Source organism: Brevundimonas vitisensis, assembly GCF_016656965.1.
GTDB lineage: Bacteria > Pseudomonadota > Alphaproteobacteria > Caulobacterales > Caulobacteraceae > Brevundimonas > Brevundimonas vitisensis.
The window spans coordinates 1,399,325-1,453,265 of the sequence record NZ_CP067977.1 but is presented as its reverse complement, the minus strand read 5'-3'; the positions used below and the strand labels follow the sequence as shown (position 1 = coordinate 1,453,265).

At 66.3% G+C, this 53,941-nt stretch carries 57 protein-coding genes and 1 tRNA gene (2 of these 58 cut by a window edge); 28 read left to right on the top strand and 30 right to left on the bottom strand.

Features of this window, described 5'->3' with window-relative positions:
* A protein-coding gene (locus JIP62_RS07365; protein WP_201104373.1) for an Hsp20 family protein crosses the window boundary here: on the top strand, positions 1–172 show its end. 296 nt of this gene lie to the left of the window's left edge; the window shows 172 of its 468 coding nt (coding positions 297–468); its start codon lies off the left edge, out of view; the stop codon is at positions 170–172.
* Positions 173–235: 63 nt separating this feature from the next.
* On the opposite strand, the gene JIP62_RS07360 is transcribed toward JIP62_RS07365, so the two are convergent.
* From JIP62_RS07360 to ppa, 6 genes are all read right to left on the bottom strand, one after another.
* The gene (locus JIP62_RS07360; protein ID WP_230974895.1) at positions 236–1,537 is read right to left on the bottom strand and encodes a cation:proton antiporter; all 1,302 of its coding nucleotides are present in this window, start codon (positions 1,535–1,537) and stop codon (positions 236–238) included.
* A gap of 128 nt (positions 1,538–1,665) precedes the next feature.
* Positions 1,666–2,904 carry a pentapeptide repeat-containing protein gene (locus tag JIP62_RS07355; RefSeq protein WP_201104371.1) on the bottom strand — a complete coding sequence of 413 codons (1,239 nt, stop codon included), beginning with the start codon at positions 2,902–2,904 and terminating at the stop codon, positions 1,666–1,668.
* Positions 2,901–4,172 carry a pentapeptide repeat-containing protein gene (locus JIP62_RS07350; protein WP_201104369.1) on the bottom strand — a complete coding sequence of 424 codons (1,272 nt, stop codon included), beginning with the start codon at positions 4,170–4,172 and terminating at the stop codon, positions 2,901–2,903. Before JIP62_RS07350 ends, JIP62_RS07355 begins: the two co-directional genes overlap by 4 nt.
* Positions 4,173–4,272: 100 nt before the next feature.
* Positions 4,273–5,124, bottom strand: coding sequence for a KPN_02809 family neutral zinc metallopeptidase (ypfJ, locus tag JIP62_RS07345; RefSeq protein WP_201104368.1), 852 nt, complete (start codon positions 5,122–5,124; stop codon positions 4,273–4,275).
* A 79-nt stretch (positions 5,125–5,203) separates the two neighbouring features.
* Positions 5,204–5,575, bottom strand: a complete 372-nt coding sequence (locus JIP62_RS07340) for a hypothetical protein (protein ID WP_201104366.1) — start codon at positions 5,573–5,575, stop codon at positions 5,204–5,206.
* 49 nt (positions 5,576–5,624) lie between these two features.
* The gene (ppa, locus tag JIP62_RS07335) at positions 5,625–6,182 is read right to left on the bottom strand and encodes an inorganic diphosphatase (RefSeq protein ID WP_201104364.1); all 558 of its coding nucleotides are present in this window, start codon (positions 6,180–6,182) and stop codon (positions 5,625–5,627) included.
* 125 nt (positions 6,183–6,307) lie between these two features.
* Between ppa and JIP62_RS07330 the strand changes: the two genes are divergently transcribed.
* Entirely contained in the window at positions 6,308–6,994 is a 687-nt protein-coding gene (locus tag JIP62_RS07330; RefSeq protein WP_201104362.1) for a DUF599 domain-containing protein, read from the top strand.
* 240 nt (positions 6,995–7,234) lie between these two features.
* Here the strand turns inward: JIP62_RS07330 and JIP62_RS07325 are convergent, their stop codons facing one another.
* On the bottom strand, positions 7,235–8,095 hold the full coding sequence (locus JIP62_RS07325) for an N-formylglutamate amidohydrolase (RefSeq protein WP_201104360.1): 861 nt from the start codon (positions 8,093–8,095) through the stop codon (positions 7,235–7,237).
* Between the two features lie 147 nt (positions 8,096–8,242).
* Between JIP62_RS07325 and cpdR the strand changes: the two genes are divergently transcribed.
* The 3 genes from cpdR to JIP62_RS07310 all read left to right on the top strand — a co-directional run bounded on the left by cpdR (position 8,243) and on the right by JIP62_RS07310 (position 10,145).
* Positions 8,243–8,599 carry a cell cycle two-component system response regulator CpdR gene (gene cpdR, locus JIP62_RS07320; protein WP_201104358.1) on the top strand — a complete coding sequence of 119 codons (357 nt, stop codon included), beginning with the start codon at positions 8,243–8,245 and terminating at the stop codon, positions 8,597–8,599.
* 79 nt (positions 8,600–8,678) lie between these two features.
* Positions 8,679–9,086 (top strand): hypothetical protein, encoded by a 408-nt coding sequence (locus tag JIP62_RS07315; RefSeq protein ID WP_201104356.1) that lies wholly within the window; start codon positions 8,679–8,681, stop codon positions 9,084–9,086.
* Positions 9,087–9,095: 9 nt separating this feature from the next.
* On the top strand, positions 9,096–10,145 hold the full coding sequence (locus JIP62_RS07310; protein WP_230974894.1) for an oxidoreductase: 1,050 nt from the start codon (positions 9,096–9,098) through the stop codon (positions 10,143–10,145).
* On the opposite strand, the gene JIP62_RS07305 is transcribed toward JIP62_RS07310, so the two are convergent.
* Entirely contained in the window at positions 10,133–10,630 is a 498-nt protein-coding gene (locus tag JIP62_RS07305; RefSeq protein WP_201104355.1) for a PaaI family thioesterase, read from the bottom strand. The two genes, JIP62_RS07310 and JIP62_RS07305, sit on opposite strands and share 13 nt — an antisense overlap.
* On the bottom strand, positions 10,630–11,430 hold the full coding sequence (locus tag JIP62_RS07300) for a FadR/GntR family transcriptional regulator (RefSeq protein ID WP_201104353.1): 801 nt from the start codon (positions 11,428–11,430) through the stop codon (positions 10,630–10,632). Before JIP62_RS07300 ends, JIP62_RS07305 begins: the two co-directional genes overlap by 1 nt.
* A 118-nt stretch (positions 11,431–11,548) precedes the next feature.
* On the opposite strand from JIP62_RS07300, the gene JIP62_RS07295 reads away from it, so the two are divergent.
* Positions 11,549–12,634 carry an amidohydrolase family protein gene (locus JIP62_RS07295; RefSeq protein ID WP_201104351.1) on the top strand — a complete coding sequence of 362 codons (1,086 nt, stop codon included), beginning with the start codon at positions 11,549–11,551 and terminating at the stop codon, positions 12,632–12,634.
* Between the two features lie 49 nt (positions 12,635–12,683).
* On the opposite strand, the gene JIP62_RS07290 is transcribed toward JIP62_RS07295, so the two are convergent.
* Positions 12,684–14,183, bottom strand: coding sequence for a phosphomannomutase/phosphoglucomutase (locus JIP62_RS07290; RefSeq protein WP_201104349.1), 1,500 nt, complete (start codon positions 14,181–14,183; stop codon positions 12,684–12,686).
* A gap of 253 nt (positions 14,184–14,436) precedes the next feature.
* Between JIP62_RS07290 and gpmA the strand changes: the two genes are divergently transcribed.
* Together gpmA and JIP62_RS07280 are read left to right on the top strand one after the other, a co-directional pair.
* Entirely contained in the window at positions 14,437–15,153 is a 717-nt protein-coding gene (gene gpmA, locus JIP62_RS07285) for a 2,3-diphosphoglycerate-dependent phosphoglycerate mutase (RefSeq protein WP_201104347.1), read from the top strand.
* Positions 15,150–15,773 (top strand): bifunctional diaminohydroxyphosphoribosylaminopyrimidine deaminase/5-amino-6-(5-phosphoribosylamino)uracil reductase RibD, encoded by a 624-nt coding sequence (locus tag JIP62_RS07280; protein ID WP_201104345.1) that lies wholly within the window; start codon positions 15,150–15,152, stop codon positions 15,771–15,773. The genes gpmA and JIP62_RS07280 overlap by 4 nt, the downstream gene beginning before the upstream one ends.
* Before the next feature lie 27 nt (positions 15,774–15,800).
* Here JIP62_RS07280 and JIP62_RS07275 read toward each other — a convergent pair whose 3' ends face one another.
* Both JIP62_RS07275 and JIP62_RS07270 read right to left on the bottom strand, forming a co-directional pair.
* Positions 15,801–16,649, bottom strand: a complete 849-nt coding sequence (locus tag JIP62_RS07275; protein WP_230974893.1) for a C40 family peptidase — start codon at positions 16,647–16,649, stop codon at positions 15,801–15,803.
* A 54-nt stretch (positions 16,650–16,703) separates the two neighbouring features.
* Entirely contained in the window at positions 16,704–18,095 is a 1,392-nt protein-coding gene (locus JIP62_RS07270; protein WP_201104343.1) for a leucyl aminopeptidase family protein, read from the bottom strand.
* A gap of 76 nt (positions 18,096–18,171) precedes the next feature.
* Here JIP62_RS07270 and JIP62_RS07265 point away from each other — a divergent pair, with 76 nt between their 5' ends.
* The 5 genes from JIP62_RS07265 (at position 18,172) to JIP62_RS07245 (ending at position 22,953) form a co-directional block, all read left to right on the top strand.
* Positions 18,172–18,951: a tetratricopeptide repeat protein gene (locus tag JIP62_RS07265; protein ID WP_201104342.1), complete on the top strand. Its 780-nt coding sequence runs from the start codon at positions 18,172–18,174 to the stop codon at positions 18,949–18,951.
* Between the two features lie 61 nt (positions 18,952–19,012).
* Entirely contained in the window at positions 19,013–19,453 is a 441-nt protein-coding gene (locus tag JIP62_RS07260) for an iron-sulfur cluster assembly scaffold protein (RefSeq protein WP_201104340.1), read from the top strand.
* Positions 19,450–19,701, top strand: coding sequence for a membrane protein insertion efficiency factor YidD (gene yidD / locus JIP62_RS07255; protein WP_201104338.1), 252 nt, complete (start codon positions 19,450–19,452; stop codon positions 19,699–19,701). The genes JIP62_RS07260 and yidD overlap by 4 nt, the downstream gene beginning before the upstream one ends.
* Before the next feature lie 4 nt (positions 19,702–19,705).
* The gene (gene thrS / locus JIP62_RS07250; RefSeq protein ID WP_201104336.1) at positions 19,706–21,628 is read left to right on the top strand and encodes a threonine--tRNA ligase; all 1,923 of its coding nucleotides are present in this window, start codon (positions 19,706–19,708) and stop codon (positions 21,626–21,628) included.
* 17 nt (positions 21,629–21,645) lie between these two features.
* Positions 21,646–22,953 (top strand): FAD/NAD(P)-binding protein, encoded by a 1,308-nt coding sequence (locus tag JIP62_RS07245; protein WP_230974892.1) that lies wholly within the window; start codon positions 21,646–21,648, stop codon positions 22,951–22,953.
* On the opposite strand, the gene JIP62_RS07240 is transcribed toward JIP62_RS07245, so the two are convergent.
* Positions 22,950–23,429, bottom strand: a complete 480-nt coding sequence (locus JIP62_RS07240; protein ID WP_201104334.1) for an SRPBCC domain-containing protein — start codon at positions 23,427–23,429, stop codon at positions 22,950–22,952. The two genes, JIP62_RS07245 and JIP62_RS07240, sit on opposite strands and share 4 nt — an antisense overlap.
* Before the next feature lie 50 nt (positions 23,430–23,479).
* Between JIP62_RS07240 and JIP62_RS07235 the strand changes: the two genes are divergently transcribed.
* The gene (locus tag JIP62_RS07235) at positions 23,480–23,815 is read left to right on the top strand and encodes an ArsR/SmtB family transcription factor (RefSeq protein ID WP_201104332.1); all 336 of its coding nucleotides are present in this window, start codon (positions 23,480–23,482) and stop codon (positions 23,813–23,815) included.
* A gap of 2 nt (positions 23,816–23,817) precedes the next feature.
* On the opposite strand, the gene JIP62_RS07230 is transcribed toward JIP62_RS07235, so the two are convergent.
* On the bottom strand, positions 23,818–24,099 hold the full coding sequence (locus JIP62_RS07230) for a hypothetical protein (protein WP_201104330.1): 282 nt from the start codon (positions 24,097–24,099) through the stop codon (positions 23,818–23,820).
* Entirely contained in the window at positions 24,099–25,448 is a 1,350-nt protein-coding gene (gene glmM, locus JIP62_RS07225; protein ID WP_201104328.1) for a phosphoglucosamine mutase, read from the bottom strand. Before glmM ends, JIP62_RS07230 begins: the two co-directional genes overlap by 1 nt.
* A gap of 152 nt (positions 25,449–25,600) precedes the next feature.
* Between glmM and glmS the strand changes: the two genes are divergently transcribed.
* Together glmS and JIP62_RS07215 are read left to right on the top strand one after the other, a co-directional pair.
* Entirely contained in the window at positions 25,601–27,418 is a 1,818-nt protein-coding gene (gene glmS, locus JIP62_RS07220) for a glutamine--fructose-6-phosphate transaminase (isomerizing) (RefSeq protein WP_201104326.1), read from the top strand.
* Between the two features lie 109 nt (positions 27,419–27,527).
* Positions 27,528–28,406, top strand: coding sequence for a UTP--glucose-1-phosphate uridylyltransferase (locus JIP62_RS07215; protein WP_201104324.1), 879 nt, complete (start codon positions 27,528–27,530; stop codon positions 28,404–28,406).
* On the opposite strand, the gene JIP62_RS07210 is transcribed toward JIP62_RS07215, so the two are convergent.
* A complete protein-coding gene (locus JIP62_RS07210; protein ID WP_201104323.1) occupies positions 28,403–28,768 on the bottom strand; it encodes a hypothetical protein in 366 nt (121 codons plus the stop codon). The genes JIP62_RS07215 and JIP62_RS07210 overlap by 4 nt on opposite strands.
* A gap of 331 nt (positions 28,769–29,099) precedes the next feature.
* Here JIP62_RS07210 and JIP62_RS07205 point away from each other — a divergent pair, with 331 nt between their 5' ends.
* Together JIP62_RS07205 and JIP62_RS07200 are read left to right on the top strand one after the other, a co-directional pair.
* A complete protein-coding gene (locus JIP62_RS07205) occupies positions 29,100–30,116 on the top strand; it encodes an NADP-dependent oxidoreductase (RefSeq protein ID WP_201104321.1) in 1,017 nt (338 codons plus the stop codon).
* A gap of 15 nt (positions 30,117–30,131) precedes the next feature.
* Entirely contained in the window at positions 30,132–30,539 is a 408-nt protein-coding gene (locus JIP62_RS07200; protein ID WP_201104319.1) for an acyl dehydratase, read from the top strand.
* A gap of 171 nt (positions 30,540–30,710) precedes the next feature.
* Here the strand turns inward: JIP62_RS07200 and JIP62_RS07195 are convergent, their stop codons facing one another.
* A complete protein-coding gene (locus JIP62_RS07195) occupies positions 30,711–31,508 on the bottom strand; it encodes a SapC family protein (RefSeq protein ID WP_201104317.1) in 798 nt (265 codons plus the stop codon).
* A 139-nt stretch (positions 31,509–31,647) separates the two neighbouring features.
* Here JIP62_RS07195 and JIP62_RS07190 point away from each other — a divergent pair, with 139 nt between their 5' ends.
* The 3 genes from JIP62_RS07190 to gyrB all read left to right on the top strand — a co-directional run bounded on the left by JIP62_RS07190 (position 31,648) and on the right by gyrB (position 35,668).
* Entirely contained in the window at positions 31,648–32,160 is a 513-nt protein-coding gene (locus JIP62_RS07190) for a Fur family transcriptional regulator (RefSeq protein WP_201104315.1), read from the top strand.
* A 9-nt stretch (positions 32,161–32,169) separates the two neighbouring features.
* Positions 32,170–33,057, top strand: a complete 888-nt coding sequence (locus tag JIP62_RS07185; RefSeq protein ID WP_201104313.1) for an alpha/beta fold hydrolase — start codon at positions 32,170–32,172, stop codon at positions 33,055–33,057.
* 172 nt (positions 33,058–33,229) lie between these two features.
* The gene (gyrB, locus tag JIP62_RS07180; protein WP_201104312.1) at positions 33,230–35,668 is read left to right on the top strand and encodes a DNA topoisomerase (ATP-hydrolyzing) subunit B; all 2,439 of its coding nucleotides are present in this window, start codon (positions 33,230–33,232) and stop codon (positions 35,666–35,668) included.
* 9 nt (positions 35,669–35,677) lie between these two features.
* Here the strand turns inward: gyrB and JIP62_RS07175 are convergent, their stop codons facing one another.
* Positions 35,678–37,093, bottom strand: coding sequence for a helix-turn-helix domain-containing protein (locus tag JIP62_RS07175; RefSeq protein WP_201104310.1), 1,416 nt, complete (start codon positions 37,091–37,093; stop codon positions 35,678–35,680).
* Positions 37,094–37,244: 151 nt separating this feature from the next.
* Here JIP62_RS07175 and JIP62_RS07170 point away from each other — a divergent pair, with 151 nt between their 5' ends.
* Positions 37,245–38,846 (top strand): isocitrate lyase, encoded by a 1,602-nt coding sequence (locus tag JIP62_RS07170; protein ID WP_201104308.1) that lies wholly within the window; start codon positions 37,245–37,247, stop codon positions 38,844–38,846.
* A gap of 89 nt (positions 38,847–38,935) precedes the next feature.
* Here JIP62_RS07170 and JIP62_RS07165 read toward each other — a convergent pair whose 3' ends face one another.
* From JIP62_RS07165 to JIP62_RS07145, 5 genes are all read right to left on the bottom strand, one after another.
* Positions 38,936–41,143, bottom strand: coding sequence for a TonB-dependent receptor domain-containing protein (locus tag JIP62_RS07165; RefSeq protein ID WP_201104306.1), 2,208 nt, complete (start codon positions 41,141–41,143; stop codon positions 38,936–38,938).
* A gap of 115 nt (positions 41,144–41,258) precedes the next feature.
* Positions 41,259–43,208: a M1 family metallopeptidase gene (locus tag JIP62_RS07160; RefSeq protein WP_201104304.1), complete on the bottom strand. Its 1,950-nt coding sequence runs from the start codon at positions 43,206–43,208 to the stop codon at positions 41,259–41,261.
* Between the two features lie 71 nt (positions 43,209–43,279).
* Positions 43,280–44,554 carry a multidrug effflux MFS transporter gene (locus tag JIP62_RS07155; protein ID WP_201104303.1) on the bottom strand — a complete coding sequence of 425 codons (1,275 nt, stop codon included), beginning with the start codon at positions 44,552–44,554 and terminating at the stop codon, positions 43,280–43,282.
* A 140-nt stretch (positions 44,555–44,694) separates the two neighbouring features.
* Positions 44,695–45,633, bottom strand: a complete 939-nt coding sequence (locus JIP62_RS07150) for a pirin family protein (protein WP_201104302.1) — start codon at positions 45,631–45,633, stop codon at positions 44,695–44,697.
* A gap of 84 nt (positions 45,634–45,717) precedes the next feature.
* Positions 45,718–46,947, bottom strand: coding sequence for a PQQ-dependent sugar dehydrogenase (locus JIP62_RS07145; protein ID WP_201104301.1), 1,230 nt, complete (start codon positions 46,945–46,947; stop codon positions 45,718–45,720).
* 187 nt (positions 46,948–47,134) lie between these two features.
* Between JIP62_RS07145 and JIP62_RS07140 the strand changes: the two genes are divergently transcribed.
* Together JIP62_RS07140 and JIP62_RS07135 are read left to right on the top strand one after the other, a co-directional pair.
* Positions 47,135–47,211: transfer RNA gene (locus tag JIP62_RS07140), tRNA-Met, on the top strand.
* A gap of 415 nt (positions 47,212–47,626) precedes the next feature.
* Positions 47,627–47,911 (top strand): hypothetical protein, encoded by a 285-nt coding sequence (locus JIP62_RS07135; protein WP_201104300.1) that lies wholly within the window; start codon positions 47,627–47,629, stop codon positions 47,909–47,911.
* A gap of 255 nt (positions 47,912–48,166) precedes the next feature.
* Here JIP62_RS07135 and JIP62_RS07130 read toward each other — a convergent pair whose 3' ends face one another.
* Positions 48,167–48,610 (bottom strand): hypothetical protein, encoded by a 444-nt coding sequence (locus tag JIP62_RS07130; protein ID WP_201104299.1) that lies wholly within the window; start codon positions 48,608–48,610, stop codon positions 48,167–48,169.
* Positions 48,611–48,732: 122 nt separating this feature from the next.
* On the opposite strand from JIP62_RS07130, the gene JIP62_RS07125 reads away from it, so the two are divergent.
* Both JIP62_RS07125 and JIP62_RS07120 read left to right on the top strand, forming a co-directional pair.
* Positions 48,733–49,443: an SOS response-associated peptidase gene (locus tag JIP62_RS07125; RefSeq protein WP_201104298.1), complete on the top strand. Its 711-nt coding sequence runs from the start codon at positions 48,733–48,735 to the stop codon at positions 49,441–49,443.
* A gap of 159 nt (positions 49,444–49,602) precedes the next feature.
* A complete protein-coding gene (locus tag JIP62_RS07120) occupies positions 49,603–49,839 on the top strand; it encodes a hypothetical protein (protein WP_201104297.1) in 237 nt (78 codons plus the stop codon).
* 90 nt (positions 49,840–49,929) lie between these two features.
* On the opposite strand, the gene JIP62_RS07115 is transcribed toward JIP62_RS07120, so the two are convergent.
* Positions 49,930–50,505, bottom strand: coding sequence for a hypothetical protein (locus tag JIP62_RS07115; protein ID WP_201104295.1), 576 nt, complete (start codon positions 50,503–50,505; stop codon positions 49,930–49,932).
* 1 nt (position 50,506) lies between these two features.
* Entirely contained in the window at positions 50,507–51,049 is a 543-nt protein-coding gene (locus tag JIP62_RS07110; RefSeq protein WP_201104293.1) for a TIGR02594 family protein, read from the bottom strand.
* A gap of 133 nt (positions 51,050–51,182) precedes the next feature.
* Here JIP62_RS07110 and JIP62_RS07105 point away from each other — a divergent pair, with 133 nt between their 5' ends.
* Both JIP62_RS07105 and JIP62_RS07100 read left to right on the top strand, forming a co-directional pair.
* Positions 51,183–51,485 (top strand): type II toxin-antitoxin system RelE/ParE family toxin, encoded by a 303-nt coding sequence (locus JIP62_RS07105; RefSeq protein WP_201104292.1) that lies wholly within the window; start codon positions 51,183–51,185, stop codon positions 51,483–51,485.
* 67 nt (positions 51,486–51,552) lie between these two features.
* Positions 51,553–51,846 carry a HigA family addiction module antitoxin gene (locus JIP62_RS07100; RefSeq protein WP_201104291.1) on the top strand — a complete coding sequence of 98 codons (294 nt, stop codon included), beginning with the start codon at positions 51,553–51,555 and terminating at the stop codon, positions 51,844–51,846.
* 63 nt (positions 51,847–51,909) lie between these two features.
* Here the strand turns inward: JIP62_RS07100 and JIP62_RS15250 are convergent, their stop codons facing one another.
* The 4 genes from JIP62_RS15250 to JIP62_RS07085 all read right to left on the bottom strand — a co-directional run.
* Positions 51,910–52,035 (bottom strand): hypothetical protein, encoded by a 126-nt coding sequence (locus JIP62_RS15250; RefSeq protein WP_269145474.1) that lies wholly within the window; start codon positions 52,033–52,035, stop codon positions 51,910–51,912.
* Positions 52,036–52,198: 163 nt separating this feature from the next.
* Positions 52,199–52,726, bottom strand: coding sequence for a hypothetical protein (locus JIP62_RS07095; protein ID WP_201104290.1), 528 nt, complete (start codon positions 52,724–52,726; stop codon positions 52,199–52,201).
* Entirely contained in the window at positions 52,723–53,043 is a 321-nt protein-coding gene (locus JIP62_RS07090; protein ID WP_230974891.1) for a hypothetical protein, read from the bottom strand. Before JIP62_RS07090 ends, JIP62_RS07095 begins: the two co-directional genes overlap by 4 nt.
* A gap of 85 nt (positions 53,044–53,128) precedes the next feature.
* A protein-coding gene (locus JIP62_RS07085) for a hypothetical protein (protein ID WP_201104289.1) crosses the window boundary here: on the bottom strand, positions 53,129–53,941 show its 3' portion. Its footprint extends 42 nt past the window's final position; the window shows 813 of its 855 coding nt (coding positions 43–855); the start codon falls outside the window, past its right edge — the gene reads right to left on this strand; the stop codon is at positions 53,129–53,131.

Sequence of the window (53,941 nt, the reverse complement as noted above, 5' to 3'; positions counted from 1 at the left end):
ACGCCGGTTCCAGCTGGCGGACTATGTGGTCGTGACCGAGGCCAATCTGGTCAACGGCCTGCTGTCGATCTCGCTGAAGCGCGAACTGCCCGAGGCGCTGAAGCCGCGCCGGATCGAGATCGGGACCACAGCCACCCCGCTGATCGAAGGCAAGGCCGACAAGGCCGCCTGATCGATCGCGCGATTGACTGACGAAGGAGGGGCGGCGCCCAGGCGTCGCCCCTTTTTCTTGCCTTCAGATTGCGGCCCTGGACGAGGCGGCCCTATCGTCCGGATCGTCATGCAGTGCGCCCAGATCGCCCCGCTCCCTGGCCTTCCGGCCGTAGACCAGTTCGAACAGGGGCGAGGCCATCAGGGTGGTGACGATGGCCATCAGCACCAGCATCGAGAATAGGGCCGGTCCGATGATGCCGCGTTGCAGGCCGATGTTGATGATGATCAGCTCCATCAGGCCGCGCGCATTCATCAGGGCGCCGATGCCCATGGCCGTAGCATTGTCCTGACCCGTCAGCCTTGCCGCGCCATAGCAGGCCAGGCCCTTGGCCGCGATCGAGGCGATCAACACCATCGCCGTCACCCCCAGCAGACCGAAACTGTTGACCAGGGTCAGCTGGGTATTCAGCCCCGAAAAGGTGAAGAACATCGGCAGCAGAACGACCACGGCGAAGGGCTCCAGCTGTTTCTTAACCTCGGTGCTCAGCACGCCGCGCGGCATGACGCAGCCCAGGATGAAGCCGCCGAACACCGCGTGGATGCCGAGCCAGTCCATGGCAAAGGCGCTGAGCATGAACAGGATCAGCACGATCCCCAAGGTCCCCATCGACACCTTGCCTTCGCGCTCGACCCGGCGGCCTAGCGGGGCCAGCAGCCGCGGCGCAACGGTCAACATGAAGACGACAAAGGCGATGCCGCCCAGGATCGCCTTGATCGCCACGGGCGCACCGTCGCCGAAAGTGGCCAGCACGACCGCCAGCACGCACCAGGCGGCGGCATCGTCGATCGCCCCCGCCGACAGCGACAGGGCTCCCAGCGGCGAGGCGCTCAGGCCCCGCTCATGGATGATCCGCGCCAGCATGGGAAAGGCGGTGATGGCGATACAGGCCCCGGTGAACAGGATGGCCTGGGTGGAGTTGATCCCCTGTCCGAACAGGCCCTGGCTCAGCAGCCACGGACCCAGCGCCACCGCCACCAGGAAGGGGGCCGCCATGCCGGCCAGAGACACGGCAAAGGCGCTCTTGGCGTTCTGCTTGAAGTGGTCGCTGCGGAAACCCAGGCCGACCAGGAACATATAGAGGCCGACACCCAGCTGGGCCCCGACGAACAGCACGGCCTTGGATTCCGGCGGAAAGATGAAGCCCTGGATCTGCGGGGCCAGCAGGCCGAACAGCGACGGGCCCAGGATGACGCCCGCGATCATCTCGCCGACAACCTGGGGCTGACCCAGCCAGCGGTGTGCCGCCCAGCCGACCAGGCGGCAGGTGGCGATGATCACCGCCATCTGCAGAAAGAAGGCGATGCTCAGTTCGGCCGGCGTCATGGCTGGTTTCCACCCGGAGGTGTCCGCTGTTCGGACATTGTGTCGCACTTAGGTGTGCCCGTACGTCTCGGGCAAGGGCAGAAGCCTCCCGCCGGGATCACATGACGTTAACGCTACCGGCGATGGGTTTAGGCGGCTTTCGCCGCCATCGGGGCCAGCCCCACTGCCGCTCTCTGCCCATCGTCCAGGCGGGCCAGGTTGATCGAGGCGCCGGTCAGGTCGGCCTGATCCAGCCGCGCTTCGCTCAAGTCGGCGTCGTCCAGCCGGGCATAGCGCAGGATCGCGCCGGTCAGGACGACCGCCATGGATCGTCCTGCGCTCAGCGGCAGCGGACTCATCATCGCCCCGCGCAGATCGGCCATGTTCAGCAAGGCCCCGCCCATCCGCGCGCCGCGCAAATCCGCGCCGCGCAGGTCGGCCCCGCGAAGGTCCGCCCCCTCGAAATTGGCACCCTGCAAGGCCAGACCCCGAAGGTCCAACCCCACAAGACAGGCCCCCTTGGCGCTCATGGCCGAGAGTTTGAGGCCCGTCAGCTTTCCGGCCAGGGGGCGCAGGTCCTCGCCGTCGAACACGGCAGGCTGGCCGAGGACCCCGCCGCTCTCGGCCCAGGCATTGGCGTCCAGCGCCAGTTCGAACAGGGCCTTGGCCTTCTGGATCGCGTCCGGGGCGGGGTTGCGCAGGCTGCCGGTCATATCGGTGCGCTCGACCCGGGCGGTCTCCAGGGCGACGTCGGTCAGAACGGCTCCGACCATCTTCGCGCCAGACAGATTGGCCCCGTCCACGGCCGCGCCCTGCATCATGGCCCCCGACAGGTCGGCATCCTTCAGATTGGCTCCGGTCAGGCGCGCGCCGCGCATTGAACAGTCGGTGAAGTCCGCCTTCTGCGCGCTGAAGCCGTCGAACGACACCTCATCCAGCCGCGCCCCGGCAAAGCGGGCCCCGTCGGCGACGCCCTGGCGAGTTTCGTGCTTGACCGATTGCAGACCCTTTTGGGCATGGGGGATGGCGATGACGCCCTCGCGGAAGTCGGCGCCGGTCAGGTCCGCGTCCTGCAGGTCGGCCCCGCGCAGGCAGGCCCCGCGAAGGTCGGCGCGCCGCAGGTCGGCCCCGGTGAAATCGGCCGCCTTCAGGTCGCAGCAGAACAGCACGGCTCGCGCCAGCCTGGCTCTGGAAAGACGGGCGCCTTCCAGCGAGCAGCCGCTGAAATCGGCCTCTTCCAGATTGCGCCCGGACAGGTCCAGACCGCGCAGGTCCACAAATTTCAACGACAGCCGCCGCCCGCCCGGCCGCCCCTCGGCGAACCGCTCATGCGCGGTAATAAACAGATTGAGGTCACCCTGGCTGAGGGGGCGGCGCTGGAAACTCATCGGCTTGCCTCTGAGGAGTTCAGACCCTGTGCGCCGGTCACGATCGCGCCGGTCAGGTCGGTGTGTCGCAGGGATGCGCCGTGCAAAATGGCCTTGCTGAGTTCCGCGCGGCTCAGGTTGGCCTGTCGCAGATCCGCCCCCGACAGATCGGCACCGCGCAGGCAGGCTCCGCTCATGTCGGCGGGCAGCAGCCGCTCGGCCGACAGCATCAGAGGACCGAGCTGCGCCTGACGTAGGTCGGCGCCGTTCAGTCGCGCCCCGGCCAGGCGCGCCCCGCGCAGATCGGCTCGGCGCAGGTTGCAGGCCCGCAGGTCCGCTCCTTCCAGATGCGCGCCCTGAAGCTGCACCCCCTCCATATCCAGGCCGTAGAAGACGCCGCCACGTGCTGAAAGCGCCGTCAGATTGAACCCTCGGATGGATTTCAGTGCCCTCAGGTCCACCCCATCGAACACGGAGGGCTGCCCTTCCGCCCCACCCGTTTCGCACCAGGTGGCATGGTCCCTCAGCATGTCGGCCGCCGGCAGGCGACCCAAGGGGGATCCTCCCGAGCGATCGTCCGTCAGGGCCCCATCCATATTGGCCCCATCGGCCCGCCACAGGGTGCAGTTGGCACCGACCAGCACGGCATCGCGCATGTCGGCTCCGGACAGATCGGCTCCAGACAGATCGGCGCCAGCAAGGTCGGCCCCCTTGAATGTCGCCTGCTTCAGATTGGCCCGGACGAGCTTGCAATCCTTCATCACCGCATCGGTGAAATCGGCGGCGACCGCGACGACGCCCGTCATCTTGGATCTCTGGAGATTGGCTCCGGCCAGACAGGCCCCCTGGGCCTGGGTCGCGTTGCGGGCCCGTGCCTCGACCACGCGAAAGCCCAGACGGGGATCGGCGGCGGCAATGGTGCCTTCGCGCAGATCGGCCTCGAAAAGGTCGGCCCCGGACAGGTCCGCGCCGCGCAGACAGGCTCCTCTCAGATCGGCCCGGCGCAACTGGGCATCCACCAGGACGGCGTCCTGCATGTCGGCTCCGAAAAAGGTGGCGTTGTCCAGGCGCGCGCCCGTCAGATCGGTTCCGATCATGCAGGCAGCGGCGAAATCGGCATCGGCCAGATTGCGACCGCGAAGGTCCAGGCCGGACAGATCCATCCAGGCAAAGACCGCTCTGGCACCGCCGGGCCGTGCAGACCACAGGCGGTCGTGGCGGGCGCAGATCGCGTCCAGCTCCTGCTGATTAAGTCGTCTTCTGACGACGGGTTCTGCCATTCCCGACATGGCCGCACTCTGACATGGGCCGCTTAAGGAAGGGTTTGAGGTCTTGAAGTCACGCCGCAGGGGAAACCCGGGCGCTCAGGCCCGGGCCCAGCGCTGCCCTCTAAAGGCCGGCAAAGGTGTCGCAGGTCGCCGGGTCGCCGGACTGAAACCCGCGTCTCAGCCATTCCACCCGCTGTTCGGAGGACCCGTGGGTGAAGCTGTCGGGCGAGACCCGGCCGCCGCCGCGGCTCTGGATCGCGTCGTCGCCGATGGCCGAAGCGGTCCGCAGGCCTTCCTCCAGATCACCCGGTTCCAATGCCACCTGACCGTTCGAGACGCCGGCAGCGTTGCGGGCCCACACTCCCGCGTAGCAGTCGGCCTGAAGCTCCAGCGCCACCGAATAGCGGTTGCCCTCCGCCTGGCTGGACGCCCGCTGCTGAGCCGAGCGGACCTGGGCGGACGTGCCTGTGAGGGTCTGGACGTGATGGCCGAACTCATGGGCGATCACATAGGCCTTGGCGAAGTCGGCCCCTGAGGCCCCCAGCTGGGTCTGCATCTGCTGCCAGAAGCCCAGGTCCAGATAGACGGTCCTGTCGGACGGGCAATAGAAGGGCCCCATGGCCGCCTGACCATAGCCGCAGCCGGTGTTGGTGCCGCTTTCGTAAAGCACGACCGTAGGCGGCTCATAGCCCATCAGCTGCGCCGTCCAGACGTCGTTGATGTTGCCGCCGATCACATCGACGAACTGACCGGCCTGATCTTGGGGGGTGCCCTCGACCCCCGCCTCGCTGCTGCCGACGCCGCCGAACTGGCTGGCCAGCTGTGTCGTGGTCGACGGATCGATGCCGAAAAACAGATAGCCGAGGATCGCCAGCACACCGACGCCGAGGCCGCCGCCTGCCAGTGCACCCCCGCCCATACCGCGCCGATCGGAGATTCCGCCGCCACCGCGACGCCCACCCTGCCACTTCATCTCGTTGTCTCCCCGTCCCTGACTTCAGGCTAGGCCGAAACGCAGCGGTTGGGGAAGGGATGCAGGACCCTGAACAGGATCAGCGGCGACGGTCCAGCCAGTCGTCGATCTGGGTGGTCTCGCGGGCGACGGTGCGGCGTCGCTGGGTCGCGGCCTCGCGTTCGCGCCGCTCCTGTTCGGGTGACGCCAGGGGAGCCTCGTCATAGCCGGGCGACAGAGGCGGTTGCCGGGACGCCTGGATTTCCAGAACCGTCAGCCGGGCCTCCGACTGATGCGCCCGCGCCTCCGCCGCACGCTGGTCGGACAGGGCCCGCTGGCGATCCATTTCATAGCGATGGCTGTCGCCGACGGTCGCGTCCGGCCACGGGTGACCATAGGGACGCGACTGCGCCGCGGCCGCCCCAGCAGCGGCCGATACGATCAGAGCGGTAAGAAGAACCAGCGCTCGCATCTGTTCAGAATGGTCCCGGCGGGGCCCATCAGCAAGCGGAGCGGTTCGCTCAGGCTTCGGCCTTCACCTTGGCCGCCAGCTGTGCCTGGTGCGCGCGCATGCCCTCGGCGATCAGCTCGGCGGCTTCGCCCGCATCGCCCCAGCGCTTCACCCTGACCGACTTGTTCTTCTCCAGGTCCTTGTACCGGGTGAAGAAGTGCTCGATCTGCTCGACCAGGATCGCCGGCAGCTGACGATAGCTGGCGATGTCGGTGTAATAGGGGTTCAGCTTGTCGACCGGCACGGCCAGGATCTTGTCGTCGCCGCCGGCCTCGTCTTCCATCATCAGCACACCGATTGGGCGCGAGCGGATGACGCAGCCCGGAACGACCGGCGACGGGTTCAGCACGATCACGTCGCAGGGGTCGCCGTCATCGGCCAGGGTGTGGGGCACAAAGCCATAGTTGCCCGGATAGTACATCGCGGTGTGCAGGAAGCGGTCGACGAACAGGGCACCGGAGTCCTTGTCCATCTCGTACTTCACCGGCAGGCCGCCCTGCGGGATCTCGATCACGACGTTCAGGTCCCAGGGCGGGTTCGGGCCGACGGGAATGGCGTCGAGGTTCATGGCGGGCTCTTGTGCACTGCGAGATCAGGTGACGGGCGTGATAGGCGCAGCGCTCGCCGGGAGCAAGACCTACGCAGGCCGACAGCCTCTTGCCTTTGCAGGTCCCGTCACGGCATTTCCTGCCTATGACCGCTTTCGACTGGACCGCCCTGGTCCTCTTCTTTGTCTGCTGGCTGGGTTACGACCCCCTCATGCGGCTGCTGGCGCGCAAGAGCGGGTCATTGAACGACGACATGACCGTGGTGCGCCGGGTGTGGATGACGGCCATGACCCATCGCGAGATCAAGCTGGTCGACAGCCAGCTGATGGGTCACAGCATCAACTCCGCCTCCTTCTTCGCCTCGACCAATCTGCTGCTGGTGGCGGCGGTGGCCAGCGTGCTGTTCGGGGGCGAGGGGGTTTTGATGGGCTTTGCAGCGGTCGGGGCCGAGAACACGCCGCTGAAGCTGTTGGAGATCAAGCTGGCCCTGGTGATGCTCTGCCTGATCCGCGGCCTGCTCGACTTCATCTGGGCGCTTCGTCAGATGAACTACACCCTGGCGCTGATCGGAGCCGCGCCAGAGATCGAGTCCGAGACGGATCGCATCGCCTTTGGGCAAGCGGCGTCGGATCTGCTGAACCCGGCGCTCGCGGCCTTCAGCCAGGGCGTGCGGGCCTATTATTTCGCCCTGGCTGCAGCGGCCTGGCTCTTCGGGCCACTATGGCTGGCGGTCGGGGTGCTTTCGGCCTTTTCCCTGCTGGTCTATCGCCAGGCTGCCTCGCCAGCCGCGCGCGCCATTCGTCAGGCCCGGCGGCTGCTCGGTCCCGAGTGATTTTGCACTGCAACATTTCGCAGACGCGATAAGAGCACGATCTGGGCAGTGAAACCGGTTACGCGCCCGCAATCTGCGACGAAAGTCGTAACTCTGCGTGATCGTCAGACCGAATTTGCCGCTTGACGGATTGTGCGCTGCAACCTAACTTGACCTTCGACGCTTTGGCGTCTTGCCCTTCCTGGGCGTTTCCTCCCTATAGACTTCAAACCGCGGTTTCGGCCGCGGTTTTTTTTGTCTTCAGCGCACCAGGCCGTCGATGTCGGTCGTCAGGGCGGTGATGACCCTCTCCAGGCCCTTGCTACAGCGCGACCAGCCCAGGCCGGGCTCCAGGGTCGCCTCGTCCAGATAGAGGGCGCGGTTCAGTTCGACCTGAATCGCCCAGAAGCCTTCTGGCGGCCGGCCCCAGGTCTGCGTGGCATAGCCTCCGGCATAGGGCCGGTTCAGGGCTACGCGCCAGCCGAGGCCTTCGAACAGGGCGCGCAGCCGTCGGGTCAGACGCGCCGGACACGAGGTTCCGTGACGATCGCCCAGTACAATGTCCGCACCGCCGTCCCCGCCGGTCGCGCGTGAGGGCATGGAATGCCAATCGATCAGTACCGCCACACCATGCCGCGCCTGTGCTCCCTGCATCAGCTCGGCCAGGGCGCGATGATAGGGCCTGTGCACGCGCGCCACGCGATCAAGGGCTTCAGCCTGAGGCAATCGCCGATCGTAAAGCCTATGCCCGTCTCCGGTCAGGCGGGGCACCACGCCATAGCCGGCCTGGGCCCGCGTCGAGACGGGACCCGGCGGGCAGTCCTCGATCAGCAGAGGATCCCATTCGTCCGCTCGTCGGTTCAGATCGAGATAGGTGCGCGCGATCCGGCCAGCCAGGAGGGTTGCTCCGTGCTGAGGTCCCGACGCCACCAGCCGATCGACCAGCGCGTCCTCCGCACTTCGCAGCGCGGTGACCGGCAAGGCCGCAGGGCGCAGGTCCGGCGGATAGACCGAACCGGAATGCGGCGAGGCGAACACCAGCGGTGTCTCCCGAGCCGCCGTGATGATCTCGAAGGCGGCCTGTCCCCCACATTCGAGATCGGTTGTCGCGTCTTCGTTCATCCTGCCGCCATAGCGCGTTTCGCGGTCCGCGCGAGGGGGGTTGCGTCTGCGTAACGGGGGATGAATGGTCCGCGTCAGTCCGGCTTTTCACGCGCGGTTTACCGTTCGGCGTCTAGCGTCCGGCATCGACGACGGGGTTTTCAAGGCATGGCGCGTATCCTTCTGGCGGAAGACGATGGGTCGCTGCGCGGCTTCCTGACCCGCGCGCTCGAACGTGCCGGACACCAGGTCGTGGATTGCGAGAACGGCGACGATGCGATCGATGCGCTGGAAGACGGCCCCTATGATCTGCTGCTGACGGACATCGTCATGCCGGGGGCCGACGGGATCGAGGTGGCGCGGGTCGCCGCCGCCCGCCAGCCTGGCCTGCGGATCATGTTCATCACCGGATTTGCCGCCGTCGCCCTGACGGCGGCCCAGGCCAGCCCCCAGGCCAAGGTGCTGTCCAAGCCGGTCCATCTGCGGGACCTGGTCGGCGAGGTCGAGCGGATGATCGCCGCCTGATCCTGCGGCCCGTCCCGCCACGCTTGGCGTGCCTCCACCCCAGGGCTAGGCTGCGTCCACCGTTCGACGGATGGAGCCGATGATAAGTCTGATTCTGACCCTGCTGATCGCTCCGCCCCAGGATGCGCCTGCGGACGTGGGCCGCGCCACCTTCACCGCCGGGGTCTGCGGCAGTCTGGGTTGGATCGTGGACCCGGCTGAAAGCGCACGGATGGGTGAGGCGTCGGCCTTGGCCGCTATGGACGACCAGTCCGCCGGTGACCCCGTGGCCGAAGCGCGCGCTGCCGCACGGGCAGTAGAGGCGGAGTTCACGGCCGAGTTCGAGACGGTCACCGACCAGGCCGCCTTCCGGACCTGGGCGGTAATGATCGAGGCCCGGTGCGACGCGACGGCGGAGGCTTATCCGAATCTGCTGCGCCGGGGGCCCGATACCGCTGCAGAGTGGGCCGTCCTGCAGGAACGAGCCCTTTCGCGCCTTCAGCCGTGAGACGAGCCTGTGCGATCTGATGGGACTGCGATCGGGGTCGCTCTGGTCGGCTACGGCTATGCGGGGCAGACCTTTCACGCCCCGCTGATCCAGGCCTCGTCTGGCCTGCATCTCAGGACCGTGGTGTCCGCCCAGGAGGGGCTGAATCTGGGCCCCGAGGTGAAGATCGTCCGCGGGCTGGACGAAGCTTTGTCGGATCCCTCAATACAGTTGGTCGTGCTGGCCACGCCCAATGCTGCTCACGCACCCCAGGCGCTGAAAGCGCTGGAGGCAGGGCGCCATGTCGTCGTGGACAAGCCGTTTGCCCTGTCGCTGAGCGAGGCGCAGGCCGTCGTCGATTGCGCGGCAGAGCGCGGCCGGATGGTGTCGGTCTTTCACAATCGGCGCTGGGATTCCGACTTTCTGGCCCTGACCCACCTGATCCATTCCGGCAGTCTGGGCGCGGTCACGAGGCTGGAGTCCAGCTTCAATCGCTATCGGCCCCAGGTCCGGGACCGCTGGCGAGAGCGGGACGAGCCGGGGGCGGGGATATGGTTCGACCTGGGGCCCCATCTGATCGATCAGGCGCTGATGCTGTTCGGCCGACCCTTAGGCATTACCGCTGACATCGCCATTCAGAGATCGGGGGGGCTGGCCCCGGACTATGCCCATGCGGTTCTCCGCTATGACCGGCTGCGGGTCGTGCTGCATGCCGACATGATGAGCGCAGCTCCCGCGCCCCGATTTGTGGCTCAGGGTCAGCTGGCAGGCTTCGTCTCCTGGGGTCTGGACGTGCAGGAGGATCAGCTGAAAGCCGGACAGACGCCCGGATCGGCCGGTTGGGGCCTGGCTGCCGAGCCCGGCACCCTGACCGATGGCCAGACCGGCGTCCGCACGGCAGTGACTGGCCCGGCGGGCGACTACCGTCAGTTCTATGAGGGGGTGGCCCAGGCCCTGCTGCACGGCGGGGAACCGCCGGTGACCGCCCGGCAGGCCCTGGCGGTCATGGAGGTGCTGGAGGCAGGCCACCTCAGCCATATGCGCCGCGCCGAGGTGCTGTTGCCGCCTCAGGACGGTTGATCAGAAACGCGTTCCAGCTCGGCCTTCAGCCAGGCTTCGTGGCGATCGAAATGATCCGGATTGCGCTGTGAGAAGACCCCGGTCGCCCGGCCCAGCACCACCCCCGTAGCTGCCAGGACGATCTCGCCGACATTGTGCCAGCGGTGCCCCTGTTTGTGGTCATTCCAGGCGCGCCCCTTCAGCGTCTGGCCGATCGGCACGGGCTTCAGGAATTCGACGGTCAGGGATTTTGTCACCGTCAGGGTCTGATGCAGCATCGCGACGGTGCCGAGCATCTCGTCCAGAGTCGCCGCCGTCCAGCCTCCATGGGCGACCCCGCGACCGCCCTCGAATTGAGGGCCGCAGAGGATGTCGAAGTCCACCGCGCCCTGGTCGTCCAGACCCAGACATTTGAGGCCCAGCTTGCAGGCTCCTACCGACTGGCAGGCGGCACAAAGTCTGTGGCCCACACTGTCAGGCGTAATCGTGCCGGTCGCCTGGCTCATCACAGGGCCTCGATCGGATCGTCGCCGACACCCAACTCTGTCGTCAGCCTCTGCTGGGCCTCCAGCATGCGGGTCCACAGCGCTTCGGCCTCCGCAGCTTCTCCCTTGGCCAGATGATCGACCACCCGCCGCTTCACCTCCACATGGCGCACCATGCCGTCACGGGATTGCGGCAGGGCCTGCACCCAGGCCTCGCCTACCAGTTCAGTCTGGGCCTGGATCAGGTCGCGCAGCGTCAGCAATTCCAGGGCGATAAGCCGGTTGGGGCACAGGGCCGACAGCAGTGCATAGAAGTCTTCGTGACTGCGGCTATAGGCAGCGACGTCATCCAGGGCGTCCGCCTGCCGCTCCACCTCGGCCCGCAGGCGAGCGATCGCCTCGGCGGAAAGGCGTCCCGCCAGAAAGCCAATCAGGCGCGGCTCGATGGCGATGCGCGCCTCGTTCAGCTCCGCCTGGGTCGTGCCATGGGCCTGCAGATAGATGCCGGTCGATTCCGACACCATGCGCGCCTCGGGCAGGGTGAACCGTGCCCCGCCGGACGCCCCTCGCGCGACACGCACAAGGTGCTGGGTCTCCAGGATGCGAACGGCTTCTCGGATCGTCGGGCGCGATACGCCGAACCTTTCCCGCAGCTCGATTTCTGACGGCAGGGCATCCCCCGGCCTTGGCCGGGATCGCAGCAGCTCCCGCCGGAGCCAGCGGGCGATGATCTCTGACGTCTTGGGCACATGAAGCGCTGACCCGTCGACGCGGGCGTCGGGGGACCACCGGCCGGGGCCTTTGGTTTCGATACGGCTCACAAACTACGTCCTTGCATAGTGCCAAGGTGAGCGGCGATGACCGAAACGTCAATAATATATATCATTGACACAATGCGGCTCGCGGGGTGATTGTCATAACAGGTAGGAGACCAAGCCAATGACGACAGCCGAAAAGATCTGGGTGAACTCGGGCGACAGCCACGTCTGGGAGCCGAAGGACCTGTGGACCGCCAATCTGCCCGCCTCGCTGAAGCACCGGGGCCCGCACATGGTGCGCGACGGCAAGCACGACATTTATGTCGTCGACGATGAGAAGGTGTTCTTCGCAGCGGCTTCGATGATCGACGCCATCACGCCGCCGGGCTCGGCGGACCTCAACCTTCGTCTGGCCGATCTGGACGAGCAGGGCATCTGGGCCGAAGTCGTGTTTCCGTCCGTCGGCATCTGGCTGTCGGTCATGAAGGACCGCGAACTGATGCATCAGTCAGTCAAGGTCTATAACGACTGGGCAAAGGCCGACATGATCGACCGATCGGAGCGGCTTCTGGCCACGGCCCTGATCTCGGTGCTGGATTTCGACGATGCCGCAGAGGAGACGAAGCGTGTCGCCGAACTCGGCTTCAAGTCGATCTGCCTGCCGGCCACCCTGCCTGACCACCTTGAGTACAATATGCCGGAGTTCGACCGGATCTGGGCCATCTGTGAAGAGGCCGGGATGGTGGTCTGCTTCCACGTCGGCACGGGATCATCCAAGCTGATCGTGACGCGCGGACCGGGCGGTGCGCTGATCAACTACTGGGAGACGACCATCCCGGTTCAGCGCTGTGTCACCCACATGATCTCGGGCGGTGCCCTGGACCGGTTCCCCAAATTGAAGATCATGACGGCCGAAGCCGGTGTGGCCTGGGTGCCCGCCTTGGGCGACCGGCTGGACGAGGCCTATCGTCAGCACAACCGCTATGCCCATCCCAAGCTGAACCGCCTGCCGACCCAGATCATCAAGGATCAGGTCTATTCCAGCTTCCAGCATGACGAGACGGCCCTGCCGGCGGTGATCGCCCACAACTATCAGAACGCCCTTTGGGGTTCAGACTATCCGCATCTGGAGGGCACTTATCCGCACACCCAGGAGGTGCTGCACGGCCTGTTCGACCATGTGTCGCCGGATGTCCGCCGTCGCGTCACCCTGGGCGCATTCGAAGAGCTGTTTGGCATCGGCATGCCGGTGGCCAAGGCCGCCTGACGATCGGGCCAGACCTCCCCCTTGGATGTCGAGGGGGAGGTCTGCGGCTTCAGACCGTCTGGTTGTAGTCGCCGATTTCCGGATAGGCGGTCAGGCGCGGCTTGACCTCTTGGTGGAACAGATCGCGCATATCGTCTTCGGAGCGCATGCTCTCGACCACAACGACCAGTTCGGGCTTGTTCGAAGAGGCCCGGACCAGCACCCATGAGCCGTCGTCCAGGTGGACGCGCACCCCGTTGACGGTGATGGTCTCCACGATCTTGCGGCCCAGGATCGATCCGCCCGAGGCGGCGAGCGCCTCATACTCGGCCACGATACGCGACAGGACTTCGTACTTCAGCTCGTCGTCGCAATGCGGCGACATGGTCATCGAGGTCCAGGCGTCCGGCAGGGCGGCCTTCAACTCGCTGAGCTTCTTGCCGGGATTGCGATCCAGCATGGCCAGGACGGCCCCTGCCGCGACGATCCCGTCGTCGTAGCCGTGACCGATCGGGTCGTTGAAGAAGAAGTGGCCCGATTTCTCGAACCCGGCCAGGGCCCCCAGTTCGGCGGTCTTGCGCTTGATGTAGCTGTGACCGGTCTTCCAATAGACGGTGTCCGCGCCATTGGCCTTCAGGACTTCGTCGGTCTTGTACAGGCCGGTCGACTTCACATCGACGACGAAGGTGGCGTCGGGATGCAGGGCGGAGAGGTCGCGGGCCAGCATCAGCCCGATCTTGTCGGCAAAGATCTCCTCGCCCGTGTCGTCGACCACGCCGCAGCGATCGCCGTCCCCGTCGAAGCCCAGCGCCAGGTCGGCTCCGGTCTCGCGGACGCGGGCCGCCATCTGCATCAGCATATGGTGGTCTTCCGGGTTCGGATTATATTTCGGGAAGGTGTAGTCGAGGTCAGTGTCCATTTCGATCACCTCGACACCCATTCGGCGCAGGGCCTCCGGTGCAAAGGCTCCGGCCGTACCGTTGCCGCAGGCGGCCACGACCTTGATCGGGCGGCTGACCTTCACCTTGGCGGTGACCTCTTCCAGATATTTTTCACGGAAGCCCTCGACCCGCTCCAGACGGCCGCCCGCGCGGGCGACGCCCTCGCCGTTCAGGACGATGTCCTTCAGGCGACCGATCTCGTCGGGGCCGAAGGTGAGCGGAGCCTTCGCGCCCATCTTGACGCCGGTCCAGCCGTTCTCGTTGTGGCTGGCGGTCACCATGGCCACGCAAGGGGCTCCAAGCGCGAACTGGGCAAAATAGGCCGTCGGCGACAGAGCCAGTCCGATATCCAGCACCTCCATACCGCCTTCCAGCAGGCCCAGCGTCAGGGCCTGCTTCACGCTGAGCGAATAGGACCGGAAGTCGTGGCCGACCACTATACGGGGCTGAACCCCGATTTCGTGCACATAGGTCGCAAGACCCAGGCCCAGGGCCTGAATGCCCAGGAGGTTGATTTCCTTTTCCAGAACCCAACGGGCGTCGTACTCGCGAAAGCCGGTCGGCTTGACCAGGGGTGTGGTCTCGTAGTCGGCCGTGTTGGGCCGGAGGTCCTGGCGCGGCTTGATCATGGAATTGTCCTTGGACGGAAGAGTGTGCGGTCGTCGCGAGACGGAGCCTCGTGGCCCGCCGCCCCCGACCCCCGCCATGCAACAAGCGTTGGTATAGCGAACGGTCCAAGGGCCGACAACAAGAGCGCCGCGTGCGGAAAGTTCCATTTTCGGGACGGTTTTACCCTCCGCTCCGTCCGGTGCCGGGGTGATACTGTGCTTGACCCCTTCGCGGGTGCGGCATAGGCCGGAGCGTCGATTTTCGGAGTCTCCCATGCCTCGTCTGATCTTGCTGCGCCACGGCCAGAGCCAGTGGAACCTGGAAAACCGCTTCACCGGCTGGGTCGATGTCGATCTGACGGCCGAGGGCGAGGCCCAGGCCCGGCGTGGCGGCGAACTGATCGCGCAGGCAGGTTTTCGTCCGGCCGTGATGTTTACCTCTGTCCTGACGCGGGCGAAGCGCACCGGGGCGCTGGCCCTGCAAAGCGCGGGTCTGACGGACGTGCCGGTCATCGAGGACTGGCGGCTGAACGAGCGCCACTATGGCGGCCTGACCGGGCTCGACAAGGCGGAGACGGCCAAGAAGCACGGCGAGGATCAGGTCAAGGTCTGGCGCCGCAGCTATGACATTCCGCCGCCGCCGCTGGAGGCGGGCAGCGAATGGGATTTCACCGCCGACCCCCGCTATGCGGGCCAGGCCATTCCCGACACCGAGAGCCTGAAGACCACCCTGGACCGCGTCCTGCCTTACTGGAACGAGGCCATCGCCCCCCGCCTGACGGCGGGCGAAGACGTGCTGATCGCCGCGCATGGCAACTCGCTGAGGGCCATCGTCAAACACCTGTTCGCAGTGCCGGACGATCAGATCGTCGGCGTCGAGATTCCGACCGGCAATCCGCTGGAGATCGATCTGGATGATGCGCTGACGCCGGTGACCGCCCGTTATCTGGATCAGGATCGCGCGACGCCCCTGCCGCAGGTGGCAGGATGAGCGATACCGACGAAGGCTTCATGCGCCAGGCTATCGACCTGGCGCTGGCGCAGATGGGTCAGACCTGGCCCAACCCGGCGGTGGGCTGTGTCATCGTCAAGGACGGGGTCGTGGTTTCTCAGGCGGCGACCGCGCCCGGCGGCCGTCCTCATGCCGAGGAACAGGCGGCCCCGGCCGCCGGCGAGGCTGCGCGCGGGGCCACTGCCTATGTGACCATGGAGCCGTGCGGGGCCCGGTCGTCTGGCCGGGTTTCCTGCTCGCAGTATCTGGTCGAGGCGGGTGTGTCGCGTGTGGTTGTGGCCGCCGTCGATCCTTCGCCCTTCGCCTCGGGCCGGGGCGTGGAACGGTTGCGCCAGGCGGGGCTGGAGGTACGGACCGGCGTCCTCAGTGCCGATGCCTCAGTCCTGTATGAAGGCTATCTGCACCGGCTGGAAACCGGACGGCCCATGGTCCGTATCAGCGAGGACGGGGTCGGATATGACGCCCGGTTCGCCGCCTCGGCCCGCGCCGATCTGGTCACCGAGCTGAACCGTCTGGGTGAGGCGGGTTATACGCGGCTGTGGACCACGCCCGGTGATCTGGCCGACGCCTTGGCCGCCAAAGGGTTGCTGACGACCTGAGGCCTGCGCGCAGTCCCGGCGCGAACCCTAGAGGCGGCGGAAGGTCGGGGGTGGGGCGCCGGCGGCGCGCTGGCGGGCGTCAGCGTCGGCCAGGGGCTCGATCGCTACGGCCATGTGATGGGCATTGGCGTGCAGCAGGTGCGCCGCATCGACCATGACCCCAACATGACCCGTCCAGAAGGCCAGGTCGCCGCGTTTGAGATCGGTCGCCTCGACCTCCCGGCCCAGGTCCGCCTGCTGGTCGGCATCGCGCGGGCAGCCGCGTCCACAGGCATAGAGGGCCTGTTGCACCAGGCCCGAGCAGTCCAGCCCCAGGCTTTCGCGACCGCCCCATTGATAGGGGGCACCGACGAACCGTTCGGCGACCGCAGCAGGGTCGTCGTCAAAGGTGTCGAAGGCGGCAAGGTGGTCCAGGGTGATCCAGCCCGCGCGATCCACGCGCACGAAACGACCCTGCCGCTCGCCGGCCGTCACCAGAGCATTGAGGCTGAGCAGCATGACCGGCCCGCTCCGGAAGTCGGGCTCGGAATAGGCATAGGTGCGGATGGCCCCAACGCGGTGGGTCGGCATCACGACCGGGGCGGACAGGGCCTCGATATCGACATGGCCGACATAGCCGTCTCGGCGCGACCGGCCCCAGGCCAAGCCATCGGCCTCTTCCAGCACGTCGAAGACTTCGCCGAAGATCAGCTGGTCTTCCTGACGGCCGCCGGGGTGGGGGCGCAGGGGTGCGACGGCGGCGGTGCACTGCATCGGCGTGACGTCGCCATAAGCAGAGGCACGCACCAGCCCTTCCAGCGCCCGCTCGGCCAGGTCGGGCCGGGCCAGGGTGGTGCGCGCATCGAAGGCGTCGGACAGGGCGGCGTTGACGGTCAAACCAGGGCTCGAACGATTGAGCGGCGGTTGTGTCACACGAAGGCGAAGGCCGCGTTAACGGGCCGGCGGGAAACGATCGCTGAGGTAGCGATAGCAGGCCCGAAGGCTCTGGGCCTCGCCGCCCTCCGGCCAGCCGGGGCGGCCCCGGCTGTTCCAGGCGAAGATGTCCATGTGGGCCCAGGCCCCCGTCGTGGGCGCAAAGCGTTGCAGGAACAGGGCGGCGGTGATCGATCCTCCCTGGGCCCAGGCAGCGGAATCGTTGCGCACATCGGCGATCTCGCTGTCCAGGGCGGCGCGATAGCCCGGCCACAGCGGCATCCGCCACAAAGGATCGCGCACCGCCGCCGCCGCGGCCAGAAGCCCCGCGGCCAGAGCCTCGTCGTCCGTATAGAGGGGCGGCAGTTCGGGCCCCAGGGCGATGCGGGCGGCCCCGGTCAGGGTGGCGAAGTCCAAGGTCACATCCGGCTCATGCTCGCCCGCACGGGTCAGGACGTCGGCCAGGATCAGCCGTCCCTCCGCATCGGTATTGCCGATTTCGATCGTCAGGCCCCGGCGGCTGTTCAGGATGTCACCCGGTCGGAAGGCGTCGGCTGAGATAGCATTCTCGACCGCCGCGACCAGGACGACCAGGCGTACGGGCAGTTGGGCCTGCATGACCAGTCGGCCGAGGGCCAGGGCATGGGCCGCCCCGCCCATGTCCTTTTTCATGTTCCGCATGCCGGCGGCGCCCTTGATGTCCAGGCCCCCGGTGTCGAACACCACGCCCTTGCCGACCAGGGCGACCAGCGGCAGGTCGGCGCGGTCCAGGTTCCAGCCGATCTCGATGACGCGGGGTGCCCGCTCGATCGTCGCGGCCCGGCCCACGGCATGGACGGCGGGATAGTTTGCCTCCAGCAGGGCCTCGCCCGTGGTCACCGACAGTGTGGCCCCGGACGCCTCAGCGATTTCGCGGGCGATGGTCTCGATCTGCAGCGGGCCCATGTCGGCGGCGGGGGTGTCGACCATTTCGCGCGCCAGGGCGCAGGCCGCCACGATCCGCAGGATCTCGGTCAGATCCAGGCCGTCCGGCACCGCGAGCCGGGCCTGTTCGCGTGCCGGTCGCGACTTGTAACGGTCGAAGACATAGGTCCCCAGGGCAAAGGCCAGGGCGGCGGTGGCCGCCTGATCGTCCGCCACGCCTTCCAGCCGCCACAAGCCGCCGGGCAGGCGGGGAGAAAGGCCACGCAGGGCCATAGGGTCCAGGCGCTCGCCCACCCCGAACAGGGCCCCCTCCACCGTCCCGTCGGTGCCGGGCAGCATCAGCAGTTGACCGGCCTTGCCCGTGAAATCGTTGGCGGCAGCCCAGGTCGCCTCGCCGCCAGCCAGGGTCTGCCCAGCCGTCACGATCCGCAGCGGGCGGGCACCGGTGGCCTGGGTGGTCAGGATATCGGGGTAAAGGGCGGACATGGGCAGCCTGTTAACCAAAGGTTGACGGCCTGGGGCGACTCTTGGCGATCGCAACATAACCGTCTGGACGCCTCTCATGTCGCGCACCCCCCTTCGCTTCGCAACCGGTCTGGCCGCCGCAATGCTGCTGACCGGAGCCGGCCAGGTGCTGGCCCAGACGCCGCAGGCTCCCACCAACGCCGAGGCGCGGGCCGCCATCGCCCGCACGGATCCCCTGTCTCGCTCGGTCTTCTGGGCCGGCGAAGCCCAGGCCAACCCGGCCGATCCGGTGGCGGGCGTGAACCTAGCCCAGGCTCTGCGCGAGATGGGTCGCTATGAGCAGGCCGCCGCCGCCGCCCAGGAAGTACTTCTGAGCCAGCCGGACAATGTCGAGGCCATGCTGGAGGTGGGCCGTGCCCATATTGCGCGGGGACAGGCCTTCTACGGCATCGCCGCGCTGGAACGAGCCCGTGACCTTGCCCCCCAGGATTGGCGGCCACTGTCCTTGCTGGGCGTGGCCTATCAGCAGGTCGACCGCAAGGACGACGCCCGCGCGGCCTGGAACGCGGCCCTGATCCTGTCGCCCGACAATCCGGCGGTGCTGGCCAATGTGGCCATGACCTATCTGACCGCAGGGGATACCGCTTCGGCCGAGGTGCTGCTGCGCCGCGCGGCTGCCCAGCCGGGGGCCACGCTGCAGGTGCGCCAGAACCTGGCGATGGTGCTGGGCCTGCAAGGCAAGACGGCGGAGGCGGAACAGATCCTGCGCCGCGACCTGCCGCCCGAGGTCGCCCGCAAGAACCTGGACTGGATTCGCGAACAGAACGGCGGCGACCGGGCCTCGGTCGGCGGCCGGACCTGGGATTCGCTGCAATAGCGCCGTCCTCTCCCGCTTCGCTGCGCTTCACGGGGGCGGATCGAAGGCCTATCTGTCCGGCATGATCGACGATCTCTACAGCGCCAGGATCCTGCGACTGGCGGCGGAACTGCCGCATGCCGGGCGGCTGGCCGCGCCGGAGGGGACGGGCGAGCGCGTGGCCCGGCTGTGCGGGTCGCGCGCCACGGTCGATGTCACCCTGGACGAGGTCGGGCGGGTCCGGGACTTTGCCCAGGACGTGAAGGCCTGCGCCCTGGGCCAGGCCGCCGCCGGAGTGGTGGGGCAGGTGGCGATCGGTGCCAGCCTGGCCGAGATCACGGAGGCGCAGGCGGCCACTGTCGCCATGTTGAAATCCGGAGGGGAGGGGCCCGTCGGACGATTCGAAGGCCTGCGGGCCCTGCGGCAGGTGGCCGACTATCCGGCCCGTCACGCCTCCACCTTGGTGGCGCTGGATGCCCTGCTGGAGGCGGTGGAGGCGGCGCAGAGCGCTGGCACGCGATGAGCGAGAGTTCGCCCCAGAGCCTTTATGAACGCGGGGTCCGCATCGCCCATCGCGGGTACAAGCTGACGCTCAGCCCGTTGATCGGGCAGTCCTGCCGGTTCCTGCCGACCTGTTCCGACTATGGCCGCGATGCCCTGATCCAGCATGGGCCTGTGCGGGGGGGATGGCTGACACTGCGTCGTCTCTGTAAATGCCACCCATTCGGCAGTTCGGGCTATGATCCGGTGCCTCCCGTTTCTAAAGACTGACGCCATGATCGATCTGAAATTTCCCGACGGTGCTGTTCGACAGGTGGAGCCCACCGCGACCGGCCGCGACGTGGCGGCCTCCATTTCGCCGTCGCTGGCCAAGCGCGCGGCCCTGGTGTCGATCAACGGTGTTCTGCGCGACCTGGACCGTCCGCTGGAGACCGGCGGCGATTTCAGGCTGATCATGCGCGACGACGCCGATGCGCTGGAGACCATCCGCCACGACGCGGCTCACGTCCTGGCCCAGGCGGTGCAGGAGCTGTTTCCCGGCACCCAGGTGACAATCGGTCCGGCCGTCGAGGACGGCTTCTATTACGACTTCCACCGGGATGAGCCGTTCTCGACCGACGACTTTGCCGCCATCGAAAAGCGAATGGCCGAGATCGTCGATCGCGACGAGAAGCTGGTCCGCGAAGTGTGGGAGCGCGACGCCGCCATCGCCCATTTCGAGTCCATCGGCGAGACCTTCAAGGCCGAACTGATCCGCGACCTGCCGGACACCGAAGAGATCACCGTCTATCGCTCGGGCGGCTGGCTGGACCTGTGCCGGGGGCCACATTTCCCCTCCACGAAATTTGTCGGCAAGGCCTTCAAGCTGACCAAGCTGGCCGGGGCCTATTGGCGCGGGGATCACCGGAATCCGCAGTTGCAGCGCATCTATGCGACGGCCTGGGCCAATCAGGCTGACCTGGACGCCTATCTGCTGCGCGTCGAGGAAGCCGAAAAGCGCGACCACCGACGTATTGGTCGGGCCATGGAACTGTTCCACATGCAGGAAGAGGGCCGCGGCATGGTCTTCTGGCACCCCAAGGGCTGGGTGCTGTGGCAGGTGATCGAGGCCTATATGCGCCGCCGCCTGGACAAGGCTGGCTATGTCGAGGTCAAGACGCCCCAGGTGCTGGATCGCAAATTCTGGGAGGCCTCGGGCCACTGGGACAAGTATCGCCCTAATATGTTCGTCTGCGAGACGGTCGAGGGCGAGACCCTCAGCCTGAAGCCGATGAACTGCCCCGGCCACGTCCAGATCTTCGGCATCGGCCAGCGGTCCTATCGCGAACTGCCGCTGCGGATGGCCGAGTTCGGAGCCTGTCACCGATATGAGCCGTCAGGGGCCCTTCACGGCCTGATGCGGGTGCGCGGCTTCACCCAGGACGACGCCCACATCTTCTGCCGCGAGGACCAGATCGTCGAGGAGACCGCCGCCTTCATCGAACTGGCCCGCAGCGTCCACGCCGACCTGGGCATGGAGACCGCCTATATCAGCCTTGGCACGCGTCCAGAGGTCCGCGCGGGCACGGACGAGTTCTGGGACAAGGCAGAGAACCTGATGGCCGAGGCCGCCCGCGCCGCCGGGACCGAGCCGGTCGTGACCGAGGGCGACGGCGCCTTCTATGCGCCCAAGCTGGATTTCATCGTCAAGGACGCCATCGGTCGCGAATGGACCTGCGGCACCATCCAACTGGACTATGTGCTGCCCGAGCGGCTGGATGCCGAATACGTCGGCGAGGACGGCCAAAAGCACCGGCCGGTCATGCTGCACCGGGCGATCTTGGGATCGTTCGAACGATTTATCGGCATTCTGATCGAGAACTATGCCGGGGCTTTCCCGCTGTGGCTGGCACCGGTCCAGGCGGTGGTGGCGACCATTACCTCTGACGCCGACGACTATGCTCGAGAGGTCACCGCCCGGTTCAAGGCGGCGGGCCTGCGGGTCGAGACCGACCTGAGAAACGAAAAGGTCGGCTACAAGGTGCGCGAACATTCGGTCGGCAAGGTGCCGGTCATCGCCGTGGTCGGTCGCAACGAGGCGGCCGAGGGTCAGGTCGCGATCCGGCGACTGGGCAGCCAGGCCCAGACGGTCGTCTCGATCGAAGAGGCAATCCGCATCCTGACCGAAGAGGCAACGCCTCCGGACCTGCGCGCCTGACGCTCGGCCCGCACAGCGTGGACGACCGGCCCGTCGCCATCGTCGGCGGCGGCTATTCCGGAACCATGCTGGCGGCGCGGCTGGCCGAGCGGGGACAGGCGTCGATCCTGATCAACCGGACGCCGCATTTCGGCCTGGGCGTAGCCTATTCGACACCCTTCGATGGGCATCGGCTGAATGTGCGCTCGGCCCGGATGAGCGCCGTTGCCGACGAGCCCGGCGACTTCGTGCGCTGGCTGGAGGCGTATCATCCCGAATGGGCCGAACCGGACGGGTTTGCGCCGCGTCGTCTGTTCGGCCTGTACGTCCAGGACCGGCTGAAGCGGGTGGAGACGATCTTTCCCGGCTGCATCGAGCGGCGCGTGGCCGATGTCGTTTCCATAGAGGCTGACGGCGTCACCCTTGGCGACGGAAGGCGGCTGGCGGCGCGGGCGATCGTTCTGGCCACCGGCAATCCCGCTCCGAAAACCACCCGCAGGAACGCGGCAGGCGGTCTGTCACGGATCGTGCCCGATCCCTGGGCTCCGGGCGCGTTGGAGAGCATCGGCCGGGACGACGACATCCTGATCCTGGGCACCGGCCTGACCATGGTCGACATGGTGCTGGTGCTGGAGGGGCGCGGATGGCGGGGACGGGCGACGGCGGTCTCGCGGCGAGGCCTGATGCCGCGCGCTCATCACCTGACCGCCGATGCGGTCGCACCGCCCGACGCGACCATGACGTCCGGGCCGCTGTCGCGCCGCGTGGCCGCTGCCCGCAGGCGAGCGAGCGCCGTCGGCTGGCGGACGATGATGGAGGGGCTGCGGCCGGTGACCTCGGCCCTGTGGCGCGAAGCGGACGTGGCGACCCGTGGCCGGATCGTGCGTCACCTGCGCCCCTGGTGGGATGTCCACCGCCACCGCATCGCACCCGAAGTCGCGGCCGTCATGTACCGGCTGCTGTCCGATCAGCGCCTGACCCTGGCGGCGGGCCGGATCGGGGAGATCGAGAGCATTGATGGGGGCGTGGTCCTGCACTGGACGCCGCGGCACGGTCCGCCTCAGCCGCCAAAGGTCGCGTCCTGGGCCATCGACTGCACCGGGCCCGGCCATGATGCGGCGGGCGATGCCCTGACCGGCCCCCTGATCGCCACGGGGCGGGCGCGGCTGGATGCGCTGGGGCTGGGACTGGACCTGGACGATCAGGGACGGGCACTGAACGCACAGGGCCGTGCCGATCCCGCGCTGTTCGTCCTGGGGCCACCGTCGCGGGCCGCCTTCTGGGAATCCATCGCCGTGCCGGACATTCGCCAGCGGATCGAGACGATCGTCGAGGTTCTAGCCTAGCGAAAGGCCCCGTCGCGCAGGTTGATGCCATGCTCGCCATAGGCCTTCAGCGCGGCCAGCATCTGGGTCCAGCCCATGCAGTTGCCATAGGACGCCTTCAGACCCGTCGGTGTCTCATGCCAGCCTTCCTCTGCGATGCGGACCAGGGTTCGGGTGTCGTCGTCCAGGGACGAGAAGCTCATCGTCACCGTCGTCATGTAGCTGGCCCCCACGACAGGGTGGTTCTCGTCCGGCACGCCTTCGTTAGCCTCCCAGCGCAGGACGATCCTTTCATCCTGGATCACCTCGACGACCTCGACGGGAAAGGCACCGGGAAAGTCGGCGAAATCCCACTGGACCGTGGTCCCGGTCGCCAGACGCCCGACCGCGCCGCCGGTGGTGAAATACCGCGACAGATGGGTGGGATCGGCCACCATCTCGAACACCTGATGAACGGGTTTGGCCACCCGCATCGATACCTCGAATTTCAACGCCATGGTCTTGCTCCGTGGTTGCTGATCGACGGTATATGTTATATATATATAACATGTCAAACGGCGACGATCTCGATGCGGTTTTCAAGGCCTTGGCCAACCCGGCGCGGCGACGTCTGCTGGATGCGATGAAGGATGGCCCGCGAACGACCGGCCAGCTTTGCGAGGCGGAACCGTCGCTGGATCGCTGCACGGTGATGCTGCATCTGAAAACGCTGGAAACGGCCGACCTGATCATCGTCCGGCGGGATGGCCGGGAGCGCTGGAATCACCTGAACGCCGAGCCAATCAAGGCCGTCCATGACCGCTGGCTGGCCCCCTATACCCGAGGTGCGGTGGCGATGCTGGCGGACCTCAAGGCGCGGGTGGACCTCGCCGGGCAGGACTGAGCTCAGTCCTGCAGGGTCTCGCCGATCACGTCCCGGGACAGGCGATCGCGGGCGGCGGCCAGGATGTCGAGGTAGTCGGCGCGGAACGGCTCGGACAGGTCCGCCTTCAGTCGCTCCATGACCTCCCGCAGCACATGGATTTCCGACGGGCTTTCGAAACACTCGGCCGAGGGCGTGGCTCGCGGGGCGTCGTCGATCCAGCGCGCCAGGAGTTCGAACAGGACCAGCGCCTCGTCCCGCTCCAGCTTCAAGGCGACCTTTGGCGGTCCGCCCAGGCCGAACATCAGCCCGCCGCCTGGACCGCGGCGGCAACGTCGGCGACCACGGCCTTGACCAGGCTCTCGTCGTCGCCCTCGGCCATGACGCGGATCAGCTTTTCGGTGCCGGAGGGGCGGACCAGCAGGCGGCCGGTGCCGTTCAGGCGGGCCTCTCCATCAGCGATCGCCGCCTGGACGGTGGCGGCTTCCAGCGGCTTTCCGGCCGTGTAGCGGACGTTCTTCAGCAGTTGCGGCACCGGCTCGAACTGACGGGCCAGCTCACTCATGGGCCGTCCACTCTCGACCATAACGGCCAGGACCTGAAGCGCCGCCATCAGGCCGTCGCCGGTCGTGGCATAGTCGTGCAGGATCAGGTGGCCCGACTGTTCGCCGCCCAGGTTGAAGCCGCCGCCGCGCATCCGCTCCATGACATAGCGATCGCCGACCGAGGTCCGCTCCAGCGTCAGGCCCTCGGCCTTCAACAGCCGCTCCAGCCCAAGGTTGGACATGACGGTGGCAACGACGCCACCGCCGCTCAGCCGACCGCGCCGGGCCCAGTCCAGACCGATCATGGCCATGATCTGATCCCCGTCCACGATCTGGCCCTTCTCGTCGCAGACGATCAGCCGATCGGCATCACCGTCCAGGGCGATGCCGATGTCGGCGCGGTATTCCTTGACCGCCGCCGCCAGGGTGTGGGGATGGGTGGAGCCACAGTCGGCATTGATGTTGGTGCCGTTCGGCGAGACGCCGACGGCGCAGACCTCTGCCCCCAGTTCGAACAGGGTGGTCGGGGCCACGCGATAGGCCGCTCCGTTCGCACAATCGACCGCGATGCGAAGGCCCTGCAGGCTGAGGCTCTTGGGGAAGGCGGCCTTGGCGATCTCGATATAGCGGGCGGGAGCTTCGTCGATCCGCTTGACCCGTCCCAGACGCGCCGAGGGGGCCAGGCCCTGGTCCAGCGGCTGATCCATCATGGCCTCGATGGTCAGCTCGGTCTCGTCCGACAGCTTGTAGCCGTCCGGCCCGAACAGCTTGATGCCGTTGTCGGCATAGTCGTTGTGCGAGGCCGAGATCATCACCCCCAGGTCGGCGCGCATCGACCGGGTCATCATGGCCACCCCCGGCGTGGGAATGGGGCCGAAGGTGCGAACATCCATGCCGACCGAGGCAAAACCGGCGACCAGGGCCGGTTCGATCATGTATCCCGACAGCCGGGTGTCCTTGCCGATCACCACCAGGTGGCGACGATCGTCCTTGGACATGAACAGCCGCCCGGCAGCCAATCCAACCCGCAGCGCCACCTCTGCCGTCATGGGCAGGGTGTTGGCCCGACCGCGAATGCCGTCAGTGCCGAAATATTTCCTGTCGCCCATGATGTCTCCTCGCTCGCGCCCGTTGGCGTCTCTCTAAGGCCCGAAACCTTCCGAAACCGCTTATTAGGTGCCGGAACGCTATCCACCTCCTAGACCACGGCACCGGAGCCGTCATCATTGCGGCCACGGCGTCGAGGCGGAGATCTGAAACCATGTGCGGCATCATCGGCATTGTCGGAAACCAGCCCGTGGCGGATCGGCTGATCGAAAGTCTGAAGCGGCTGGAGTACCGGGGCTATGACTCGGCCGGTATCGCGGCCCAAGTCGATGGCGTGCTGGAGCGCCGCCGCGCCCCCGGCAAGCTGAAGGAGTTGGAAAAGGTCCTCGCCGCCCAGCCCCTGGTTGCCACGACCGGCATCGGTCATACCCGCTGGGCCACCCATGGCGCGCCGACCGAGCGCAATGCCCATCCCCATATCGCGGGGCGGGTGGCGGTGGTCCACAACGGCATCATCGAGAATTTCGCGGAACTGAAGGCCGAGCTGATCGCGGCGGGCCGGACCTTCTCATCCGATACCGACACCGAGGTGGTCGCCCATCTGCTGGACAGCGAACTGGCCACAGGGCTGTCCCCGCTGGAAGCGTTCAAGGCCACGCTGGACCGGCTGACCGGGGCCTTTGCCCTGTGCGTGCTGATTTCGGGCGAGGACGAGGTCATCCTGGCGGCGCGCAACGGCCCGCCCCTGGCGGTCGGGCATGGCGACGGTGAAATGTTCATCGGATCGGACGGCCTGGCGCTGGGCCCCTTCACGAACAAGATCACCTATCTGGAAGACGGCGACTATGTCCTGGCCACCCATGCCGGGGCGCGCATCTTCGATGCCAGCGGCAGCGAGGTGGCGCGGGCAGTCAAGACGGTGCCCGCCTCTGCCGTGCTGATGGAAAAGGGCAACTATCGCCACTTCATGGAGAAGGAGATCCATGATCAGCCCGAGGGCTGCCAGCACACCATCGCCGCCTATGTCGACACCCTGACCGATCGCACGCGCGTCGAGGGCATCGATTTCGCGGGCCTGGAGCGGATCCAGATCGTCGCCTGCGGCACCTCCTACATCGCCGGAATGATCGGTCGGTATCTGATCGAATCGCTGGCCGACCTGCCGGTGGACGTCGAGATCGCGTCCGAGTTCCGCTATCGCAATCCGTCCCTGCGGGCCAATGCCCTGGCCATCGCCATGTCCCAGTCGGGCGAGACCGCCGACACCCTGGCCGCCTTCCGCCACTGTGCCCAGGCCGGGATGAAGACCGCCGCCATCGTCAATGCCACCGAGAGCACCATCGCCCGCGAGGCTGATGTGGTGTGGCCCATCCATTGCGGACCCGAGATCGGCGTCGCCTCGACCAAGGCCTTTACCGCCCAGGTCAGTGTGATGATCGCCATCGCCATCGCCGCCGCCAAGGCGCGGGGCCGCATCGATGGTGCGGAGGAGCAGCGGCTGGTTCGCGTGCTGCTGGGCGCGCCGCGCCTGATTGCCGAGGCCATTGGTCTGGAAGGCGCGATCAAGGACATCGCCGCCGAGATCGCCAAGGCGCGCGACGTCCTCTACCTGGGGCGCGGCCCCATGTCGGCGCTGGCGCTGGAAGGCGCGCTGAAGCTGAAGGAGATCAGCTATATCCACGCCGAGGGCTATGCCGCCGGCGAGCTGAAGCACGGCCCGATCGCCCTGGTGGACGAAGCGACGCCGATCATCATCTTGGCCCCCTATGATTCCTGGTTCGAGAAGTCGGCCTCGAACATGAGCGAGGTCATGGCGCGCGGCGGGCAGGTGGTCTTCATCACCGATCCGGAAGGCGCACGCCACGCGCCCGCCGGGGCCAAGGTGGTGGTGACGGCCCCGGGGTGCGATCCCCTGATCTCGGCCCTGGTCATGTCGGCGCCGATCCAACTGCTGGCCTATCACGTGGCCGTGGTGAAGGGGGCGGACGTCGATCAGCCGCGGAACCTGGCCAAGTCCGTCACGGTTGAATGAGGTCCGACAGGCCGGTCCGGTCTGACGAACGCTGATTTCACATCGCGGTGGTTTCGCGACCGGTCGAGATCGGTCTATCACGGTCGCCGAATTGCATCAGGACCGATCCATGACCCGACCCTCCGCCCGCGTTCGCAAGGCCGTCCTGCCCGTCGCCGGACTGGGCACCCGCGTGCTGCCTGCAGCCAAGGTGACGCCCAAGAACATGCTGAACGTGTTCGACCGGCCCATCCTGTCACACATCGTGGCCGAGGCGCGCGACGCCGGCATCGAGCACATCATCTTCGTGGTGGGCCGGGGCCAGACCTCGATCGAGGACTATTTCGACCACGGTTACGAACTGGAGGCGATCCTCAAGGCCAAGGGCAAGGATGACATCCTGGCCTCGGTCGTTGCCGACCTGCCCCGCCCGGGCGAAATGAGCTTTGTGCGCCAGATGGCTCCGTTGGGCCTGGGCCACGCCGTCTTCTGCGCGCGCGACCTGATCGGCGACGAGCCTTTTGCCGTCATGCTGCCGGACATGCTGATGATGGCCGACACGCCGGCCCTGGGTCAGGCGATCGCCGCCCATGAACAGACCGGCGGCAACATCATCGTCGTCGAGCCGGCTCCGGAAGGCGAAACACACAAATACGGCATCGTGGCGCTGGAAGGTCAGGACGGCCGGCTGAACCGAATGACCGGCATGGTCGAAAAGCCGCCGCTGGGCACCGAGCCGTCCAACCTGTTCATTTCAGGCCGCTATGTGCTGACGCCTGACATCTTCCCGCTGCTGGCTGACCAGCAGACGGGGGCTGGCGGCGAAATCCAGCTGACGGACGCCATGGCCCGCCTGATGAAGGTGCAGGACTTCCACGCCCTTGAATACGAGGGCGCGACCTACGACTGCGGCGATCCTGTCGGTCTTCTGCGGGCTAATGTCGCCTATGCCCTGACGCACGCCAAGCTGGGCAAGGCCGCGCGCCAGGCCATCACCGACCTGCTTTAAGGTGCAGGATCGGCCGTCACGGTCGGGGCATTGACGTTCGGCGCATCCCCGGTCGGCGGCGAAGTGGGTTCACCGGTCGCGGTGGTCGGGGCATCGGCGCGGGGGGCCGGTGTCACCCCGTCCGTATCATCGAACGGACGTGCGTCGGCCGCTACGCCGCCGTCTTCGGTGTTCTGGGCCTGGAAGCCGCCGTTCGAAATCAGCCAAATCCCCAGCAGCAGGACAGCCGCAGCGCCCGCCGACACGACCAGCAACAGCAGGATGCGGCGGCCCGATCGGCCCTGACGCACATATTGAGCCTCCGCAGGCCGACCTTCATGGACGGCATCGGCCACTTTGGAATGGGGGTCTTGGTGGCTCATCGGTTGGCTCCGTAGTGCAAGAAATCTCAGGCGGGGTGAACGCCGTGGCCAGCCTTGCCGTTCCGGTGAGCGCCTGCGGCAAAAAAGTTTCGATGACGGGAACGGGTCGGACCTGAGCGGATTATCACCGTGCGGAGGCGACGACGCCCCCCGACTCAGGACTGGCGCAAGCCGGTCTGTCGCTTCCGCGCCTCATTCTCGATGATGCCACTTCGGCGGACCTTCACCGGTCCGCCTTTTTCTTTTCGGCCTCGACACGGGGCCCGACATCGCCATGATGCGCGTCTTCAAAGAAAACGCCCGGCAACGGGTCAACGACCGGAGACGTCTCATGGCCACCGTCAATCGTCAGTGGGTACTGCGCCAGCGGCCGAAGGGCCTGATCCAGCCTGGTGATCTGGAATTGATTGAAAGCCCGATCCCGTCGCTGAATGAATCGGAGGTTCTGGTCCGAACCGTCTATCTCTCTCTGGACCCGACCAACCGCACCTGGATGAACGATGCCGAGGGCTATCTGCCGCCCGTGGGTCTGGGCGAGGTGATGCGCGGGCTGACGCTGGGCGTCGTCGAACAGTCGCGCTCGGATCGGTTCAAGGTCGGCGACATTGTCACCCCCATGTCTGGGGGCTGGGCCGACTATGCCGCCGTGCACGAGACGGGCCTGCGCCCGGTCCACAGGGCGTCCGGCCTGCCGCTGACCGCCAATCTCAGCGTCCTGGGCATGACCGGAATGACGGCCTATTTCGGCGTCACCGACGTGCTGAAACCTCAGCCGGGGGAAACCCTGGTGATCTCGGCCGCCGCTGGAGCGGTCGGTTCGATCGCCGGTCAGGTCGCCAAGCAGCGCGGTGCCCGCGTCATCGGCATCGCAGGCGGCGCGGCCAAATGCGCCTGGCTGACCGATGAACTGGGGTTCGATGCTGCCATTGACTATAAGAACGAGGACGTAGGCGCGGCCTTGGACCGTCTGGCCCCCGACGGCGTCGAAATGAATTTCGAGAACGTCGGCGGCGATATCATGATCGCTGTCTATAACCGGCTGAAGGCCCATGGCCGCATGGCGGTCTGCGGCCTGATCTCGGCCTATAACGCGACCAAGATGCCGCCCTCGCCGAACTTTGCGCGGATCATCACGCACCGGCTGAACGTCCAGGGCTTCCTGGTGCTGGACTACGCCCCTCGCGCGCGAGAGATGGTGGCCGAACTCGGTCCGTGGGTGCTGGACGGAAAGGTTCACTGGAAGGTTCACGTCGACCAGGGCCTGGAAGGCGCGGTTGATTCCCTGAATCGCTTGTTCACCGGCGACCATGACGGCAAGCTGCTGGTTCGCGTTTCCGAAGAACCCTGACCCAAGGCCTGGCCCATGAGTGATCCTCTGCTCGTCCACTATGAGGATCTGGACGTGGGCCAGGTGATTTCTCTGGGCGCAGTGGCCGTCGATCAGGCGGCCATGGACCTGTTCATTGAGCGGTTCGCGCCGGGCTGGGACGCCGCCTATGGCGCGCCCGATGCCATGGTCTACGCCTTGTGGAGCCGTCTGGCCGCCGAGAAGGCCGCCGGTTGGGCTCAGACCAAGGTACTGGCCGTCGATGGCCTGCGGTTCATGCGCAACCCGCCGGCGGGCGAGCTGGTGCGCGGTCGCCTGACGGTGATGGGCAAGGATCCGGTGGGAGACGAAAAGGGCATCATGATCGCCCAGCACGACCTGCTGGACGAAGGCGGGCGACTGATTTTCTCATGCCTGACCCGCGCCGTGTTCGCGCGACGGTAAAGACGGGTCACGGAAACATCCCTCCCCCACCGGGGGAGGGTCGTCGGCGCGCAGCGACGACGGGCGGGGCGGCTCGGTGACACGGGCACCGAGGCGGTTTGCGTGGCCACCCCATCCGACCGGCACGCGACCGCCCTCCCCCGGAGGGGAGGGCAAGCATGCCGTACTGTATCAGGCGTTGGCGGCGACCGGCGGCTGGGCGGCGCGCGCGAAGGCCATCGCAATCAGGCGGTCCCAGCCCAGCAGCGAAACCAGATGGGCGTAGATCTGGCCCAGGGCACCGTTGTCGCGCAGTTCCGCCAGCTTTTCGGCCGGCAGTTCGCGCAGCTTGTCCTCGGACACGGCGAAGTATTCAGCGATCTTCTGCGGCTGGCCCGGCTGGCCATCGGCGTTGCGCGGGGTGAAGATCGCCTCGCGCACCGTCAGCAGGTCCAGGTCCTTGAGCAGCTGAACGAAGGCGTCCGTGCGGGCACGCTCCTGTTCGAAGTTATTGCAGAACTCCATCGCCTGCTTGGTGTAGTCGCTGGGCTCGTTGCCGTTGAACAGCGGAGCCTGACCGCCTTCGACCAGGAAGGGCGCGTCGCGGTCGATGCACAGGATCATCCGCTTCTGCACATCGTCATTGGCGAAGACGAAGGGATAACGGCGCACATAGGCCGGGATATAGGCTTCGGCGTTGAAGTCGCCGTTGGCTTGAACAAACAGGTTCTCGGCCGGGCGCAGACCCATGACGGCCACCGGCTGGCGGTTCTCGCCGGCGAAGATCACCGGATAGGACAGGGCGGCGGGAGAGAACTCGGTGACGGTCAGCGGCACCAGATGAGTGGACGCCACAAAAGCGTAGGGCTTGTCGACCGGATTGACGCCCAGCTTGCCGTGCGCCTCCATCGAAAGCGGCTCGGGCTTGCCATAGAAGAGAACGGTGCCGGCCAGCGGGCCATTCGTCTGTTCAGTCTGGGTATCGGTCATGAAGGCCAAAGGCTCTTGAAATGAAGGAAGGCGGGCCTTCTAGCCCATGGCCGTCCGGGCGGCAATCTTGGGCCTTATCGAGCCGGAGCCCGCGCCCGCGCCGGTTGCGGCCGTCGCGCGCAACGATTAGCTGTCGGATATGGGCACCGCCTGCGATCACGAACATCACGACGCTCGCCCCAGTGCGGGGGCCGTGGCCAGGGCCCTGTCCGAGGCCGAAACCCGCTGCGCTGCCGATGGCGAACGGCTGACCGCCCCGCGACGGCGGGTGCTGCAACTGCTCCTGGAGGCGGCCGAGCCTGTAAAGGCCTATGACCTGATTGCCCGCTTCGGTACAGAAGGCCAGACGGCCAAGCCGCCAACCGTTTACCGGGCGCTGGACTTTCTGGAGAAGCGAGGCCTGGCGCATCGCATCGCCTCCATCACCGCCTATGTCGCCTGTACCGGACAGGGGGTCGGCCATGCAGCGGCCTTCCTGATCTGCGACTGCTGCGGCGCGACGCAGGAGGTGGCGGGCGAGGCTGCACTGGCATTGACGCAGGCCGCCGCTCAGGCGGGATACGATATCGAGCGCGTCACGCTGGAAGCGCATGGCCGGTGCCGCAACTGCCGCGGCGTCGCGGCAGTGGTGCCCGAGGCGGCCAGCGCCTAGATTGCGGTCATGGACGCCGCTCGCATCACGCCCCCTCGCAGACTGACCGTGCCGGTGTCTGGCCGCTTTGGCGCGGGAGACATGGCGGTCCTGGATTTCGGCGATCCCAAGCGTCCGGTCGACCTGATCTTCGTCCATGCCAATGGCTTCAACGCCATGACCTACCGCAGTCTGCTGGCCCCGCTATCGGGCACCCTGCGGATATGGGCGCCGGACCTGCGCGGGCACGGGCTGACGCGCCTGCCGACCGATCGCGGGCGGCGGATCGGATGGGCGGATCATCGAGACGACCTGGCGGCACTTCTGGAGGTGCTGCAAGGGCCGCCCGTGGTCCTGGCCGGTCATTCGATGGGCGGCACCAGCAGCCTGCTGGCGGCTGCGGAGCGACCGGATCGGGTGTCTCGTCTGGTGCTGATGGATCCAGTGATCTGGAATCGGGCAGCCCATCTGGCCTTTCACCTGCCGTTCTTCGATCAGTTGCCCCGGCGCATCCCCCTGTACCGCAACGCCCTGAAGCGCAGGGCTCGGTTCGACAGCCGCGAGGCGGCCATGGCGGCCTATCGCGGGCGTGGTGCCTTCAAGGGATGGCCCGACATGATGCTGGCCGATTATCTGAGCGACGGGCTGGTCGAGGCCGGAGAAGGCCTTACCCTGGCCTGTGCGCCGGACTGGGAGGCTTCCAACTATGCGGCTCAGGGGCACGACCCCTGGCGAGCCCTGGCGCGGGTTGGCCGGCCCGTGCGCATCCTGAAGGCGGAAACCGGGTCGACCTGCCGGGTCAGTCCCGATGCGCGTCGCCCACACGTCGAGGTCGACCTGGTGCCAGAGGGCACGCATTTCTTTCCAATGCTGCGGCCGGATCTGGCGCGTGACGCCCTGTTTGAAGCGGCCGTGTAAGCAAGGCGCAGACGTGCTTTGCCCGCCCCGATCGGCGCTCGCTTTCGCCGTCGTGATTCCTATATAAAGGGGCTGCCGAATCCGTTGCGAGAGCAGGGGGTTCGGCGCGTTTCCCCTTGCGGGCCGGGTCTGGTTTATCGGGCCCCTGTCGCCCGCGTCTCCGGACGATTGAATGACCGACCCCAAAGACACCGCCCGCAACGAAGACACGGCGGAAGAAGCCGCATACGGCGCGGAATCCATCAAGGTTCTCAAAGGACTGGACGCTGTTCGCAAGCGGCCCGGCATGTATATCGGCGACACCGACGACGGGTCCGGCCTGCACCACATGGTCTATGAGGTCGTCGACAATGCGATCGACGAGGCGCTGGCGGGTCACGCGGATCTGGTCGAGGTCATACTGAACGCCGACGGCTCGGTGACGGTCACCGACAACGGTCGCGGGATCCCCGTCGATATCCACGAGGGCGAAGGCGTTTCGGCGGCCGAGGTCATCATGACCCAGCTGCACGCCGGGGGAAAATTCGACCAGAATTCCTACAAGGTCTCAGGCGGCCTGCACGGCGTGGGCGTGTCGGTCGTGAATGCCCTGTCGGACTGGCTGAAGCTGGTCATCTTCCGCAATGGCAAGCGGCACGAAATGCGCTTTGAGCGCGGCGATACCGTGGAAAGCCTGAAGGTGACTGGCGACGCCCCCGTGCGCGAGAACGGAAAGGTCCTGTCGGGTACCCAGGTGACCTTCTACCCCTCGGTCACGACCTTCAGCCATATCGACTTCGATCTGAAGACGCTGGAGCACCGCCTGCGCGAACTGGCGTTCCTCAACTCCGGGGTGGTGATCAAGCTGGCCGACCATCGCGGGGCCGAACCGTTCGAGGAAATCCTGCACTACGAGGGCGGCGTCGAAGCCTTTGTCCGCCACCTGGACAAGTCCAAGTCGCCGATCCTGAAGGACGTCATCGTCATTCGGGGCAAGCGCGAGAACATCGAGATCGATCTCGCCCTGTGGTGGAACGACAGCTACCACGAGACGATGCTGTGCTTCACCAACAACATCCCGCAGCGGGATGGGGGCACGCACCTGTCGGCCTTCCGGGCCTCCCTCACTCGTGTGATGGGGGCCTATATCGAAAGCTCCGGAGCCGGGAAGAAGGAGAAGGTCTCCGTCACGGGCGAAGACGCGCGCGAGGGGCTCACCTGCGTGCTTTCGGTCAAGGTGCCGGACCCGAAGTTCAGTTCCCAGACCAAGGACAAGCTGGTGTCGTCCGAGGTGCGTCCTGCCGTGGAGGGCCTGTGCACCGAGGGTCTGTCGCAGTGGTTCGAGGAACACCCGATCGAGGCCAAGCAGGTGGTCGCCAAGATCATCGAGGCCGCCTCGGCGCGCGAAGCTGCCCGCAAGGCCCGCGACCTGACACGGCGCAAGTCGGCTCTGGATATCTCGTCCCTGCCGGGCAAGCTGGCGGACTGTCAGGAGCGCGATCCGGCCAAGTCCGAACTGTTCATCGTCGAGGGTGATTCCGCCGGCGGCTCTGCCAAACAGGCCCGCAATCGCGAGAACCAGGCCGTCCTGCCCCTGCGCGGCAAGATCCTGAATGTCGAGCGGGCGCGGTTCGACCGGATGCTGTCGTCCGAACTGATCGGGACCCTGATCCTGGCGCTGGGCACCGGCATCGGCCGCGACGATTTCAACGCCGACAAGCTGCGCTACCACAAGATCATCCTGATGGCGGACGCCGACGTCGACGGGGCGCACATCCGGACGCTGCTGCTGACCTTCTTCTATCGTCAGATGCCCGAGCTGATCACGCGCGGGCACGTCTATATCGCCCAGCCGCCCCTGTATCAGGTGACCAAGGGCAAGCAGTCCCGGTATCTGAAGGATCAGGCCGAGATGGATGCCTATCTGATCGAAGAAGGGTCTGCGGAGGCGACGCTGGACCTGCCCAATGGCGAACGCCGTACGGGTCTGGACCTTCAGGCCTTGGTCCGCGAGGCGCGGGGCTTCAAGGGTCTGGTCGACCGGCTCAGCCAGCGGGCTCCGGCCTTTGCGGTCGAGCAGTCGGCCCTGGGCGGGCTGTTCGACGAAGCGGGCGGGGATGCCGATGCCGCCGCGGCCCGTCTGAACCTCTATGCCGAGGAGGGCGACGGTCCCTGGTCGGGAGAGCCCGGTGCCGCCGGGGCTGTGGTGTTCCGCCGGACCCGCCGCGCTGTGTCAGAGACCATCGTCCTGGAAGAAGCTCTGATCCGGTCGCTGGACGCCCGCCGCCTGGCTGAGCGCAAGGCCGCCTTCGAAGGTCTGTTCGATTCGCCCGCCGTCTTCCGGCGCAAGGATGTATCCACCCCTATCCGCGGGCCGATCGACCTGCTGAACGCGGTGCTAGACGCCGGCAAGAAGAACCTGAAGATCCAGCGCTACAAGGGTCTGGGGGAAATGAACCCCGAGCAGCTGTGGGAGACGACGCTGGACGTCAACGCTCGCACCCTGCTGAAGGTGCAGGTCAACCATGCCGACGACGCCGACGACCTGTTCGCCAAGCTGATGGGCGATGTGGTCGAGCCGCGCCGCGAGTTCATCCAGGAGAACGCCCTGGATGCAGAGGTGGACGTCTAGGCTGGTCGCTCAGGCATTGGCGAAGCCGAAGGGGGCCGAGGTCTTGCGGATATCGTCGGGCAGGATCTGACGCCCGATTGGGGGCGCCGAGCGGGAGGCGCATTCGGTGCGGTGGCAAAGCCGGCAGGTCACCCCGATCGGGGTGGCCGCCTCCGGGCCGGAACCCGCGCCCTGGCGCGCCCGCACATAGATCAGCCGCTCGGCGTGCTCGGCTGCGCAGCCCAGGGCGATGGCCCGCTCGACCCGCGCTGCGCCGAAGCCGCCACCACCCGCCGTGACCGTTCGGGCGATGGAGAAGAACCGCTGACCGTCCGGCAGCTCCAGCCATTGGGTCACGATCTCTCGCGGTGTGCGAAAGGCGTGATGGACGGACCACAGGGGGCAGCCACCGCCATGGCGGGCGAAGGGGAATCCCGCTCCGTCCAGCCGCTTTGACACATTGCCCGCCGGATCGACGCGGATGAAGAAGAAGGGGATTCGTTCCTGCCCCGGCTTCTGCAGGGTCGTCAGCCGGTGGGCGGTCTGTTCGAAGCTGGTGCCGAACTGGCGGGCCAGGGCCTCGATGTCATAGTGGCGCGCCTCCACCGCGCGGGCAAAGGCTGCATAGGGCATGACGATGGCCGCAGCCGCATAACTGGCCAGGGCGCGTCGGGACAGCCGTTCTCCGCTTTCGGTGACAAAGCCGGCCCCCGACAGGGCAGCGTCCAGCTCGGCCTGCATTTCCAGATGGGCGATCTGCTGGGCCATCTGAAACCGACGGCTGGCCGCATCCATGGCGTCGTCGAGCAGAAGCTGGCGACGATGCAGGTCGAGCCGCCGGACCGACCCGACCATGACATCGCTGGGCAGGTAGCGCACGGTCAGGCCGTGACGCGCCAGAAGGTGTCGGTCTAGTCCACCCTCTGCCGCCACCGTCTGGGCCAGGCGCTCGGCGGCATCGTCCAAGACCGGAAAGCTGTTGCGGCGCGCGGCCAGGAAGCGCCGCGACTCGGCGACCGGATCGGGAGCCGTCTCGTCGCCGTCCAGTGCCTCTGCCCCGCGATCGGCCAGGGCCAGATGCTCTTCCTGATAGGCGGTGTAGAGCCGCAGCAGGGCCTGGGTTACGCCCGGAAAATTGGCGGCCAGATCTGCATTCTCCAGCGGCGGCAGGTCGATGTCGGCGAACATCGGATCCTTCAACACACCATGCAGGCGAGCCGTGATCTCCGAGCCGTCGGAGCGGGCAAGCGCCGCCATGTCGATCTTGTAGGTCTGGGCCAGTCGCAGGAGGACATCGGCGGTCAGAGGGCGGTGGTTCCGCTCCAGAAGGGCGATGTAGGAGGCCGAGACCTCCAGGTCCGCCGCCATGTCGGCCTGCGTCAGGCCCAGATCTCGACGGATGCGGCGCAGCGAGGGGCCAACGAAGAGACGGCGGGGCGATTGCATCTTGGACCTGGATGGAGCGCTGCTATGTTTACAGCCTTACAAGCAAATCCTGTAAAGTTTGACAACTCGACCCCGTGGCGGCTTCGCGAACGGCTCCGACGCGCCTATCCGGCGTTCAGCACACCTCTGTTGCCATGCGGGAAGACGTCCGATGTCCTATCAAGATCATATTCGCCAGGTCGGGGCCCTGATCGAGTCCAAGGGGGGACCGTGGAGCGGGATCAGCGCCGAGGCCGTGGCCAGAATGCGGTTGCAGAACCGCTTCCAGACGGGGCTGGACATCGCCCGCTATACCGCCGCCATCATGCGCCGCGACATGGCCGCCTATGACGCCGATCCGTCGCAGTACACCCAGTCGCTGGGTTGCTGGCACGGCTTCATCGGCCAGCAGAAGATGATCGCGGTCAAGAAACATTTCGGCACGACCAAGGGTCGCTATCTGTATCTGTCGGGATGGATGATCGCGGCCCTGCGCTCGGAGTTCGGACCGCTGCCTGACCAGTCGATGCACGAAAAGACCTCGGTCCCGGCCCTGATCGAAGAGCTATACACCTTCCTGCGTCAGGCGGATGCGCGCGAGCTGGGCGGCCTGTACCGTCAGATCGATGCCGCTCGCGAAGCCGGCGACGAAGTCACCGAACAGAAGCTGCTGGATCAGGTCGACACCTATCAGACGCACGTCGTGCCGATCATCGCCGACATCGACGCCGGGTTCGGCAATGCCGAGGCCACCTATCTGCTGGCCAAGAAGATGATCGAGGCTGGAGCCTGTGCTCTGCAGATCGAGAACCAGGTCTCCGACGAGAAGCAGTGCGGTCACCAGGACGGCAAGGTCACGGTCCCGCACGAGGACTTCCTGGCCAAGGTCCGGGCCTGCCGCTACGCCTTTCTGGAGCTGGGCGTCGAGGATGGCATCATCGTCACCCGCACCGACAGCCTGGGGGCCGGCCTGACCAAGCAGATCGCCGTGTCGAACGAACCGGGCGATCTGGGCGACCAGTACAACAGCTTCCTGGACTGCGAGGAAATCTCGGCCGACCAGCTGGCCAATGGCGACGTCGTCATCAATCGCGGTGGCAAATTGCTGCGGCCCAAGCGCCTGCCGTCAAACCTCTTCCAGTTCCGCGCCGGGACCGGCGAAGACCGCTGTGTCCTCGACAGCATCACCTCGCTGCAGAACGGGGCCGACCTGCTGTGGATCGAAACCGAGAAGCCGCACGTCGAGCAGATTGCCGGCATGATGGACCGCATCCGCGCGGTCGTGCCGAACGCCAAGCTGGTCTACAACAACTCGCCTTCGTTCAACTGGACGCTGAACTTCCGCCAGCAGGTGTTCGATGCCTGGTCGGCCGAGGGGCGCGACATGTCCAACTATGACCGTGCCCGCCTGATGAGCGTGGATTATGACGGCACCGACCTGGCCGACGAGGCGGACGAGCGGATCCGCACCTTCCAGGCGGACGGCGCGCGCCGGGCAGGCATCTTCCACCACCTGATCACCCTGCCGACCTATCACACGGCGGCCTTGTCGACCGACAACCTGGCTCGCGAGTACTTCGGCCGTCAGGGCATGCTGGGCTATGTGCTGAACGTGCAGCGCCAGGAGATCCGCCAGGGCATCGCCTGCGTGAAGCACCAGAACATGTCCGGATCGGACATCGGCGACGACCACAAGGAGTATTTCGCCGGTGAAGCCGCCCTGAAGGCGGGTGGGATCCACAACACAATGAACCAGTTCGGCGAGGCTGCCTGATCGGTCACTGTACTGGCGCTATCGGCCTCTGGCCTGAATGAGCGCTCAGATGGAAGGGCGGACCTGATGGTCCGCCCTTCTTTTTTGGGTCAGCCCGGGCCCTGGGGTTGGCCGAAGTCGAAGGCGGGTTCGGGACGGCGGCCCTGACTGCCCCCGAACAGATAGGTGAAGCCGATGAAATAGGTCGGCTCGCTGAACCGCACATAGGTTTCATCGCGGAAGGTCGGGGTGTCGATCGCGATCCGCTGTTCGGCGGTGTCCAGGATGTTGGTCCCGGTCAGGACCAGGCTGAAATCCTCGGTGATCTTGCGACGATAGCCGAGGTTCAGAAGGCCGAAGGGTTCGCGCGCGCCCTGGGCCTGGACCTGTTCGCCGATATAGAAGCCGTTCAGCTGAAAGAAATCGTTCGGCGTCGGCTGCCAGTTGATGGAGGCCCGCGCCATGCCGGTGGTGTCGCTTCGCTCGCCGATGCCGGGCGTGACGATCTCGTTGCGATAGACAGAGCCGGAGGCGTTGTAGGTGATCTGGCTGCCGACCTTGCCGTTGGCGATGAATTCCACGCCGATGCGTTCGCTCTGGCCCAGGTTTTCCCGCGTCGTCAGCACGACGCCATTGCCCAGGTCCTGAGCCACGTCGGTCACTCCGCCCTCACTGTCCCGATAGAAGCCGGTCAGAGAGTAATAGCTCTGGCCCGCGCGCATCTGCCACGACAGCTCGAAGGAGTCGGTAATCTCGGGTTCCAGGTCGGGATTGCCGCGCCGCAGGTTCTGGGGGTCCTGATAGATCGTATAGGGATTCAGGTCCTGAGGTGACGGCCGGGCGATCCGGCGGCTGTAGCTGCCGCGCAGGCGCTGGGTATCCGTCAGCTGATAGCCCATGTGGATCGTCGGGTAGGCCCGCAGATAGTCCCGCTCCACCACGACGGCATCGGTGATCTGGTTCAGGGTGAAGTCGACCTGCTCGACGCGCAGGCCCGCCTGGACGTCCAGTTCGCCGAAGGGCCGGTCATAGGTGACGTAGGCCGCGTGGATCGTCTGATCGTACTCGAACCGGTTGGTCAGGGCCGGGACCGGGAGGAGGGCGCTGGCGTCGGGACCCCGAGCGCCGAAGAAGTCGAAGCTGTCCTGCGTCAGGTCACCCTCATAGCCGAGCTTCAGCGTCTGACGCTCCCCCATCGGACGGGTGTAGTCGACCTTGAATCCATAGGCGTCGCGGCCATTGGTGGTGCGGATCTGTTCGACGTAGTTCGGGATGGTGCCGACCGAGGTGGTCTGGATGGCATCCTGATCGCGATTGGATTCGGTGGAATCGTATTCGAAGTCTGCCACCAGTTCATGCTGCTGGCCGGAAAACTTGCGGCGCCACGAGGTGCGGGCCGAGACGCCGTTACTGCCAAACGCATTGTCGGACAGGCGCTGGTAGCGATCGCTGACGACGCCATTACCGTCCGCGCGCTGGAACATGCCGACCCCGTTGGATTCGCCCGAAAACTCGCGCCAGTTGATCTCGCCGCTGACGCGGTCGGTCGGGTTCAGGTCATAGTCGGCGGACAGGCGGGCATTGGCCATGTCGAAGACATTGGTGCCGTTGAAGTCGCTGTTCTCGATCACCGTCGTGGCCGGGCTCGCCCCGTCGCGCACACGGCTGGTCTCGACCAGGATGTCGCTGGCCTGGCGGCGCACGCCGAGATCACCGGCCAGGGTCAGGCCGCCCTGGGCGCGGCTGCCGCTGACCGACAGATTGCCCTGGTCGTCACCGTTCCAGGACCCGCGCACGGTGGCGGTGCTGGTGGCGGCGCGTGTGGGCTTGGAGATCAGGTTGATGATGCCGCCGCTGCCTTCGGGGCTGAAGGCGGCGGAGGGGTTGGTGATGACCTCCACGCGCTCGACCTGCCCGGCGGACATGGCCTGCAGGGCGTCGCCCCGGCCCTCGCCGCGCAGCATGCCCGAGGGGCGGCCGTCGATCAGGATGGTGACGTTGGAATCGCCGCGCAGGCTGACGTTGCCCTGAAGGTCGACCTCGACACCCGGCACATTGCGCAGGACATCGGCGACCGACCCGCTCTGGCGCTGCAGGTCGTTGGCGACGCTATAGCTGACGCGATCGGCGCTGGTGACGACGTCGCGCGGCGTGGCCGTGACCACCAGGGCCTCGACGTCGGTCGCCTCTTCGTCCTCGGCGGTATCGGCGGCCTGCGCAGGCGGGGTCTGGGGCCGGTCCTGAGCGGAAGCCACACTGGTCAGGGAGGCCGCCATGAGGGCGAGCGCCGTCGTCGTCAGAAGGCTGCGATACGCCATGGGAAGTCACCTGGGCAAAAGGGAAACGGGTGCCGGTCGTCCGGCACCCTGAGCGTTTCCTCTAACCTCTCTGGCGCGGCTTAACCCCTTAAATTTCCGCAATCCTCGGGGCGGTTCAGGGACGCCCGACCACCGCATCGACAGAGCCCGTGGTGACGGGGTGATAGAGCGGCCGTGCCTTGGCATAGAGTCGGGTCGCGATCGGTCGGCCCCAATCGCCCTCGTTCCAGAGCGTCTGGAACAGGGGCAGGACGAATTTGCGACGTCCCATACCCAGCAGAAAGGCCTCCGCACTGGGCACGGCCGGTTCGAACCGGTGCGCCATGGCGATCTGCAGCCAGGCGAACCGCACCTCGGCATTGCCTTCGGCGGACAGGTTCAGGCTTGCGTCCAGCCGGGCCAGTTGATCGCTCGTCAGCCAGTCGGCGCCCGCTGTCAGATCCGAAGGGCGCCAGGCCAGGAAGCGCTGACGCTGCTGAGTGTTCCAGTCGCCCCAGGGAATCTGGCGCGGGTCCGCGCCATCGGCGAACACCGCCATGGCCGCCGCATCGACGGGCACAAAGGCGTCCGACACCGGGGCCTGGGCATTGGAGGGCAGGCCGGGCTGATAGATCCAGGCATCCATCATCAGGGCGTCTTCCAGCGCCTTGGTCGTGACCAGATGGGTGCGGATGTCTTCCAGGAAGAGTTCGGTGGTCATCGGCCGGAAGGCGTTGCGCTCGAAATAGCCGCGCAGCCAGGCGTCGAAGGGCTCGCGGCCGACGATCCGCTCGATGGTCCGCAGGAAGAAGGCTCCCTTTTCATAGGCGACGTCGGTCAGGCCCTCGTCCGGGTCGCGCCCGGCCAGTTCCAGCTTCAGCCGCGTGTCGGCGGGCGGCAGGTCGGCGATGGTTTCGTTCAGGCTCTGCCAGCCCAGGACCTGTTCCTGCATCGCGCGGTCGCGACCATAGACCGCCTCCATGATGCGGTTCTCGAAATAGACGGTGAAACCCTCGTTCAGCCAGAAGTCGGCCCAGGTCGCATTGGTCACCAGATTGCCGGACCAGCTGTGTGCCAGTTCGTGCGCGACCAGGCTGACCAGGGACTGGTCCCCGGCGATGATGGTCGGGGTGGCGAAGGTCAGCCGGGGGTTCTCCATCCCGCCGAACGGGAAGGAGGGCGGCAGGATCAGCAGGTCGTACCGGCCCCACAGATAGTCCCCGTACAGCGCTTCCGCCGCATCGACCATGGCGGCGGTCGGAGCCATTTCAGCGCTGGCGGCAGCCAGGCGGCTGGGCTCGGTCCAGACGCCCGTCCGCTCGTCGATGGGGGCGAAGGCCAGATCACCGACGCCGATGGCGATCAGATACGGCGGCACCGGATTGGTCATGGCAAAGCGCCAGGCCTTGACGTCGTCCCGACCCGGAACGGCCTCGCCCTGAGGTGTCAGCATGTCCGCGCTCATCACGACCGTCAGGTCGGCGGGCGCGGTGATGCGGGCGGCATAGGTCTGGCGGATGCCGGGGCTGTCCTGCGTCGGGACCCAGGTTCGGGTCAGGATCGCCTGCCCCTGGCTGAACAGATAGGGCTGCTGGCCCCCCGCGGTCTGTTCGGGCGTCAGCCACTGCAGGGCCGCCGCATCCGGGCGGGTGGAATATTCGATGACGATGCGCCGGGTTTCACGCTCACCCAGCGGCGCGAAGTCGATGGTCAGAGGCTGGCCGAGGATCGGATCCGACGCGCCCAGGCGGAAGGGGAGGGTGGTGCCAGCAGCGTCCCGGACCGAGCGGATATCCATATTGCGGACATCCAGAATGATGCCTGCCGCCCCGACCTGTCCGGTGATGTCCAGGGTCGCGGTCCCGGCCAGGGTCTTGGCCTGAAAGTCGGCGTTCAGGTCGAGATCGACATGGACCACACGCGCGATCTCGGGCCGGGCGTGGGAATGGATGTCGCGGACATAGGTGATCTGCGTCGGCAGGGTCGCCGCCGGCGTCGTCGGCGCGGCCGGGGTCATCATCGAACACCCTCCCAGGGCGACAGTCAGGGCAAGGGCTGAGACGAGGCCGGGCAGGGTGCGGATCATCAGGGGGTGTCCTTCATGCGATATTTGCAGGGACAACGCCCGGACGGGCCCGAAAGATCAAGAGCCGAAAGTCAGCTCTGTTTCGGCATCGCAGCCTGGGCGGCAGGCCCTTCGGCCTGATGGGCCCTGAACAGCCGGCCCTTTTCCGCAAACAGGACAAAGCCCAGGGCCACGATGCCCGATATCGCAACCCCCATCGCCATGGGCGTGGCCGAGCCGTTGAATTGCTGGCCGATAAAGAAGCCGGACAGGGCCCCGATGACAGTGGAGATGAACCCCTGAGCCGATGAAGCCGTGCCCGCGATATGGCCCATCCGCTCCATCGCCATGGAGCCGAAGTTGCCGGCCATCAGGCCAAAACAGAACATGGTCAGCGATTGAAGCACCGCAAAGGTCCAGATCGTCTCCAGCCCGGCCATCGAAACGGCGGTGTGAAGGATGCCGAAGGCGATGAAGCCCAACAGCGCCGTATGCGAGATCAGCCGCGAGCCCAGGCGCTCGACCAGGCGGGCGTTCAGAAGCGAGGCGATGGCAATCCCGCCCGCCACCACGGCAAAGATGGTGGTGAACAGGCCCGGCGCCTGGAAGACGTCGAAAAAGATCTGCTGCGAAGAGTTGATGAAGCCGAACAGCGAGCCCAGCACCGCCGTCGAGGCCAGGGTGTAGCCGATCGACAGGCGCTCGGTCAGGGCCTGACGAAAGGCCGCAGCGATCCGCCCAGCCTGGATCGGCAGCCGATCCTCGGGTTTCAGCGTTTCCGGCAGGCGAACGACGGACCAGATCAGGATGGCCGCTCCGCCCAGAGCCAGAACCCCGAAGATCCAGCGCCAGGGCGCGACCAGCAGGATCAGCTGGCCGATCGTGGGGGCCAGAATGGGCACGCCGAGAAAGACCAGGAAGCTCAGCGACATCACGCGCGCCATCATCCGACCGGCATAGCGGTCGCGGACAATGGACACGGCCAGCACTCGCGTCGCGGCCGCCCCGATGCCCGTTCCAATGCGAGCCAGAATCAGCGTCTCGAAGGTGGGGGCAATGGCCGCCAGCAGGCTGAAAATCACATAGATGCTGATGCCGATGATCAGGATCGGCTTGCGGCCATAGCGGTCGGCCAATGGCCCATAGACGATCTGAGCAGCCCCGAAGCCCAACAGATAGGCGGTGATGATCCACTGACGGCTGTTGTCCGTGACCACGCCCAGAGCGTCGCCGATGGCCGGCAGGGCAGGCAGCATGGCGTCGATGGCCAGGGCATTGAGCGCCATCATCAGGGCAATCAGGCAGACGAACTCGGCAAAGCCGGGCCCTTGGGTCTTGGCGGAGCGGTCGGCTAGTGCAGCGGTCATGCCAGCCAGATGCGCGTCCAAGGGTAGCAGTTCAACCTTGCCGGCGGAAATAATGCTGCGCCGCAACACGACGTGACGCAGCGCGGTGACGCACGCGGCGAAAACAGGCCGGTTCCGGCCATCCGGGCGGGTGGCCGCATTTACACCGGGTGGGTCGGCTCGCACTTCACCGATGCCGGCGCAGGTTCGGGCGTGGACGGCACGTCGGGCAGGGGGATGAACTCCAGGCTGTCCTCGGTCGGCAGGGTCATGCGACCGGCCTTCCAATCGGCCTTGGCCGCGTCGATCTTGGCCTGCGACGACGAGACGAAGTTCCACCAGATGACACGCGGCCCAACCGGCTCGCCCCCCAGCACCATGACGGAGGCCGCCGTCACCGCCTTGACGGTCGGCTCGGCGGTCGGCTCCAGCACGATCATCTGGCCGGCGTGGAAGCGGCGGTCGCCCACCTCGATCTCGCCCTTGACGACATAGAGCGCCCGTTCCGAATAGCCGCTGGCACCCTTGCCGGGGGGAGGGGCGGTGCGCACGCCCTGGGCCAGTTCCCAATGAACATAGAACAGGGGCGAGGATGTCTTCACCGCCGCCTTGGCCCCATAGGCCTCGCCTGCGACCAGCCGCGCGAACAGCCCGGCGTTGTCATAGGCCGGCTGATCCTGTTCGCCATGGTGATGAAACGACGGATCGATGTCTTCCACCTCGGTCGGCAGGGCGATCCAGGCCTGCATGCCGTGCATCGGGCCGCCCTGGCTGCGCTTCAGCGGATCGGTGCGCTCGGAGTGGACGATGCCCTTTCCGGCCGTCATCCAGTTGACCTCGCCCGGGCGGATGGCCTGTGTCGCGCCGGTATTGTCCCGGTGCATGATTTCGCCCTCGAACAGATAGGTGAGGGTCGACAGGCCGATGTGGGGGTGAGGCCGCACGCTGATCGCCTCGGCACCCGGCGCAAACTCCGCCGGCCCCATCTGATCCAGGAAGATGAAGGGCCCGACCATTCGCCGGGAATGGAAGGGCAGAATCCGCCCAACCTCGAACCCGCCGAGGTCCTTGCGCCGCGCCTCGATCACCATTTCGATCATTGTCGTTTATCCCGTCCAGCCCGCATCCCCACGGCTGGTGCAAGTGTGCGGGGACGCAGGCGTGGACGCAAGATGTTGCCGGGCTCAGTTAGCCGTGGACAGACGGACGAGGGCACCGTTCGCCTGATCGGTGATGACCCAGACGGCTCCGTCCGGCCCAACGGCGACGTCCCGGATGCGTTGGCCAAGGTCGGTCAGCAACCGTTCCTCGCCCACGACGCGGTCGTTCTCGATCACCAGACGGGCCAGTTGCTTGTCCTTCAGGCCCGCGACCAGCAGATTGCCGCGCCAAGCGCCGAGCATCGCGCCCTCATAGAAGGTCATGCCACCGGGGGCGATGACCGGGTCCCAGTAATAGACGGGCTGTTCGGTGCCCTCGCGAGCGGTGATGCCGCCATTGATCGCCCCGCCGCGGTATTCGACGCCATAGGCCACGTCGGGCCAGCCATAGTTGGCACCGGCTTTTTCCAGATTGATCTCGTCGCCACCGCGCGTGCCGTGTTCGATGGTCCAGATCGCGCCCGTGCCCGGCTGTACGGCTATGCCCTGCACATTACGGTGACCCAGCGACCAGATTTCCGGCAGGGCGCCCGTACGTCCGACGAAGGGGTTGTCCAGAGGCACGCTGCCATCGGCATTGATGCGGATGGTCTTGCCCATGTGGGACGCCAGGTCCTGGGCTTGGGGGCGCATGGGGGCATCGGAGCGCTCACCCAGGGTGATGAACAGCTTGCCGTCCGGCGCAAAAGCCAGGGACGAGCCGAAATGCTTGTCCCCGTCATAGACGGGCAGGGCGCGGAAGATGACCTGGACATTGTCCACCCGGCTGCCGTCCGCCGACAGCGCCCCGCGCGCAACCGAGGTGGCATTGCCGCCCTCGCGCGCTTCGGAATAACTCCAGTAGATCATGCGATCCTGAACAAAGCTGGGGCCGATGACGACATCCAGCAATCCGCCCTGGCCGCGTGCATCCACCGCGGGCAGGCCAGCAATCGGTTCGCCGACCTGTCCGTCAGCCGTGACGATGCGCAGGCGACCGGGCTTTTCGGTGACCAGCCAGCGACCGTCCGGCAGCAGGGCCAAGCCCCACGGATGTTCCAGCCCCGTCGCGACCACTGCATGGGTCAGGCTGGCTTCGGTCGTCACGGCGGGGGCGCGAGTCTGCCCCTCGAAAGCCGGGCGCTGGTCGGGCGCATTGGCGGGACGGGTCTCCAGGGGCGTGCCGGGATCCTGCGCAGCGGACTGGCCATTGGCCCCGCAGGCCGCAGCCAGGGTCAGGACGGAAACCGAAGCGGCGAGTGCGAGCAGACGCATGGAAAACCTCTCGAATATGTGACGCGCGGAACGGGACTGTGTCCCCAGATGTTCCCATCTGCGCATGCGACCGATTGATCCGGGGCAGCCTGCACTTGAACGGGGACGCTTGCGCCTATATAGGCACGCCTCTTCCGGCGGACAGACCAGTTCCCGCCGGGACTCAAGCGACACACTGTCGATTTGGGGCTGGGTAGCTCAGCTGGTTAGAGCGGTGGATTCATAACCCACAGGTCGGCGGTTCGAGCCCGCCTCCAGCCACCATTTTCTTGCAAGAAAACAATCCTCACAGCGGCTTTGTGGCAGTCAGCACGCTCTGAGTTTTGGGAACAAATGGCGCCTGAAAGGGTCGTCCGGGACTGAAAGTCCCGGAATAGTCCCGGGCGGTGTTCAGTGCTTGTTCTTTTACCCACACGATCGGGCAAGCCGCCCAAATGAGAACATTGCAAGAACGTTGTGGGTGTGGGAGGCGTCGGTCGCCATAGCCAAAGGATTTCGCCATGCCCAGGGCCGGACCCAAATCCACCCCAACGTCGAACGCCTTCGAACTGCCGCCGACGGACAGCGAAGCATTGATCGCGCGTTTCCTCAGGGATGCACGCTTCGTGAATGCCCGGGCAATGCATGGGGCGGCCGAGCGAGCGGCGCACCTTGATCAATGCGTCAGAGAGCGCCGGTAATGCACAAGGGCGCGTCGAAGAAGCAGGCGCTGACGGCCGAGGACTTGGCGGAACTGGTGGATTGCTATCGGCGCATTCAAAAGCTCCACGCCTCGCTCAACTATGCATCGCCGCAACAGCTTCCGCTGCTGGCTGCCAGTGCAACAGTGAAGGCGGCCTGGGCAGAACTCAGTGGGGCCATGGTGCTTGGTCCGTGGGCATGGCCAAGCGATGCGGTGCCTGTTGATGGCATCGCGCGGGCGTCAGCCCCTCGGGTGGTCATGCCACCCTTATCGGAACGCTAGTCAGGAATCAGGCCGCGGGACAATGCCGACGCGGTGCTTCTGACCATGGTCATCGCCGAGAATGTGAAGACAGGTCCAAGAAGTGACTCCTACGACCTCAAGGCGCTGGGTCGCTTGCAGGACTATCTGTCGGCCGGGTTGGCCGATCAACCGACGCGCCTCGGTGACATGGGTAGTGCTTGACTAGGCCAAGGAGACAACTGCTCCAACCCCGGCAGCTACGCTGGGGCTGGAGCGATCTTTGGTCGACTTGAGTTAAAGTCCGCCGAATCCAATCGGGCCGAGCAACTCCGACGGCACCGGGAAGGCCAGGTTCGCATTGGCGGGGTTATCGCAGTTCTTCTGATTGTAGATGACCATCAGATGCTCTTGGCGACGTCCGGCGATCTCCATCGCGTCCCGGGCGGAGAAGTAGTTGCCCACGGCAGCAGGCCAGAAAAATAGGACAGCGCCAACGTTGGCGGCATTGATGCCTTGATCGCTTTGACCGTCGCGGCGGATTTCATCCAGCTTGGCGAATTCGGCTCGCAGCTGGCTGCAGGTCAAGGTCGTGTCTCCGGGCTGGACGACGTTTACCCGCTCAGTCGTGGTGCAGGCCGAGAGGCCAACGACGGCCATAGCCACTGCCAAAGACTTAGTGCGCTTCATGAGATATTCCCCCCGATAACCGCCAGCAGAAAGCAGGCGGACGAACGCCATTATCACAAGTGTAGGCTGTGTCGATGGCCGGATTATAAATCATGATTGCGGATCAGATGCAGCAGGCGCCGAACTGTTTGTATGGGCTCGACGGCTCGATTTGGCCCTATAGGGTTCCCGCCATGTGCAACCTATACAGCCTTCGCAAAGGCCCTGCGGCCATCCTCGACCTGGCCCGCGCCATGCGGTCCGGCGTCGGCAACCTGGAGCCGCGCGACCTCTATCCCGACTACAGTGTGCCGATCGTCCGCGCCGACGCGGACGGCGAGCGCATTCTGACGACCGCCCGTTGGGGCATGCCGTCATCGCGCAAGGCGATCCTGGATGCCGCGAGCAAGCGGGCCGACAAGCTTCGCGCCAAGGGCAAGGACGTCGACTTCGATCAGCTGCTGCGGATGGAACCCGACGCCGGCACCACCAATGTCCGCAACACGGCCAGCAACCACTGGCGGCCCTGGCTGGGCCCGGAGAACCGCTGCCTGATCCCCCTCACGGCCTTCAGCGAACCCGGCCGGGATGCCGAGGGCCGGTATCGCCCGATCTGGTTTCGGCTGGCGGGCGAGGATCCCGAACCGCTGACCTTCTTCGCGGGCATCTGGACCCCGGCCTGGCAGGGCGTGCGAAAGATCAAGACGGGCTGGGAGACGGCGGACCTGTGCGCCTTCCTGACGACCGAGCCGAATGCCGAGGTCGGGGCCGTCCATCCCAAGGCCATGCCGGTGATCCTGACGACGGCGACCGAACGCGACCTCTGGATGCGGGCCCCTTGGGCAGAGGCTCAGGCGCTGCAGCGGCCACTTCCGGACGGCGCACTTATCACGGTCGATCGCTAGGCCTTCATGCCCCCATCGCCTGCCACGCCAGCGCCACCGCCATTAGGGCGGTGGCCACGATTAGGGCCGCGATCAGGCGGCGTTCTCCGGGTGGGCGCATAGACGGAATCCGAATGCCGTGCCACGACTCAAGTAAGCACCCATTAAAAGGGAAATTCTATGCTGTCCGACTATGACCCTGAGAGTTTGAGCGTTCAAATCGAAGAAATCATTGATGAGCTTGACGGCGCAGCTGCGGGGGTCGCTCAAAAACTGATGGCTGACGATGATTTGAAGTCGCTCACGCCCCGGCAAAGGACCGTCTATGACGCTTTGATCGTGCCATCCCTCATCGCCTTGGCAAAGCGTCGGGAAGCTCGGGAACTGCAGCGTCGCTGGGATAGCGCGGGCGAGTAAACGCCGAAAAGCCCGCCGCCCTTTCGGGACGGCGGGCCAATACGCGGGGCACTAATCGACAGAGGCGCTGAGGATGGACGCCACCCCCCGTCAATTCGGCGGGTCCCGTCCGGTTCCTGTGTTCGGCACCGGACCCTTTCCCCAGCGAGCGGACTGTTCGGCATACCAGGCCTGCCAGCCGATCACCTGATTCCGCCATTCGAGGCAGGTGCCGTAGTTGCCGACGATCGTGCCGGCGGCGGCAGAGAGCGCAATGCCTGAGGGGGCGTCAGCAAGTTGCCCGGCGCGGTCGGGAAGGGTTGCGACGGTCCCGGCGGCGGCCGCGTCGTGCAGGCGCACGAAGCCAAGAGGCAGAACGACAGCGCGATCAGTTTCGGGCGTGACATAGACGGGGATCCTTTCCGTGATGGTCCGATAGACGATGCGGGTCTCGACCTGCGCCGCCTCGACCGTGCGGCCGACCCCTTCGGTCACCGTGGCGGCTTGCTGGGTTCGGCCAATGACATTGGTGGCGGCACGGGTCTGCGCCTGGGCGGCCTTCAGCGCGGCCTCTGCCGCCATCCCGTCCCGGACCTTCCATGCTCCGCCCCAGCCCAGAGCCAGGCCGATGGCCAGCACGAGGGCATAGCCCTTCCAGCCAGCGAGGATTTGCAGTGCGCGGGTCAAGTCAGGCCTCATTTCTAGACAGGGCACCGCTGGCGGCCAGCTGGACCTTGCGGACTCCGGCCGGCTCGGCCACCCGCCATTTCGGGCGGCGCACGGCGATGCAGCGGCTCTTGGCGATACGGACGATCGAGACCTTGTCCCCCTGGTTGCCGCCCAGGACGTGAAAGGCGGTCGCGTCCTCGCCGACATAGAAGCCGACGTGGCCGCCCGCCTCACGGCTGAAGACCAGCACGTCGCCAAGCGCCGCGTCGGCAGCTTCCACCTTCCGCCCGAAGTGCGCCCAGTTACGGGCCCAGAGCGGCCCGGCGACCACGTCCCAGCCCGCGCGCTTGGCTACCACCGCCGCGAACAGGCCGCACCAGGCGGTGCCGTCGTTCGGATAGGTTTTGCCAAGGCCGATTTCCTTGGCCCAGGCCATGATCTGGGGCGTGCTGGCCGCGCCCGGCGTCTCGGTGACGCCGAACAGCGCGCGCGCCTCGACCAGCAGTCGCGGAAGTCCCTGGATGTCATCCAGCCATGCATAGGCAGCAGGCAAAGCCTTCATCGTCGTCTCCAATGTCGAAGGTCGAAACGGACGCCGTGCGCCCGAAAAAATGTATAGCTAGACAATACATTTTTGCTTGCACGCTGTATAGTCGGACTATACAAATAGCCGTCGACACAGAGGGACGACGGCGATGGAACTGAAGAGCGCGAAACACAAGGCGATCCGGGCACTGATCGAGGGCACCCCTCCCTCACGGATCAAAGGCATCGAGGCCAAGGCTCTCGCCCGCATCAACCTTCAACTGTCGGCCCTCGCCGCCGCGCAAAGCATCCGGGAGGTGGCCGATGCCGCACCGAACTGGCACGTTCACGAACTGAAGCCGGGCTATCCCGGCGTCTGGTCGATGCGGGTGACACCGAACTGGCGACTGACCTTCCGCCTCGATCAGAAGACCGGAACGATCACCGATCTGGACTATGTGGACTACCACTAGGGGGCTTCGGCCCCCTTCCATTCCGTATTGTTTCGCAATACATACCTGTCAGACCTTGGAGACCGCCATGCTTGCCGCCCCCAGCCACCCCGGTGAACTGATCCGCGACGAAACTCTGCCCAGCTACCGGCTGAATGTGTCGTCTGCGGCCATCCTCCTTCAGGTGACCCGCGCGCACCTTCACCGCGTTCTGAACGCTCAGGCCGCCCTGACGCCCGAAATGGCGGTGAAGTTCGAGAAGGCATTTGGCGTGTCGGCCGAACTGCTGCTGACCATGCAGGCACGCTATGATCTGGCCCGCCTCCGGGCGGGTGCGGATGTCGCCGCCTCGATCGAGCGCCAGGTCCTGCCGGCGAACTGACGGACCGCCACGAACGCCGTTCGTACAGAACCGTCATGAAAGCGGTGGGCCGCAGCGACCAGATTACGGATTGCTGTGGCGCTGTCGCACGCGCCGCTTCATCCGCCGCCGCCAGCGAGTAAGGTTGGGCCAGAAGGCGAACAGCACGACACCCGCGATCACCGCGGCCAAGATGACATAGGACGACATGGCTTCGTATCCCCACGAGGCCCCTACGATACCATCGTCACGTCTTGTGTTGAACTGCCGAAAGATGACGCCACACGGACGTGAACATGACGGCAAAAGGGGCAGGACGGTCGTCCGCCTGCCCCTTGTTCATGTCACGGACTTATCGACTAAGCCGACCACCTCAGCCCGTGGCGTTGACCGCTATGACGCCCAGCACGATCAGGATCGTCGCGGCCCCGCCGCTCAGGACCGCCAGCCGCAGACCCCGGCCAGTGCGGTTGATCTGCGCCCCGCAGGGGGCGGCCTCATGCATGGCAGGCGGCAGGGCGAAGGCCGCGTGGACGATGCCCTCATCGGTCGCCCGGCGCTTGAGGGCCCAGCTGAACCACTGATTGAACAGCGGCGGCGGCGATCGGTCGCCCATCACATAGTCCAGAACGAACAGGCAAAGCCCGACCACCACCACAGCCGTCAGCGGTGCAACCAGGCTGATCCCGCCAGTATCGACCAGCCGCCCCGGAAACAGCAGCGTCACCCCCCGCCACAGCAGCGACACCGCCGCGAAGGCGAAGAAGCCGACGATCCAGAGGGGGGCGGTGACCTTGGTGTGATAGGTCGGCCCCAGCAGGCGCACGACGACGCCCAGGGCCATGCTGGCCCCCACATACAAAAGCCCCGTCACGATCACGGTCAGATGGGCCCAGGTCATTCGGATGCTCCTTTCGGCGGCAAGAGAAAGCGGTCGCGTATCCATGTGAACAGGCTGCGGGGATCGTTTGCCGTGACCCAGCCCAGGACCAGGGCCACGGCCCGCATATCCAGGGCCGGAACGATGGCCAGGAAGCTGGGCGTCAGGGCCTCAGCGATGATCGGCCCGCCCAGGGCACCCAGCAACACGGTGAACCAGGCCCTGCGCCGCGCCAGGGGGTTCCCGGCCTTGGACGAATAGGCGGTGACCAGGCCGACGGCCCCGTTCAACACGCCGCCGCACAGCCCCCAGAACGCGGGGATTTCACGCAAGTCCATGGTCCGCCCTCCCGGCGTTGAAAGTCAGGCGGCAGTCTGGATTGGCCCCGGATCAGGCATCAGGGTGCACCAGTGCACCCTCGCCCTAGATCGCCGGGGCGGTGAAGGTGTCGTCGGCATATCGACCGCCAGCGCCCATGGCCTCAGTCCACAGCGCCAGGTCCAGTGCCTCCACCTGGGCATAGGTGCGGCCCGAGACGGTCAGGTCTTCGAGATAGGCGCGATAAAGGACCAGGCTGGCACCCTGATTTACGCTGGCCGCCGAAAGACCCCGGCCACCCCAGCAGGCCGGATCGGCAAAGCCAAAGGCTCCGCTGCCGGTGTTGTTTGCGATGCCGATAGCGCGGAAGCGATTTCCCAGCGCGTTCGGCGAAGCGGGATTTTCGCGCTGCCCGATCAAGTTGGGCGCAGAGGCGGGGAACATGGCCGTCCCCTGAATGAGGGCCAGGTAGTTGGAGGTGTTGGACCCAAAAGCCGCCTGATGAACGCTCCCGGAGGTCGCGATGCGGGTCACCCGGTCCCAGCGGCTGTAATAGAAGTCATGGGTCTGGTTGGCGGCGATGTAGTCATAGAGCGGGGTCGCCGACCTGATCCGCATACCCTGGTTGAAAGTCGTGCCGTTCGTCTGGCTGACGATGCCGTGCAAGCCGCCCTTGGAACTGCGCTCGGTCACCATGACATTGGCGATGTCTGCCCCGTCACGCACGAAGCCCAACGTCGTCGCATCGCCCGAGCCCAGCAGATCCTTCAGCCGTTTCCACGCGATGTTGGGAATGACCGCGTTGTTCGCTGGAACGCCCGCCACCGGGCTGGCGGAGTGCGCCAGTTCCAAGAGGCCGAGCGACCCTGGAACCAGGAGGACATCGTCGTCGTCGGCCCAAGGCAGGCTGGCGTCGGG

What these genes read in the sequence shown, in the direction of transcription:
- JIP62_RS07215 (WP_201104324.1), top strand. Translation starts at nt 27,528, where the DNA reads ATGACCCGACCCTCCGCCCGCGTTCGCAAGGCCGTCCTGCCCGTCGCC.
- JIP62_RS07190 (WP_201104315.1), top strand. Translation starts at nt 31,648, where the DNA reads ATGGGCACCGCCTGCGATCACGAACATCACGACGCTCGCCCCAGTGCG.
- JIP62_RS07095 (WP_201104290.1), bottom strand. Translation starts at nt 52,726, where the DNA reads ATGACCTGGGCCCATCTGACCGTGATCGTGACGGGGCTTTTGTATGTG.
- JIP62_RS07210 (WP_201104323.1), bottom strand. Translation starts at nt 28,768, where the DNA reads ATGAGCCACCAAGACCCCCATTCCAAAGTGGCCGATGCCGTCCATGAA.
- JIP62_RS07330 (WP_201104362.1), top strand. Translation starts at nt 6,308, where the DNA reads ATGACCGCTTTCGACTGGACCGCCCTGGTCCTCTTCTTTGTCTGCTGG.
- JIP62_RS07290 (WP_201104349.1), bottom strand. Translation starts at nt 14,183, where the DNA reads ATGATCAAGCCGCGCCAGGACCTCCGGCCCAACACGGCCGACTACGAG.
- JIP62_RS07165 (WP_201104306.1), bottom strand. Translation starts at nt 41,143, where the DNA reads ATGGCGTATCGCAGCCTTCTGACGACGACGGCGCTCGCCCTCATGGCG.
- JIP62_RS07295 (WP_201104351.1), top strand. Translation starts at nt 11,549, where the DNA reads ATGACGACAGCCGAAAAGATCTGGGTGAACTCGGGCGACAGCCACGTC.
- gpmA (WP_201104347.1), top strand. Translation starts at nt 14,437, where the DNA reads ATGCCTCGTCTGATCTTGCTGCGCCACGGCCAGAGCCAGTGGAACCTG.
- JIP62_RS07315 (WP_201104356.1), top strand. Translation starts at nt 8,679, where the DNA reads ATGATAAGTCTGATTCTGACCCTGCTGATCGCTCCGCCCCAGGATGCG.
- JIP62_RS07090 (WP_230974891.1), bottom strand. Translation starts at nt 53,043, where the DNA reads ATGGACTTGCGTGAAATCCCCGCGTTCTGGGGGCTGTGCGGCGGCGTG.
- thrS (WP_201104336.1), top strand. Translation starts at nt 19,706, where the DNA reads ATGATCGATCTGAAATTTCCCGACGGTGCTGTTCGACAGGTGGAGCCC.
- glmS (WP_201104326.1), top strand. Translation starts at nt 25,601, where the DNA reads ATGTGCGGCATCATCGGCATTGTCGGAAACCAGCCCGTGGCGGATCGG.
- JIP62_RS07260 (WP_201104340.1), top strand. Translation starts at nt 19,013, where the DNA reads ATGATCGACGATCTCTACAGCGCCAGGATCCTGCGACTGGCGGCGGAA.
- JIP62_RS07160 (WP_201104304.1), bottom strand. Translation starts at nt 43,208, where the DNA reads ATGATCCGCACCCTGCCCGGCCTCGTCTCAGCCCTTGCCCTGACTGTC.
- JIP62_RS07170 (WP_201104308.1), top strand. Translation starts at nt 37,245, where the DNA reads ATGTCCTATCAAGATCATATTCGCCAGGTCGGGGCCCTGATCGAGTCC.
- JIP62_RS07265 (WP_201104342.1), top strand. Translation starts at nt 18,172, where the DNA reads ATGTCGCGCACCCCCCTTCGCTTCGCAACCGGTCTGGCCGCCGCAATG.
- JIP62_RS07235 (WP_201104332.1), top strand. Translation starts at nt 23,480, where the DNA reads ATGTCAAACGGCGACGATCTCGATGCGGTTTTCAAGGCCTTGGCCAAC.
- JIP62_RS07205 (WP_201104321.1), top strand. Translation starts at nt 29,100, where the DNA reads ATGGCCACCGTCAATCGTCAGTGGGTACTGCGCCAGCGGCCGAAGGGC.
- JIP62_RS07350 (WP_201104369.1), bottom strand. Translation starts at nt 4,172, where the DNA reads ATGTCGGGAATGGCAGAACCCGTCGTCAGAAGACGACTTAATCAGCAG.
- ypfJ (WP_201104368.1), bottom strand. Translation starts at nt 5,124, where the DNA reads ATGAAGTGGCAGGGTGGGCGTCGCGGTGGCGGCGGAATCTCCGATCGG.
- yidD (WP_201104338.1), top strand. Translation starts at nt 19,450, where the DNA reads ATGAGCGAGAGTTCGCCCCAGAGCCTTTATGAACGCGGGGTCCGCATC.
- ppa (WP_201104364.1), bottom strand. Translation starts at nt 6,182, where the DNA reads ATGAACCTCGACGCCATTCCCGTCGGCCCGAACCCGCCCTGGGACCTG.
- JIP62_RS07270 (WP_201104343.1), bottom strand. Translation starts at nt 18,095, where the DNA reads ATGTCCGCCCTTTACCCCGATATCCTGACCACCCAGGCCACCGGTGCC.
- JIP62_RS07155 (WP_201104303.1), bottom strand. Translation starts at nt 44,554, where the DNA reads ATGACCGCTGCACTAGCCGACCGCTCCGCCAAGACCCAAGGGCCCGGC.
- gyrB (WP_201104312.1), top strand. Translation starts at nt 33,230, where the DNA reads ATGACCGACCCCAAAGACACCGCCCGCAACGAAGACACGGCGGAAGAA.
- JIP62_RS07105 (WP_201104292.1), top strand. Translation starts at nt 51,183, where the DNA reads ATGGAACTGAAGAGCGCGAAACACAAGGCGATCCGGGCACTGATCGAG.
- JIP62_RS07135 (WP_201104300.1), top strand. Translation starts at nt 47,627, where the DNA reads ATGCACAAGGGCGCGTCGAAGAAGCAGGCGCTGACGGCCGAGGACTTG.
- JIP62_RS07150 (WP_201104302.1), bottom strand. Translation starts at nt 45,633, where the DNA reads ATGATCGAAATGGTGATCGAGGCGCGGCGCAAGGACCTCGGCGGGTTC.
- JIP62_RS07200 (WP_201104319.1), top strand. Translation starts at nt 30,132, where the DNA reads ATGAGTGATCCTCTGCTCGTCCACTATGAGGATCTGGACGTGGGCCAG.
- JIP62_RS15250 (WP_269145474.1), bottom strand. Translation starts at nt 52,035, where the DNA reads ATGTCGTCCTATGTCATCTTGGCCGCGGTGATCGCGGGTGTCGTGCTG.
- JIP62_RS07100 (WP_201104291.1), top strand. Translation starts at nt 51,553, where the DNA reads ATGCTTGCCGCCCCCAGCCACCCCGGTGAACTGATCCGCGACGAAACT.
- JIP62_RS07145 (WP_201104301.1), bottom strand. Translation starts at nt 46,947, where the DNA reads ATGCGTCTGCTCGCACTCGCCGCTTCGGTTTCCGTCCTGACCCTGGCT.
- cpdR (WP_201104358.1), top strand. Translation starts at nt 8,243, where the DNA reads ATGGCGCGTATCCTTCTGGCGGAAGACGATGGGTCGCTGCGCGGCTTC.
- JIP62_RS07355 (WP_201104371.1), bottom strand. Translation starts at nt 2,904, where the DNA reads ATGAGTTTCCAGCGCCGCCCCCTCAGCCAGGGTGACCTCAATCTGTTT.
- JIP62_RS07130 (WP_201104299.1), bottom strand. Translation starts at nt 48,610, where the DNA reads ATGGCGTTCGTCCGCCTGCTTTCTGCTGGCGGTTATCGGGGGGAATAT.
- JIP62_RS07185 (WP_201104313.1), top strand. Translation starts at nt 32,170, where the DNA reads ATGGACGCCGCTCGCATCACGCCCCCTCGCAGACTGACCGTGCCGGTG.
- JIP62_RS07240 (WP_201104334.1), bottom strand. Translation starts at nt 23,429, where the DNA reads ATGGCGTTGAAATTCGAGGTATCGATGCGGGTGGCCAAACCCGTTCAT.
- JIP62_RS07110 (WP_201104293.1), bottom strand. Translation starts at nt 51,049, where the DNA reads ATGAAGGCTTTGCCTGCTGCCTATGCATGGCTGGATGACATCCAGGGA.
- JIP62_RS07340 (WP_201104366.1), bottom strand. Translation starts at nt 5,575, where the DNA reads ATGCGAGCGCTGGTTCTTCTTACCGCTCTGATCGTATCGGCCGCTGCT.
- JIP62_RS07325 (WP_201104360.1), bottom strand. Translation starts at nt 8,095, where the DNA reads ATGAACGAAGACGCGACAACCGATCTCGAATGTGGGGGACAGGCCGCC.
- JIP62_RS07175 (WP_201104310.1), bottom strand. Translation starts at nt 37,093, where the DNA reads ATGCAATCGCCCCGCCGTCTCTTCGTTGGCCCCTCGCTGCGCCGCATC.
- JIP62_RS07305 (WP_201104355.1), bottom strand. Translation starts at nt 10,630, where the DNA reads ATGAGCCAGGCGACCGGCACGATTACGCCTGACAGTGTGGGCCACAGA.
- JIP62_RS07280 (WP_201104345.1), top strand. Translation starts at nt 15,150, where the DNA reads ATGAGCGATACCGACGAAGGCTTCATGCGCCAGGCTATCGACCTGGCG.
- JIP62_RS07120 (WP_201104297.1), top strand. Translation starts at nt 49,603, where the DNA reads ATGCTGTCCGACTATGACCCTGAGAGTTTGAGCGTTCAAATCGAAGAA.
- glmM (WP_201104328.1), bottom strand. Translation starts at nt 25,448, where the DNA reads ATGGGCGACAGGAAATATTTCGGCACTGACGGCATTCGCGGTCGGGCC.
- JIP62_RS07125 (WP_201104298.1), top strand. Translation starts at nt 48,733, where the DNA reads ATGTGCAACCTATACAGCCTTCGCAAAGGCCCTGCGGCCATCCTCGAC.
- JIP62_RS07230 (WP_201104330.1), bottom strand. Translation starts at nt 24,099, where the DNA reads ATGTTCGGCCTGGGCGGACCGCCAAAGGTCGCCTTGAAGCTGGAGCGG.
- JIP62_RS07195 (WP_201104317.1), bottom strand. Translation starts at nt 31,508, where the DNA reads ATGACCGATACCCAGACTGAACAGACGAATGGCCCGCTGGCCGGCACC.
- JIP62_RS07360 (WP_230974895.1), bottom strand. Translation starts at nt 1,537, where the DNA reads ATGACGCCGGCCGAACTGAGCATCGCCTTCTTTCTGCAGATGGCGGTG.